This is a genomic window from Paenibacillus violae (genome assembly GCF_032461945.1).
GTDB classification, from domain to species: Bacteria; Bacillota; Bacilli; order Paenibacillales; family NBRC-103111; genus Paenibacillus_E; species Paenibacillus_E violae.
Genome location: NZ_JAWCUD010000007.1, coordinates 1 through 57671 on the forward strand (window position 1 = coordinate 1; position 57671 = coordinate 57671).

Here is a 57671-nt window from a genome sequence, read left to right on the forward strand (position 1 = left end):
TGCTTAAACTTCATAAAGAGCGCCTCCTTGATGGTGTTGGGTTTCAAACCCGTGGACAAACCCATCATACCGAGGCGCTCCTTTTTTGACAAAGACCATTTCTTAGGTCCTACAGGAAGGTTCAATGAATCAGGGAGCAGCACCGTGCGGCCTGCTCCCTGATCTGGTTGTACTATAGTTATCCGTTAGCGTAATGACCTCACCTGTCATTTATGCTACGGTCTCCGCAAGTTCACCTCCTATTTCAATTTATCATCCTCTTGAATCTATAAGTGGTTACAATTCCATAAACAGGGCAAATTAAAAATAAAATATGTAGCTGGAGAATTTCAAAAGGAGTTATAAAAAGTGGAAACAGCTAACCGTAATCTGTGGTCGGGTATATTATTTGGCCTTGGTTTAGTCGGCTTTATCGATGAAACAGTATTTCATCAACTCTTGCATTGGCATCATTTCTACGACAAATCCACGACCCAAATTGGTTTGATTTCCGATGGTTTGTTTCACGCTTTTAGTTGGTTTGTGACGGTTGGGTCGCTATTTATGTTTGCAGATCTTCGACGTAGAAAAGCGCTATACCTAAAAAGGTGGGTTAGCGGCATTTTACTAGGTGCTGGCTTTTTCCAACTATATGATGGAACAATCCAACATAAAATCTTGCAACTTCATCAAATCCGTTACATCCCGAATGTCATCATTTACGATACCATATGGAATATTAGCGCTATAATTATGCTTTTCGTTGGAATCATTTTAACTATTCATTCCCGGATTAATGTTCATGTCGAGAGGGCACCTTCGGATGACAAATGATCATTTTTCTCATGGTAGTGGCGCTTACTCTGACTTTATCCTCATACTCCTATTTTCAGTTGTGTTACTTCTTTATCTGTACGCTGCAGTCATATCCAGTCGCACCTATAAGCAATGGCCCTTCTCACGTTATACCTACTGGTTAATAGGTTTACTATGTATTGCGCTATCTGTTGTTGGCCCTATAGCAAATCTTTCACACATAAACTTCACAGCGCACATGATAGGTCATTTACTTCTTGGGATGCTGGCTCCTCTATTCATTGCACTTGCAGCACCTGTGACTCTCATCTTAAGGACTCTCCCCCTACAATCTGCTCGTAGGATCTCACGGATACTTAGAGGCATGCCGTTTCGTATGTTAAGCGATCCTTTAGTAGCTTCAATATTAAACATCGGTGGACTATGTATCTTATACACAACCAACTTATATTCGAACATGCACAAGTTTTCAATTTTACATATAATAGTTCATCTACATATATTTACTGCAGGTTACCTATTCACAATCTCAATGATTTACATCGACAGACCACCCCATCGAACTAGCTACGTTTACCGTGGTATTATCTTTATATTTACCATAGCCGCACATGGCATATTATCTAAAACCATTTATGTGAACCCCCCACTTGGAATATCAGCCACTCAAGCGGAAACCGGTGCTAAGCTTATGTATTATGGCGGGGATGCAATTGACACTTTTATTATTATTATCTTTTTCTATCAGTGGTTAAAAATCAGACACCCTCGTAACTCATTAGTACCTGAAACCTAGCAAAACCTCACTTCATTGAAGTGAGGTTTTTTGATCAGTTTATTAAGTTGTTGAAATAAATTTATTAACCACCTGAATTAATATTTGCATCATCAATACCATTATTGCTGCTACTTTTTTTACTACTGTTTTGATTTGGTTTTTGATTTTTTTGCTTTGCTGATTCAATACTCTTTTTTTGGTTCGTCATGACTTTAGCCCACCCATCTTAAGTAATTGGAACATCAATATTATATGTTTTTCGGAACAATCTACACCTTCCATTTAGTGGACTACTTCGGTAATCTCTCATTCGTATAATTGATTTACATAAAGGAGAAAACAAACGTGTAAACAAATTCTATGAAGGAGAGAAGCCAAATGAAAAAGAAGGCCTTTATGTTTTTTTAAAGTATCTGTTTTATGTTTCTGTTGTGTACAGGGGTATCGAGTGCCGCGGATAATACAGGTATGACTGGATCGGTAAATAACGGATATGGTTCAGTTAAAGGTACGACTACTACTAATAGTTACGGGACAAATTCAACACCTACTTATAGAACTAATGCTGCTACCGATGACAATGATTCCAATTGGGGCTGGCTTGGCCTTCTAGGGTTAGTCGGTTTAGCTGGTTTAAAAAAGCGGAATCGTGAACATACCTAAACATAAACAGTTGTCCAAATAACCGTCTTTTCTAGGCGGTTATTTTATAATTCATCCCCGAGAATTCTATTTCAAAGGAAATGAGTGAATATATGTACTATTATAAAGAAGAACTTATTAATCAAATTGTTCCAGACCAACCAGATCCAGCTGCAGCTAAAGTTTTACAAGAAGCACTTGGCGGACACTATGGTGAGATGAGAACCATGATGCAATATTTTTTTCAAAGCTCTAATTTTCGAGGCAAAGCTACTCAATATCGTGACTTAATCCGTGGGGTCTTTCTAGAAGAAATTTCTCATGTGGAACTGGTTCAAAATACGATAAATCAATTACTGAACGATTCTGGTAACTCCACAGGTGTAGGGAACTCAGGTGTCAATGGGGCACCTCTTGATGAAGCCGTCAAACATGCAAATCCCCACCATTTCATTGTCGGCGCTCAAGCTTCCTTACCAGTCGATGCAGGTGGAAACCCATGGAATGGCTCATGGGTGTATTCACATGGTAATTTGATTGCTGATTTATTGGATAATTTAGTACTCGAATCTACGGGAGTACTCCAAAAAAGTAGAATTTATGAGATGAGCTCCAATAAAACGTTCCGTGAGACAATTGGGTTCCTCATCGTTCGAGACAATGCACATCAAAATGCTTTTGCTAAAGCTTTAGAAACGTTAGGTGTTGATTGGGGAAAACTTTTCCCAGTTCCTAATTACGATATTAATAAGTATCCGGAATGCAGAAAATTTGTAGATATGGGTTATCATAATATGCAGTTTAACTTCCGTTTAGATGATACGCGCATTGGTGAGGTTTTCCAAGGTGTATCACCAAGTAGAAATAAAGGACAGCTATTAGTTACCCAGCCACCGATGGGATTCCCAGTGCCTAACTTACCTGATATGCCAAATGAGCATAGCCCAGGATTGCAAGATATGAATTTATAAAGCTTTCATATTATAGGCTTACTCCTGTATCAGCAGGAGTAAGCCTATAAATTTTGATAGACTTTTTCTAGTTGTTGTCATTATTGAATACTTCATCTAGTTCTGAACTTTGTTCGTTTGTTGCTTGATCGACATTACTACACCCTTGAATTTGCTCCGCGGCTTCTGCTTGATTGTTCAGTTGCTTAACAATTTGACCAGTGCCATGAGCTCCTTGCTGTCCTCTATTTGAAGTCATATTTGTATCCTCCCTTTTGCAAAAAATGGACTTCCAGCTATATTATGAAGCTATTTCCTTCCCTTATACACGAATATTAAAAGCTGAATGAAAATAAGCAATACCATTGGCCTTCTTTTGGTCTGGGTGTATTAATTTTTGCCAACCGCTTCTTTAAGAGCTTGCTTAGATTATATTTTTAGCTGGATTTCGTCGCTTAATAATGGTACATATAAAACATTTCGTTTTTTTTCCTTTTAACAATTGCTCATTTTCGCAAAGTAAACAACGCATGTAATCACCTCTGTTATATTGTGTCCAAAAGAAATAATCAAAAATTCACTTTTCAGTAATTTTATTCTATATCCAGATATAACTATCAAGTTAGATTGGAAATAATAGCGAGAATTTCACGCCTGGACACGTTTTGCTATTTCGAGATAAGGACAGGGCACTTATTGCAAGTGATGCATTTTTAACGGTTGAGGGAGGAAAATCGACGGACACATGAATTTTAAAGGAACAAATGGATATGATAATCAAGTCATTAAATTAGAAAAAAAGGAGCTACACTCATATGGGAATTTTAAGCGGTAATCCAAAAGATGAACCTCTACACTACGGGGAAATCTTTAGTGTATGGACAGCATCCACTGTGGCTAAAGGAGCTGTATCCTGTTATCAAGCTTATTTAAACCACTCAGGAGACAAAGATCTTAAAAAGGTACTCGACGGTCTCATTGATCAAGCAAATCTTGAAATTAAAGAATTAGATAAAGTGCTGATTGATAATGGAATTGCCACAATTCCAATGTTGCCAGAACGACCACCAGTAAAGCTCGAAGACATCCCTGTCGGGGCAAGATTCGCTGATCCCGAAATTGCAGCCAAAATTGCAGCTGACGTCTCATTGGGACTAGTTGCCTGCAGTCAAGCTATGGGCCAATCAATTAGAGTGGATATAGGTGCTTTATTTGCAAAATACCACATAACTAAAACAGCAATAGGCCTTAAAATACTGGAGATGAGCAAAGAAAAAGGTTGGCTTGTTCCTCCTCCACTACAAATAAAAAGACCTGAGACCGTTAATGCTTAGTTTGATCTAAATCTATTTAGATGGTAATATAATCTGTGAAATTAGGCATAGATAAGTAGAAACAGCTTCCTCGAAAGATGAGGAAGCTGTTTCACTTTTGAGCCTTATTTTTTTAGAGTTACATTTATACATAGTCTTTAATTCGTCATTCCAATCAAGGTAAGCCATTTTTCCGTCAAAACGGAAAGGCAACTAAACAAAATCCGACTTGGGTGTATCCACAGGATTAAAATGATCTATAGTAGGACATATTCACTTAGGGTTGAATAACCGGTCAAACCTCTTCACCGCTTCCTCAGCGGTATGTTATTATTGAGCTCTCGTTCTTCGTCCCTCAGTTTAACGGTATATCAATAGAGACTTTATATTCCAAAAATAAACTTCAAGCGTTGCTATGCAAATATGCAAACCAAAGGTGATAAATCTTCTCTAATTGGACAATCTAACTTTTAGAGGTGACAGAGATAATGAACAAAACTCAATTAAAACTAACATCAACGGAAATTGGGACTTTATGGGGGCAATACGTAAATGGTACTATGGTAAATTGTGTGAATAAATATATGCTTTCCATTGTAGAAGATACATACATTAGAGAGGTTTTTGACGATGCAATAAAAATAACTGAGAATCAAATGAAGCAGGTTTCTACTTTTATTCTTAATGATGGATTTCCATTACCCATAGGGTTTACAGATTCAGATATTAACCCCAATATAAAAAGATTATTTTCGGATATTTTTTGTTTGGATTATTTGTATCTCATGGCAATTCATGGTTTAAACGGTCACGTAATTTCGCTTACTACATCAGTTAGAAAAGATTTAAGAGATTTTTTTGATACTTGTTTGACGGATGGAAAAAATATGTACCATCGTACCGTTGATCTATTACTAGAGAAGGGGAATTTTCAAAGAGACCCATATTTTTTCCCACGTGCAAACCCAGAGTTTATTGATAGCAAAAAATTTCTCGATGGTTATTGGGGAGATAAACGTCCTCTGTCAGCCATAGAAATTGGTAATATTTCTCTCAACCTAAAGAAAAGTATTATGGCAAAAACACTTGGAATTGCATTTAGTCAAATTGCTGGATCCAAAGAAATAAGGGAATTTCTAACAGATGCAGTTGAAACATCAAATGACCACATTCAAATACTAAGTAAAAAACTAAAAGATGATAATTTACCTGTACCAATGTCGTGGGAAACTGAAATAACCGAATCTACTGATTCACCGTTTTCAGATAAACTTATCATGTATCACACTGGTTTTTTGTTTCTGACTTCTCAATCATATCATGGATTAGGACTAGCGGGTTCTATGAGGTATGATCTAATTGTTGATTATGAAAAAATAATTCTCAAAGACCTAACCATATCAAAAAATTGGTTTGATCTTATGATAAAAAATAAATGGTTAGAACAGCCTCCAATTGCACCAAACAGAAAAGAAATTGCTAAAGACCAGTAACTATCCAGCTAGAAAGCCCTCTTTGTAGATGTTCAACAGAGGGCTTTTCGGTATTTTTTCTAGCTATAAGATATTTCAAAAACAAACATTCGGAATAGACGATGCAGCATAGTTGGCGTCCCTACATGCTATAAACTCCTTATTCGCATAATATCTCATTGTCGACTGCATATTATCCTTCAAGCTTATTTCTCTATCGTAATATCTTCTATGTCATTTAGTGGCTTTATTAATTCTAAGAGATAATTCATATGATTTTTTAGTAACACTATCTTTCTTTTTAAATATGCACAAAGTTTGCGCACTAAATTGTTCTATAGTTACTAAAGAGAAGCCATCATTTAAATTCTTTTGAATTCTTTTGATAATATTAAGATGCTTCATTAATCATCTTTTGGTATTGTTTATTATCAAAATTTCCAATTATATATGGCCCCGTATTAATTAGAGTAAATAAAATAACTGCCTCCACAAATAAATGAGAAATTTACCTGTATTAATTAGTTTATAATACATTTTGTAAACCATCGTGATTATTATCATTACAAAAATAAGAATTGAACTCTCTATTAACTTGTCACTTAAATCCGTAGGAGTAAAGTAAATAACGCTTAATGGATCAATTGTAAAGTACCAAATTCTAATAATGAATAAAGTGGTGACCAAAAGAAATATTGCTATAAAAAATCGTTTCAATATACTCTCCTCTTTGTAAAATCTTTAAATTATTCCAAATATTATCATTTACATAATATACAATATATCAAATTGACCTATAACCACGCTTTTTTTGTGATTATATTGCAGCTAGAATAAAAACTAGATACCTAGTTAAGCGTCTAGAATAATGGCCTAGGTACAACGATGTATTCAAACAACAGTAGATAGGGGATTTTGATATCGTGCTATTCCACTCTTCTGCCAGTTAGTTTAATCCCAAGGCCATAATAACAAAAAATAAGAAACCGGAACCCCATCGGAGTCCCGGCCTTCATCCTACCTTAACTTGCTCAACTTCCCATCCTGAAAATACACAACCCGCTTCGCCTGCTGCGCAATCGCCAAATCATGCGTAATCAAAACAATCGTCCTGCCCTGCTCATTCAGCCTTTTAAAAATCTCCAAAATCTCGAGACTCGTCTTCGAATCCAGCGCACCGGTGGGCTCATCCGCGAGTATAATCGCGGGATTGCCCGCCAATGTTCGAGCGATAGCAACGCGCTGCTGCTGGCCTCCGGAAAGCTCAGACGGCAGATGCCGCCTGCGATCCACGATATCCACCGCTTCCAGCGCTTTCATGACAACCGGCTCCCGCTCCATTTTACTCATCCCCCGATAAATGAGCGGAAGCTCCACATTTTCATATGCATTTAACCGTGGCAGTAGATTAAAGCTCTGAAAGACGAATCCAATCTTCCGATTTCTTATTTCAGCCAGCTGAGCATCTTTGAGCCGTTTAATTGCCTTTCCGTCCAACACATAATCCCCATCATCCGCAACATCCAAGCAGCCCAAAATGTTCATCAGCGTCGACTTCCCCGACCCCGACGGGCCCATGATCGCCACAAACTCACCGTGATCGATATCTAACGAAACATCGTCCAACGCACGAATCGTTTCCCCACCCATCACATAGCTCTTACTCACATGCTCAATCTGGATTAAGGTCATACTCTTTGCCTCCATTATCTGAAACCAAATAAATGAAGTATGCGACTTCTCCGACTGACCGACCTTACCGCTTCGCCTTATAAAACTCATGATACAGTTTCATGAGCGCCCTTTTCTCAATCCGCGACACATAGGAGCGGCTAATGCCCAACTCCTTCGCTATCTCCCGCTGCGTCCGCTCTTCCCCGCCTAGCTCTAAACCGAATCGCCCGACGACGACTTCCTTCTCGCGATCATCCAAAATCTCTAAATTCCGATATATTTTGCTTTTCTCTATCTTTAGTTGAACCTTATCCACGACATCGTCGGCTTCCGTACCGAGGATGTCAATCAACGTAATCTCATTCCCCTCTTTGTCCGTTCCGATGGGGTCATGCAAGGACACATCTTTCCTCGTCTTTTTCAACGAACGCAGATGCATAAGTATCTCATTCTCGATACAGCGAGCCGCAAAAGTCGCAAGCTTCGTACCCTTATTAGGTGAGAAAGACTCGATTGCCTTAATTAATCCGATCGTTCCGATCGAGATCAAATCCTCTAGATCTTCACCGGTATTGTCGAATTTTTTCACTATATGTGCCACAAGTCTTAAATTGTGTTCAATCAGTTTATTCCTTGAATAATCATTGCCTTCGGCCATCAGTCTAAGATGCTTTTCTTCTTCTTCTTCCGTTAAAGGTTGTGGAAACGCGTTATTTTTGACGTAGGATACAAGTAATGTTAACTGCTTGATTAATACAGCAATCGTACTGAAAATCCCAGGCACTCCAGCCACCCCCTTCGATGTTTGCGGAACCTAGCTGCTTCTGAAGCCTCCGCTTTCAAGATTAGTATTAGTGTATGTGGGTTTGTGCCTAGAAGTGCCTGTACGGGATAAGTTACTTGAATTATCAGCTTGAACTTAGGAAGGTCTGTATAATACTGTGATGAGACAGAACAGGAGCCCCTCTCTTCTCTAAATCTAGCAATTCTGCTATCTTCATAAAACGACCTATGCCGATGCGGGGAACACCGCCGGCGCGCCATATGGCGGCACCATCGGCGACGTTAAAGTATCGCTGCCAGTCCAAATCATGATCTTTGCACTCATGCCTGTTGTATCAGCGGGTAATGTGAACCCTGTCAGAGAAAGGTCTTGTGAATCACTGTACCCGGCAACTGTGGCTGTTGCTTGTGAAGTATTTACCATATTGCCGCTGCTGTCGTAAAGCGCCAAAATGACAACATAATCTTGGGAGGTTGACGTTCCGTTGCGAAGGCTGACTTGAGCTGTTAGCTGTTGTCCCGGTGTTAGGGCTGTTGGGTTCACGTTACCGCCTACCATAAAGCTGGAGGCAGCAAAATTTTTAGCAAAGTTAGACGGAGTCGTATAACCTGGATTTTGTGTAGAATTAGGTGTGAAATTAAATGTTGAAAGCGACAAAGGAACGCCTTGTACAGAGACATTTTCAAACCGGATGCGGTCGAAGCCATAGATACCGGTATCCAGATTGGTTAAGCTTTCATTATTGACGAGATTGGGTTGTGTCATCGAGTTCGTGACTTTAATGTTTCGGAAGGTAATATCTTTAATATTTCCTCCACCCATCTGGTTTGTATTATACGTAGTTTTAACGAACCACAGTTGGAATAATCGGCCGTCGGCATTATCGATGGTGAAATTTTCAAAGACATAATTCGAAAGCAATCCAATGCCTCCGTGGACGGAGTTAAAAATTCCCTTAGTCTGGTTGGTCATATTGCCCAGGATGTGTTCGCAGCGAATGATGTCTACATGATTGACGTAATTGTTGGAGGTTGGAACTGACACATTCCATGTCAGCTGCATGGGCGCACCGTTTACTTCCTGCCAAATCACAATATTGGTAATGGTCATATTCGAAAAGTATAACTTTATCGTGTCATCATTGACTTTGAAGAAGCAGTTCTCAGCTGTGGAATTACCTCCTAAAAGCAAGCCGTCCGTATTAAAAAACCATCCGATGACATTTACGTTTTTCACCTCATTATGATTGCCTGTAAAACGCATGTTGATTGACTATTCAACAGATAGGTATCACTCGCAAGCTCACTGGCGGATGTCATCAGCTTCACCGGATGCGGCGTAAGATCATCACCGATGCTGGCAGATACTCGAACCTGCTTATTGGTCATATCGATATTCAGCATCAGATGAATCCATGTAGCAGGTATATTGGCATTCACTCCAAAAACGGATTGTATAGCGGTATTTGTCTGATCTCTAAAGGCCGTAACGTCTGGACTTACTCTTGTTGCGGAAGGGGCAGACAGGTTAAATCCCTTACCATTAGAGCCTTGAATGAGTATGTGAAAATTCTCGCTGCCATCCGAATTATACACGTAAAAATAATCCGCCACTTGAGCGCTTCTTTGGATGTCGAAGCTGATTAAGGCATCGCCTGATGTAATAGCAGTCGGTAACATCTTTTTGGCAGTGAAGCTTCCTCCAGTCTGATGAACAATACTTAAAGCATGATTAGCTGCGTTATTACTCCCATCGGTAACCGTACTGATACTCGCTGAAGGATTCCCCGTTATTGTCCAACCACTATCGCCTACCGAAGTGGAACTTTCAAAATGATCGTTTATGGAATAGGTATTGGCGTTGACTGTAACCGCAGCTGACAGGAACAAGTATAGGACCATCGCAAGCCATAAAGACTTTTTGAACATAAATCCGCCTCCTACGATAAAAAAGCTTGAGAGGCGCCCTGCAAGCATACAGTAACGCCCCTCGGATATTTCATTCAATTTCCGTCTGCAGCAACAACGGTTCCAGGCCATTTAGGCGTCTGATCGAGATAGCCCTGCGGCACGTGACGCTGAGCATCATAGCTTACTAATTGATTGCCGTTCAGCGCTTCGGTAAATCCGTACGATTGATAATATTGCGCCATGGCTTCCCGGCATTGAAGGCACAGCTCAGGATGCTCCGCTGAGATATCCGTAAACTCCTCCGGATCGTTCTCCATATTGAACAAGTTCATCTTGCCGCCATTGGTATGGTAAATAAATTTGTAGGTGCCCCAGCGCAGCATCATCTTCATCACTCGGCCCCGGCCGACCTCAGCGAAGATGCGATCCCGCAAAGGTTGATCCGGGTCCGAAGCGGCAGCCAGCAGATCCAATCCCGAAGAGGCTTCCGGTACGATTCCGCCGGATGCGGTGATGAAGGACGCGTAAATATCCTGAAGCAGCGCCAGCTGTTCCCTTCGTTCCCCTTGTGGCACCGAAGCCGGCCAACTGACAATAAGCGGCACTTTGGCTGACGCTTCATAGAACGTGCGTTTACCATAGGAATAATGATCACCCAACATCTCTCCGTGATCCGATGTAAATACGATGAGGGTATCGTCGATTAATCCGCACGACTCCAGTGTGTCGAGGATGCGCCCGATTTGCTTATCCACCTGCGATACGCTGCCATAATAGTAGGCCCGCATTTTCAATTCATCTTCCAATGTCAGGCTATCTATACCGTTAACCTTATAATCGTTCATCACGTCGATGGCGTAATCGTCAGGTGTGCGTTCAAATTCCTTGCGTACAGGCAGCGGAACCTGCTCCAGCGCGTACATCGTATCGTACGGAACGCAAGGATCGAACGGAGGGTGCGGTTTAATGAAAGAAGAAAAGATGAAAAACGGCCGGTTTTGGTTTTGGCGAATGACACGGCACGTCGTATCCCCCGTCCAAGCGGTTGTATGCAAATGCTCCGGCAGCTCCGAAATTTGAGGAACGTAATACAGCTCGCTCCGTTTGCCGTGGGGTTCTGTCAGATGGCCATAGCCCTGTTCACTTAAGAACTGCAAATACTCATCATCGGCAAAGTGGGCAGGAATTTCTTCCGACAGCAGCATGCGGTCAAAGCCGTAATGCTTTCTTTCCGGTTGGAAATGCATCTTCCCTACAGCGCAAGTGAAATATCCTTGCTTACGAATCAGCTCAGGCAGTGGATGATCGATCTCCTTTGCCAAATTTTCATTTTTGAGCAGACCCAATTCAAATGGGTTTAGACCAGAAATCAGCCCGTGACGGGCGGGGACGCAAACCGGTGTTTGGCTGTAAGCTTGATCGAAGCATATTCCCCTCTGGGCAAGCCGGTCGATGTTCGGCGTCTTCACGAGCGGGTTGCCGTAGCACCCCAGCACATCAAAACGCAATTGGTCACACATAATGAGCAGTAAATTCGGCTTTTTGGCCATGTCATTACCTCCGAAACTCCTTTTATTTATGCTGGACGTGTCATAATCTCACTGTGTCACATTGTCACAGCCTTAGTCAGTCCAACGTCAGACGCCGCCCTTTTGCAGAATTCCCTCCTGCCCTTCCCACTTCGGAAATTCCGCTTCATCCTGAAAGATGCCCTGCTTAATCCATTCCTTGCACGCAGGGTCCGTCAACGTTAGCGTATAATCCTCGCCATTGCTGCCGATCAGACCCAGATCGCGCTTCGCTCTCAACGAAACCGCTTCCGGATCGACAATCTCTCTCAGCAAAACTTCAAATTGGTGGAGAAGCTCCCGGTAGCTTTCCTCCCCTGCCAGGTCGGTCATTTCCTGGGGGTCCTCCTCCAGGTTAAACAGCGATGGCCGGTCATTAACGTAGTAGGTAAACTTGTAGCCGTCCTTCACGAGCATATACCAGTCCTGTTTAAAGAAATTGCCATGATACTCGGAGAATGCGTAGTCATGCCTTCCCTGCTGACGGCCGTCCTTGATCAAAGGAAGCCAGCTCATTCCCGGACGATCCGGCTCCGTCTCCAAGCCTGCGATATCCATGAGCGTCGGATACAGATCAACCAAGGTGACCGGTTGATCAATGCGCTGCCCGCTTGGCAGCCCCGGACCTTTGACGATAAGAGGAACCCCAACAGAAGCTTCGTAGCTGCATTGTTTAAAGAAGAGCCCATGCTCGCCAAGGTTTTCGCCGTGGTCCGACATGTAGACGATATACGTGTTATCGTACAAATTTTGTGCCTTCAGTTCCGCAATAATTCTGCCGATATTGTCATCCAGTGCAGTAATCATCCCGTAATAAGAAGCAAGGAGGTTGCGCAGATCCGGTTCGGTGATTTCCCCAAGACCGAGAGCATTTTGCATATTGCGTACCTGCGGGTGCAGCCGGTCGTTCGGAAAATGGGCGTCATGCGGCATGACCACGTTATCCGGATAATACTTATCGTAATACGGCTTCGGCACTCTGTACGGCCAATGAGGGAACATGAGTCCGACGTACATGGCCCACGGCTTCTGTTCCTCGTTCTTCCCCTTGCGCTTCAAGTAATCGATTGCCCAATCGGTGACCACCCGGTCGTGATCGTAAAATCCGAGATCCTTATCGTATCCTGTGTTACCGTCCGTGACGACATCTTCGCATATGCCCGCATTGAGAATAGTCTTACGCTTATCTTCCCGCACATGGCCTTCGAGTCTGGAATACAAAGGTGTGGCACGCGGATAAGGATTAAACGCCGGACGCTTCTTGATAATTTTATACTCGCTGAATCCGCCGTCCTGATAGTCACCGCAGAAATCCATCTTTCCAAACATCGCTGACGGAATTCCCGCCTGATCCAGCTTTCGCGCCCATGTCATTTCCTCACGGTCCAGAGGGCAGCCGAGAAACCAGCTGTCGATTTGATTCGGGTATTTGCCTGTAACAAAGCTCATTCTGCTTGGCGTACATACAGGGCAGTTGCTGTATGCTCTGCTGAAATAAGTCCCCTCTGCAGCCAATTGATCGAGATTTGGCGTCTGAATATACGGATGTTCACGGTATCCCGTGATCAGAGGATGATGCTGATCGCTGCAAATGACTACAATATTAGGTTGGCTCATAGGTCGGTGCCCCCTTCATGGTTGTTCCTATACTCGTAAGCGAAAATTTTCGGTAATGGGTATGACTGCCTTCCGCATTCGAAAATCCGATCATGCCGTTCAAATAAGGACGGTCGTCATCGGAAGAGTCGATGACCGGCGCGCCATTCACCGATATTTGGAATCGATTTCCTTCGGCCCTCACAGCTAAGGTGGACGCGATTCCCAATTGCCAATCATAACGACTCTCGGACAGCACCCGGTATCCGTTATCGTTCTTATACAGCACTAGTTTTCCTTCCGGGGCGAATCCTACCGCATAGGAGCGAATGCCTCCTTGCACACGAAAATTGATTCGATGGTGTTCTCCCAACTGCGGAACGACAACGGTCTCAAACGCATAATCCTCCCAATCCAGCCTACCTGTATAGCTTTCCGCCGTCTCGCCGAAATAGCTTCCGCTCAATTCACCGTTCTCCAGCGTCCAGATGCCTCGCAAATAAGTCATTTGGCTGACTTCGATATGCAAGCCATTCCACTTTTCGAGCTTTTCTTGAGCAAAATCGATCGCATAATCCGGCTTCCCGCCAAAAATTACGTCATCGATATAACAGACGAGACTCGGTCCTTTGTCACCCTTGCCATCCATCGGAATGAACTCGATCCCCGCCTGCTCCAGGCAGCAATCGTTCAATCGAGGAATCTGGAAGACAAGCCGGATCCATTGGCCGGCGCTTAATAATACGGTGTCACCGTAGTATCGCGTGCCACTGTTCCCATCCTTGACATACAGTCGAGCCGTCACACGCTGGTTCGTGGAACCGGGCAGCATGACTTGGGCTTCCACCGTTTGGCCGGGGTATAAAATAGGCGAGAAGCTCGGGTCATAACGGCTGTCATTAAAATCGTCGGGGCGGTAATACGTTTGATGATATACTCGATAAGCGCAGCCTCCTTGAACACAGTCAAAGAGCACCTTTAAGGACCTCTCGCCGGAAGCGGCAAACTGATCCGTGTTCTCGATCCGTCCCGTCAATGGCAGCGGGTCGTTGTGCTCAAGGCGGAACGCATGCGTAGAACCGGGATACTCGAAGTGGAACCTCATGTTCTTCTCTGCGAATATCGAAGCCCAACGCTCCGGAGCCTCCTCGCCCGCAAGCTTATAGCCAAGTCTGGCGATATAAGTGGCGCACCATGGAATATCCAGTATATTCAGCGACCCAATGACGCTCGAGCAGCACAGGAAATCATTAATCGGCTTCCGCCACTTGTCATCGATGGCTTCAATCCCCCCGCGTACTCCCATAATAGTAGCCACGTTGGCAACGTTACAATCCGTATCCCAGCCGCACATATTGCAAATGTTAATCGTCCTGGAAAAGTCGCCTTCACCATACAGCAGCGATAAAATCATGACGGCCGAGTTCGGTATGATGTGGCAGTGTCCAGGGTACTTGTCGTAGCCGTAATGAGCCTTGACGAATTGAAACGCTTCCCGCCAATCGTGCGGGCTCGCCTTATAAAAGGCGATGACGTCGCGTGTCACTCGCGCATATTCGCAATCCGCAGGGATATGCGCCAGCCCCGTCTCGATGATTCGCTCGATATCCCGCTCAACAAAAGCGGAGGCGATGCAGGCAGCTATGAACATCCCGCCGAATTTGCCGTTCCCATCGTGCGACACCGAAGCGATTTTCTCCGCAAAATGCGCCGCCATTTGGGGATTTCCAGGGGCGATCAGCCCCCAGCAGTCGATAAAAATCTGCCCACCGATCTGTTCGGCGACAGCGACTCCGTTTTGTTCGATAGACCCGGAACGCGGGGCCATGATGCCGTTTTTCAAATTAAGGTAGGCGGTATGTTCGGTTGATTTCCCGTAGCCTCCCCACCAATAGAAGCCGTGGCCGTCCGGGGCGTAATTCAGCCACGTCATCCCCATTTGCTCCGCCGTAATCTCCATTCCACATACGTAATCCTCTAGCGCTCTCAGGAAGAACATCGGACCGTTCGTATCGTCATCTGCTGCAAAATTTTTAAATTCATGCAAATATTCCGTAATTTCACCGAACGTCCGCTCGATCCGGTCGTATGTCCAGTTCTCGATGTTTCCTCCGTGCCTGACGCCAATCACCTTGGCCAGCCAGCCGGCATACACTCTTTCCACGTAATCGTTTGGTATGGTCATGAATCATTTCACCTTCACTCGTTAGATTTGGGGAAACGCAGGTTCGACCACCGCCATGCGGTAGACCTACCTCTGTTTGACGGTGGATTCCCTGACAATCAGCCGGGGCTCCAAGGTGATTCTCTCAAAAGCTCTAGCCTCATCATCAATACGGAGCAGCAGACTCTCTACGGCAATACGCCCCATTTCCGCTACTAAATTGGATACCGAACTCACTTTAGGTCTGATTAAATTACACCATGGGATATTATCGATTCCCACGACAGCGACATCCTCCGGTACGCGCAGCCCCAGATCGATCAGACCTTGAACGACACCGATGGCCACAAGATCATTAGCTGCGAACACCGCATCGGGGATTTCATTCAAATTGTAAAAATAACGGGCTGCTTCGAGGCCGGTATCGATGGCAAGTCTTTCGCCGTTGTACACTAACGCGCTGTCGAACGCCATAAAATGAGAGGCAAGCGACTGCTCGTAGGCTGCATAGCGGGCTCCACGGTGTACCGACGTGCTGCCGGCGTAAGCAATGCGCCTTCTGCCGATGCGAATCAGATGATCCATCGCCATGTATCCTTCGTTTTCTCTCAGCCCTACCGTATCTGCCGGCATATCATCCTCGTAATTTCCGATCAGAGTAACGGGAACGCTCGCTTTTTTTATAATCTTGCTTAATGTCTTCGGATGGCTGATCGATAGCAGAACAATCCCGTCCACATGCATATCGCTCGCTTCCTTGATGACGGCCAGCTCCTCGGACGGGTTACCGTAATGGTTGATCAGCACTACGCGAAAGTTGTTTTGCTTCGCCACTTGTTCGGCGCCCCACGCAAGCTCCGGATAATATGGGTTGCGAATATCGTCAATAGCGAGCGCGATTTGGCGGCGCAGCTTGGTCTTCAAGCTTCGTGCCATCATATTCGGCGTAAAGCCAAGCTCTTCAATCACCCGGTTCACCTTTAACCTTGTGACTGGTTTCACCCCGGGGGCGTTGTTAATAATGCGAGAAACGGTAGATTTGGCCACCCCCGCCGTCCTGGCGACGTCATTAATGGTTACCTTGGGTCTTGTTTCCAATGTCATTCCCCCTCCCGAACCCGCTTTGGAATCGATTCGATTTTCATATTCCTACTGACACAGCTATCCCTTGACCGAGCCCATCAGCATCCCTTTGTTGAAATACTTTTGCATAAATGGATAGCCGACCAATAGCGGTAACGCGGTCAAAACAATCGCAGCCATCTTCACTGCAGGACTGTACTGGAAGGTTGTTGCCATAGTCTCCATGCTGCCGTTAGCTTCGTTCATCATTTGCCGCAGGAATACCTGCAAGGGCCATTTATCCGAATCGTTCAAATACATGACGGCATTGAAATAGGCGTTCCAGTTCTGCACCGCATAGAAGAGCGTAAACGTAGCTACCGCCGGTAAAGAAAGCGGCAGGATCACTTGCCAGAACAACCGCAGTTCCCCGCAGCCGTCGATACGGGCGGATTCTTCCAGCTCTATCGGGATATTCTGAAAAAAACTGCGCAAGACGATCAAGTGAAACGGTGCGATCGCTCCTGACAAGAAAAGCGCCCAATAGCTGTTCAGCAGATGCAAGCTTTTGACAACCAAATAAGTCGGGATAATTCCTCCCCCGAATAACATGGTGAACAGCACCATGAAATTGAGCACCCGCCTTCCCCCCAGCCATGACTTGGAAAGCCCATAGGCCATGAGAGAAGTCAGCGCCATGTTCACCGTCGTGCCGACGAGCGTGATATATACCGCATTTTTGAACGAAATAACGAATTGTTCACTGTTCATCAGATAGCCGTACGCATTGATCGTCCATTGATGAGGGATCAGAAAAAATCCACGGGTTACGATCTCTTCTCTTGGCGCGAACGAAGTCAGCACCACATATAAGAACGGAAATATCACGGATATCAGGCTGATCACCAATATCCCCCTGGATATGAAGGTAAACATGAGATCTTTATCGCGGATATGAAAGCCCTTCATCCTAGTACACCCCCTCATGACCGAACGCTTTGGCCAAACGGTTGGCCAAGACGATCAACAGCAGCCCGATCACCGATTTAAATATGCCTACCGCCGTGGAGTAGCTGAAATTGCCCTGTAGTACGCCATTGCGGTAGACATACGTATCAAACACGTCCGCTACATCCAGATTCACCGGATTTTGTAGCAGCAGAATGTGCTCGAAACCAAGATCCATGATCTGGCCCAGCCGCAAAATAAATAGGATGACAATCGTTGATTTTAACGCCGGCAGCGTGATATGCCATACCTGTCTCCAGCGGTTCGCCCCGTCTACGACGGCTGCCTCATAGAGTGTCGGGTCTACGGCCGCAAGGGCAGCCAGAAAAATAATGGCATTCCAGCCGCTTTCTTTCCAAATATTTTGGGCCACATACACGCCTCGAAAATAATCCGAGCTCGTTAGCCATTCGATTCGCTCATACCCCATACCCGCAAGCAAATTGTTGATCGCGCCGTCCTGTGTGGCAAGCAGCAGCGTCGTGATACTGACGACAACAACCCAGGATAAAAAGTGCGGCATATAAATTACAGTCTGCACGATCCTTCGGAACCATGACTTCTTTGCCTCGTTCAACAGAATGGCGAACAAGATCGGTGCGGGAAAAAACAAAAACAAATTCAGCGCGCTCAGCATCAGCGTATTGCGGAGCAGCGTCCAGAAGTCCGCATCCGTAAACAAACGCTGGAAATGGTCCAGACCGACCCAGGGACTTTCAATAAAGCCCGAAAACGGATCATATTCCTGAAATGCGATCACCAATCCGCCCATCGGAATGTATTTGAAGATAACAAAGTATAAAAAACCCGGGAAAATCATCAAGTATAGAGGAATACCGCGTTTCCAATTCACCCGCCGAATCCTATTCGCTACAACAGGGACATAGGCTTGGGAGGCTCTATTTGTTTGTTTTCCGCTTCTCATTTCATCTACCTCTGAACTATGTCATGTTATTGCTGAGATTTCTGATAAGCTTCGTTATATTCTTGGGTAATCTTGTCGCCGCCGTCCTTCTTCCACTGTTCCACAGCTTGATCCAAAGAATCGATCGGCTGCTCGCCCATAATGACTTTGATTAAAGCGGTCATAAATTTCTGATCAATGGTCGCTCCGCTTTTGACATCTGTCGGTGATTCCAGTCCAGCCGCTACATTCGTCCATTTGAACGGTTCGCTGTTTTTGAACCATTGATTGACGTCGTCAGCCGTCTTTTTATCGTCCCAGAGACGAATTTGCGTATTAAGGTCGAATCTGCGCAAATACCAGGCTGAAATCAGGATCGGACGGTCCTTATCGAATGCATCCAGCTTCGTGTACTTATCGCCGTCTTTTTTATAGTGAACCCCTTCTATCCCGTTCTTCGTCAAGATATTCCCTTCATCGGACACCAGATAATCAAACAGCTTCAACAGTCTTTCTTGCTTCTTCGGATCAATCTTGGAATTAATAACGATTCTTTGGGTTATTGAATTTGTCGATGTTCCTTGCAGTCCCGTAGGCCCTTTTGGCGGCAGGAGCTGCACAGTTTCCGCTTTAGGATCGATTTTCTTCACATTCGGCACAATGGTCTGATATAAAACATTCGGCACGACATCATCGATACCGACTTTGCCCGCCTCGTATTTGTCCTGAGGGTCCTTCACCTTATTGATGGCAAAATCTTTGTCCATCACGCCCTCTGTATACGCTTTATTCAAAAAGACGGCAAAGTCCTTGAGCTCTTTATTCTGCGTATGCCAGCTGATCAACTTGCCATCCTTCACCCCCCAAATATTGACGAGACCGAATGCCGCCTTAATCGGATCGATATGCTTGAAGTCCGTTTTATTCGGTGCCAGCGAAACCGAGAAACCGTACGTATCGTTTTTCCCGTTTCCGTCAGGGTCTTGCTTAGCGAAGGCTTTGGTGACGTCGTAAAATTCATCAACTGTCGTCGGCATTTTGAGATTGAGCTTATCCAGCCAGTCTTTTCGAATGCCGAACGAAGTCTGGGTTTCGATTTGATAATAAGGAAAGCTGTAATACTTGCCCTTCGGGCTCATAAACTGCAGCTGTTCTTCTCCGCCTAGCTGTTTGGCCAAGTTCGGATATTTGCTGAGAAACGGTTTGACGTCAAGAAATACACCCTTATCCCGCCATTTCAAAAAGTCATCTTTCATAAGCAGGAATGAATCCGGAAAATCCCCTGAGGCGGCCAGCACGTTCATCTTCTCTTTATAGTTATCCTGTGAAACCCATTGGAACTTAAGATCCACATTAAACTTCTTATTGAGATAATCGATCATCGGATTGTTTGCCGGCCATCCCCCTCCTTCATAGCTGACTGCCATAATATTCAGTTCCAGCTTATCCTTCAGATCATCCGTCGTGCTTGGATCGGCTGTTGCTTTACCCGCTTCCGGGCTCGCCGTTGTGCCGCTGGAGCACCCTGCAACCACCCCTGTCGCTAACAGAACAGCTAAAGTAATTGGAATCCACTGCTTCATTTTGAATACGCCTCCCGTACATTGATATATAAAATATGCATCCCCCGCTGGCTGCCTCCTTCTCATTCCGCTGCCGATGGCTTAAGCGAAAAGAGCTGCATTCAGAGCGCTGCTGTCGAGAGGTCAAACGCCATGGAACAAAGCTTCAACATTGGAACCGGTTCGATTTTAATTTATGTAGCATCTTCCTTTTCGATGCCGAAACGCAAAAAAGGAGACTACGCCAATTAAAGATGCGTGTCTCCGGTGGTCCGGTCAACAAGGATATGTAGATAGCTTATAATTCCAATCCAGTTACTGTGTTTAATTCTAACGAGTTCTCTTTAAACCGTCAATAGTTTTTATGTCTGAGATAATGAGTCTTGTGATCGTCACAATAAAAAACTGCCCCCCAGCGAAAAAATCGCTGAATGAGCAGTTCAAAAAAACATATTATTTCGGTTCGTTCAAAATATAGTCGACCAATTCGTCGAGCGGTACCGTCGCAAGAGCGATCGCTGTGTCCGTTACACCGTAATAAATATATAAAAGTCCGTCTTTCACTACATTGCCTGTCGGGAATATGACGTTTGGAATCTGGAATCCGAACTTCTCGTAATACGTTTCCGGTTCCATGATGAAATTATGGGTTCTGGCAATGATTTTCTCCGGATTCTCTAGATCGAGCAGCAGTGCCCCGACTCTGTATACAGTATCTTTATCAACACCATGATACAGCGTCAGCCAGCCTTTATCCGTTTTGATTGGAGGTGTGGAGCCGCCGATTTTCTTGAATTCCCAATCATCGTTTTCCGCCTTGGCGAGCAATTTCGGCTCTTCCCAGTCGATCAGATTGTCGGAATAAGTGATCCACATCGCCGCTTTTTCCGTGCCGTACTTCTCGCCGATATACTCTTCCGGACGACGCAGCAGTACATACTTGCCATTAATTTTCTCAGGGAACAGGATGTTGTCTCGGTCATTAATATCAAGCGGTGTCGTATCGCATAAGTACTCCCAATGAATGAGATCCTTCGACGTCATGATCCCGGAACGGGTCAGCCAATGTTCCGGCTTCTCGCCCCAGCCGTCCGGATATGTCGGAACCGATCGTTCCGGAATGCCGGCTCCGGTCGGATAGTAGCTCATCGCGCAAGGACGCAACGCGTAATTCAAGTAAAACGTATCGTCGATCTTCACGACACGCGGGTCTTGTACGCTGCCGTACGGAAATCCGAGCATGTCCGGCGTAACGATCGGTTGATCCACCACATGGCGGAAATTAACGCCGTCATCGCTTTCCAAAAGTCCTAGAAAGTTTTTGCAAGGCGTCAACGATTCTGCCGTACGCTCAATCATGTAGAACTTGTCGTTCTCGATAATGACCGCTGGATTAAAGACCGTCACTTTACGCCAGTCGTATATGCCCGGAACCACGATTGGGTTAGCCGGATGTCTTGTGATTTTCATGGTGGTGCCTCCTGATTATGAATTGTCTCTTGTCCATTGTGTCTTGCCGTTCACCTCATTATATAACTGACCAGTGAACGCCTCATATCCGTGAAAGTTTAGAAAACATCCAGATTTTTATGGATGCCATCGAAAAATCTAACGTGTGATGTGAAGCATCGTTTCGGCCGTGTGCTGCGAATCGCTTCCGACCATGATTTTCACATTCCCCGGCTCTACTTTAAATTGCATCCCGGAATCCCAGATGGCCAGTTCCTCGTAACCAAGGCGGAAAATTACGGTCTTCCGCTCACCGGGAGCCAGCTCCACTTTCTGGAATCCTTTGCATTCGATGATACGTCGGGTAACGCTCGCTTCCATGTCTTTGATGTAGAGCTGAACAACTTCAGCTCCCCTCATCTCTGATAATATCCGAAATATGCCACTAAAATGCGGAGCGCTTTCAAATTCCTCAGCTAATCTGCCTGAATCATCGGCGAATCCTCCTAGTTCCAACAGAGCAATGCTTCTATACTTATCTTTAAAGGAACGTCAAACCAATACGGAAAGGACGATCGCCATGAAGGATCAGCTATCCGGCCAACATCCGGCAGACCGTTGGATCTCACAGGATCAAATTGAATTTTATCGGGAGAATGGATTCGTTCAAGTCAATGATTTGCTGGATGAGGATGAGCTCGCCGCATTACGCGAATATATGGAGGAGTCGATGAGTGCGAAGGAAGGCTTGTCGGTGAAAACGGGGAAAGACAACGCCGCATACGCCAGAGTGCTTAATCAGAAGGTGAACACCTGGAGAGATCACGGCGGCATGGCGACCTTCGCCTTTCACCCCCGATTTGCGGAAATAGCGTTACGTTTGACAGGTGCTAAGGGGATTCGTTTTTTCCACGATCATGCGTTATGGAAAATGCCTGGGGACACGAATGCCACGCCGTGGCATCAAGACTCTCCGAAGTGGCCGATGAATGAGGACGGGTGCATGAGCATCTGGATTGCACTCGATGATGTGGATGAGAATAACGGCTGCATGATGTTCGTACCGAAATCTCATAAGGTTGGGAAGTTAACGAACATCTCGTTGCATGATCCCGTTAATATTTTCGACTTTGTTCAGGGGACTGAGTTGGCTGAGCGGAAGCCGGTCATGGTACCTCTAAAGGCGGGCAGCTGCACATTTCATGACGGGCTTACCTTTCATTATGCCCATGCAAATAAAACCGACAAGCCTAGACGCGCTTACGCCATCATCTATATGCCGGACGGAACCACGTTTAACGGGAAACCTCATATGGTTTTGGATGGGCAGCAGACCTATACACCGGAGGAACCGCTGCGCGGGCCTATGTTTCCGCTGCTTGCCAAAGTACCTGCTCAAAGATGATCTTTCCGATACTGGCGGGGGGACATACCGGTCCAATGCCGGAATGTGCGGTTGAATAAACTGACGTCCTCAAAGCCGACCTCTTGCGCGATATCTATCATTTTGAGTTCCGTCTGTACCAACAGCCGTTTAGCGGTCATGATTCGCATTTCATTGCGATATTCCAGAAACGTACGTCCTGTATTCGCTTTAAACTTGGCCTTGAAGGTGGAGACACTCATGCCACACAGACGGCTAACCTCAGCCAGCTTAAGCTGCTTTTCCAGATGACGTTCAATAAAGCGGGCGATTTGTTCTATCGCCTGCTTTTCTGATGTACTTGCAAGCCTTACGTTTTCGTTGTTCTTGCGGTTACAGCGGCTTAAAAAAACGAAACATTCCACCAGCTTGGATCGGATCATCGATCGGTAACCGTGGTCTTTCACCGTACATTCCCGGACAATTTCGTCGAGCAGCGACTTAAATAAGCTCTGCTCGACTGGAGACAACCACAGCGACGGCTGATCTTTGACCGTTTGGCGCATAAAGGGAACGACATAATAAAAATCAAAAAAGGAAGAGTCTTCCTTCAACTTTTCCAACTCATGAAAAATCAAAGACGGATGAAACAAGACATTATAAAGAAGAAGCTGTTCATTCTCCCCCACTTTGTAGGAATGTTCCATACCGGGTTCAATGACGAACGCATCCCCTGTGTGAAGCCTGTGCTCAATTCCTTTATATGTATGTAGGCCGCCACCTTCGACGATGTAGACAAATTCAACGAATTCATGGCTGTGTGGAGCTACGTACCGTCCTGCCGAGAGTTCGTAGGGGGCCGCATAGAATGGGAATGTATCGCTTTCCAGAAAGCGTTCATTGGTATGATTAACCATAAGCTTAGCCCCCTCGTTTGTCCGCTTACTCCACTCTTATAACCGTGATACCTGGCGGGAAGCTTTCGGTCCACACCCCGTTGTCGTAACAGAGTTCAATCTTTCCGGTTGGAACACGAACCTGCAGCGAAAACGACGTCCAAGTTGCCGGAAGCTTAGGACAAAAAGCAATTTCTTGCCAACCCGGCTTGGCAGGTTTTAGTCCGATAATGTCTTCAATCAGCACAGGAACGGGTCCGCTTGCCCATGGATGGCATAGGCTCGTATTCCATTTCTGGTCCTTGCCCCACGCCTCGAAACACGTAGTTGCTCCCTCTTTCAGCATATTCCCCCATGAATGTTCATCGTCTGATGATAGCAAATCATAGATCAATTCATACTCTCTAACCTCCGCAAGTGCCTTCATGACGAAATAAGAGAAATAAACGCCGCAGGCGAAACGTTTGGTTCGGATCATATCGACGATAGCCACAACGGATTTCTCAGGAGCGATGCCGAACAGAAGGGGCAGGACATTGGCGTGCAGGGCATGATGCCTACTTTCCTTGGAATCTTTAAATAAGGCGTTCTCCTCATCATAGAAGGCGTCCAAGAAGCTTTTCTTTAATTTGGGCAGCCGATTCTCATAGTTGACGCCTAGCAAATCCCGCATCTCGTTCACCGTACGTACACAACCGATATATAAGGCATTGATGACATTATGACAGCCAGGGCCTATCGGCTTGGTTAGTTCAAAGTCATAGTTATCGCGCAGTCCTTGCGGCCAATCGACAAGATTCCATTTATCCGCAACGCCTTGCAGCAATCCATCTTCTCGCTCAAATTGCTCAAAATGCTGCAGCAACCCTTCCGCATACGGGTACATCTCTTGAAGAAAGGCCTTATCTCCACTGTAATTGAAATATGTCATGACTTGCATCGGCCACTGTAAAGAAAAATCAGCTATTTCCTGCATGAAATGTCCCGGTACAACGGCCATGAGCCCGCCACAGACGAAAGAACTGCGTCCGAATTGCTCAATCGCCTTGCGATATAATCGTAAATCCCCGCTGAGCAGCATATGCGAGTGACCAATAATCGTATTGTCGCCCAAATATTGACCTTTCTCTCGGCTGGGACAGTCCACGAAGTTTTCCTGCGATCCGTATTGGACTCCATTTTTACAAATTTCAAAAATTTGATTCATCCGCTCATCCGAGCTGTGAAGCAAACAGCTTTGTTCATCAAACGGATAATGTCTGACGATGGCATGGAAGGATTCCGGGTTCAAAACTCCCTCCGGTCCTTGCACTTCCACATAACGGAACGCCTTGTAATCAAACGTTTGGAAGGAATCCATGTCGCCGGATAACGTCCACTGATCATGATACAGGCAATTGCAGCGCATTTCGTAACGTACAGCCTGATCCCCCGGCAGTAGTTCTTCCCCGGACCAGATCTGCACTTCTTCTCCCACTTCTCCATATGCAGTCATGGCGAATTGACCCGTCAGTTCTCCTCCGAAATCGATCAGATAATGACCTGGTGCCAGCTGTTGGACATTCGACGGCTGCTTCCTATAAACGTCAAGCACCGGAGTCGGCTGTAGAACAAATGTATAATCGATTTTCTCTGCAGCTTCCGCTTGCGGCCAATCGGCATCATCAAACCCGACTTCTGTCCACCCTCTCACCGATTGCCTGGCGTCCAAATGCTCGGTGAACTGCGTGTCATAGCCGAAAGCGACACCGGGCCGATTGTCATATACCCGCTTCGCTTTCCAAGTGCGATCTGTTTTAACCAGCAAGTTCTCGCCCGCCCACAATTCTGCCAGCACACCTTGCCGGTAGTCAGCGCTGTTATAAGCACGATTTAACAGCCCTTGATAATAGACATGAATGGCAATTACATTCTCCCCGGCCTTTAAACATGAACGAACATTGGTACGATTAAAATAGTAATGATTCGCATCACTTTGAGCCGGCCCCTGGCATACGAACTCGCCATTGATATACAGCTTATAATAATCATCCGCCGTTAGATGAAGCCAGATCTCCTTCTCATCCAAACTCTTGTCATCCAGCATACATACGGTTCTTACATACCAATGGTGATGCTGTAAATCGGTTCGATGCGGTTCTACCTCATGTGCTTCAAGCTCTTTATGGTAGAGACAAGGTTTATTTACATCTATAAATGAATGATCTGTCAACCAATCTGCCTGCCACTTTGTTGACAACCGAACCATCTCCTCTTTCCTCATAAGTACGCGCCAGACTCCGTATTACAGTATTTTGTCCGTGATGCGTTTCTTCCGAAAATCGCTCGGCGGGAATCCGGTCAATTTCTTAAACGCTCGATTAAACGAAAAATAATGCTCATAACCAACGAGTCCGGCGATATCCTGTATCGAAGTGCCCGTTTCTTCCAGAAGCTGCTTCGAATGAAAGATGCGCAGCGCCGTTAAATAATCGATAAAATTTTCACCTGTTTCCTCTTTAAATAAGCGGCTGACGTAATTTTTACTTAACGAAAATTGTTCGGCAAGCAGCTGCAGGGACAAGTCTGCATTTGCGTAATGGGCGTCAATGTACGCTTTCACATCGTGAATCAGCAGCCTGTGATTTTTAGTTTCACGCAGCTGCTTCCATAACTCGGCAACGGTGCTGAGCCGTTCCAGCAATACTTTTTTGATATCGTCCATCGTTTCGAATCGGTCAATCGCTTGGGTAATAGGAATGAGTCCCTCCACACGCCATGATTCGGTATATTCACTGGGAAATTCAGACAATTCACGTGTGAAAGTAAAGGTCATATAGTAAAGCAGGTTCTTTAACTCGTCCCGGGTATACAATTCGCGATTAATGGCTTTGAATAGGAAATCGAACTGGTTATACCATTCATCGTTTCCGCTCTTATACACCTGAACGATCGTGCGGATTAACTGTAAAATATCAAACAACTCGGTTTCCGTCTGCCGCGCGATAACCTCATAGTGAATAACCCGATTGTTTCCCAATGCGGATCGGTATTGTACGGCTTTAACTGCCTGCTCGTAGGATTCACCGATATCCTCCGAACGCTCCGTCATTTTCCCTACGCCGATCGTTACCGTGAAGGCAAGATTGGCTTCTACCCACTCCCGCATACTCTCACAAATAGTACTAATATCACTCATGGAAAGTTCGACATCTGCGCCAAACAGAATACTCATTTTATCCACAGATATCCATTCACTCCAAATACCAATTCCATACTGCTCAGCGGTTTCTTTCAACACATTCGACAAGACAAATTTCAGCAGCACCTGATCTCGCGTGGAGTAGCTTTCTGTAAAATCACTAATTCTATCAATTTCCAATTTGGCCGTATTGAAAGAATGCCAGTTACAAGCGAAGCCAAAGTTATGCATCTCATCGGTCAATTCATCTTGGCTGATGGGACGGTCCCCTGTCAGAAGTTCTTGAAAAAAGTATTTTTGACGATAGGGCAAATTTAAATTACTTTCCGACTGATAACGATCAGCGAAATCAATAATCTTGTCTACGGCCGCATCGACAACCGAAATTAATTCTCCACCCGGCTGTCTGAGGTTTAAATAATCGGAAATTCGGCTCATACTCGCATCGATAGGTCTTGCATATCGTTTGGACAAATAAATAATTAAGGCTGAAGCAATCAGAACCATCACAACTCCGATAAGTATCCAGCTATAATAGAGCTCGGAAAAAAAGCCATAATGGTACGATTCTTTTATACCGCTGTTGAACGTCCACCCCGTCTCCTCAAACTTCAAGTTAAGGATGTCTTTGTTGGCTTTCACTTTACTTTGCCCAATCAATTGACCTGCTTGATCGACTAATGTAATGGAACTAATTGAACTTACAGAGATGCTTTGCAACCAAGAGGCCAGACTCGAAACATCGATATTCACGATAAGGATGCCGCTTGGCTCCGTTAGAAAAGGGACCTTTTTAACGAGCGATACAACTTGAGCGTCATAAGGTTGAGAAGGAAGAACTTTGTAGGTTCTTACATTCGTCCAAATGCTAGGAAGCGGCTGTTTTATCTGCTCCTTTACAAAATCGCGATCGCCAAATTCTGCAAGTGGCAGGTACATCTCCGTGCCGAGTACTGTCATATCGATATTGCGATAAAAGTAAATGGATTGAATGAAAGGAAAACCCGCCTGGACCTGCCTGAAAAGTTCCGCCACCTTACTGCGCAGCAAATACGGGTTAACATCAGAATCGTGAAGCTGAAACATATACTGATTAAACTCCTTGTTATTGACGGTTGCCGCATTCACATTCTGATCGATGTTGCCAAGAATCGAGTTAAGCTGAAGCATGGTGTATCGCGTAAATGCTTCATTTGCACTCACAGTTTGCGTTTGGGACTGCTTATTCATCGTCATGAAGAACACGAAGAACAGGACGAAAACAAGCAAATAGACAATTGGCAGGTAGGTTGTGACCAAACGGTAAAACCAAGAATGTTTCTTTAACATGGCATGCTCTCCTCGGGCATCGAAATGAAACGGCGGAACCGTCTACTAGGGACGGTACGAACAAGGCTGTCGGCAGACATCCACCGACAGCATTCTCCATACTCTTTTAGTTAAAATTCATGGAAAGTAAATCGTTTTGGCTAACCATCGTATCCTTATTTTTCGTATACCAATCCTGGTACCAAGCCTCCAGCTTATCTCCATCCGATTTTTTCCAAAGATTGATCGCATCCTGCTTCGCTTGAGCTGAAGTATACGAAGATCCGCTTACAATCGCTTTATTCCATAAGTCCCCAATCGGATTGCTGGTGGAATCAAGCAAGTTTTTGGAGATGAATTGCATGTCAGCAGGAAGCGTAGGCATGAACCCGCCAAGCGTGATACTGGCTAACGGGCGGTCCTTTGTAATGTTCAAGCTGAAAACGTCCTTGCCGAGATCGTAAAACTCCTTCTGAAGCGGATTGCTTTGATCAAATCCCTTCATCGTCGTATCAAACTCGTTATATACATATTGGCCGCCTAACATACGGAAGTCGCCTAACCAATCAAGCTCCTTCTTATTTTTCTCCGCATTAATCGGAACTTCTTTGTTATTTTCAACTTTGTAATGTGTGCCTTCAATGCCGCTATAAGTTGTTTTGACCCACTCTGGTGAGCTCAAATAATCAATCATTTTGATCGCCGCTTCAGGATCTTTCGTTTTGGCGTTCAAGACACCCGTCAACTGCACCGGTGGATTGAAATCAGGTGAAAAACTGCCAAACTGGCTGGAAGGTAGTGCGATGGCCACAAGCTTGGCATCGGGGACATTTTTACGCAAGGTTTCGTATTGAGAAGTAAACACTTTGTATGAGCCTGCAGCTGTATAGATCCCTATTTTACCTGTAACAAAATCCTGCTCGGCTTTCTTTCCATTCTTATCGGTCAGAAAATCCTTATCGACGATGCCTTCATCGAAAAGCTTCTTGCGGAAGGCGTTCGCAGCCTCGGCCCGATCCCAATCCTTCACCCATTTGCCGTCTTTGAGTATCCAGGTTACATTTTGGAACATAGGGTCAATTAAGTTGCCGCCTCCGGCCATATTCAAGCCGTATGTATCCTTCTTGCCGTTACCGTCAGGATCTTGCGTTGCAAACGCTTTCGCAACTTGAAATAATTCATCCGCCGTTTTGGGCACCGATAGTTTCATCTTATCCAGCCAATCCTGCCTAATCACTGTATAACTATATGGCACATAGCCAAGAATGCGGCCTAAGTCATAAATTTTCCCATCATCCCTCGTGCTCAGCTTTTTGAGTAGAGGAAATTTATTTAGCAGCTGCTTGTAAGTTGTGCTATTTTTTTCAATCAAATCTCCGATTGGCATGATCTGTTTTTGTAAATACAGTTGATTGCGGAATCCCACATCGTATTCTAAAATAACATCCGGCGCTGACCCTGACGCGACAAGAGTATTCAGCTTGTTAACGGATTCTGCACGCGGGACAGGGGATATCTTTAAATTGATTCCGGTTTTATCCTGGATGAATTTCGTCCAGATGTTGTTTTCAGCTGTCCCCAGATCAGGTGCAATCGTTCCCCGATCATAAAACGACATCGAGAGGGACATCGCACGCGCAGATGCCGATGCAGCAGGTTTGGTTGATGTTTGAGCTTCTCCGGTCTTACTATCGGAACAGCCTGCCAGTGACGTTGCCGTAAGCGTCAACGCAACCGTGGAGATGACTAGCGCTTTTTTGTTCATATAAGAACCCTCCTGTTTAGTATTGTATACAAGCATTCTTCTTTTAGGAAGAGCAGACTTGTCAGAAAATCAGATGTTCAACTTATCCTTTAACAGAACCAATCATTACGCCTTTCACAAAATACTTTTGCAGAAAAGGATATAAGATAAGCATTGGCACAATCATGACGAATACCCCTGCCGCCTTAATCGACTCCGGTGTAACGGATGTTAGATCCTCCGAAGACGTGTTTGCAATTTCCTGCAGCAGCTGCTGGCTGGAAATCATTTGCTGAATAAGTACAGCGAGCGTATTTTTACTGGAATCGTTGATATAAATCATGACACTGAAAAAGGAATTCCAGTAGCCAACGCCGTAGAAAAGCGTAAGTGCGGCGAGTACCGGCAAAGAAAGCGGCAGGACAATCTGAAGCAACAGTCTGATTTCTCCACAGCCATCAATGCGGGCCGCTTCTTCAATCTCCTCTGGAAAGCCGTTAAAGAATGAGCGCATAACCAGCATGTTATAAACGCTTATTAATCCAGGCAGCCAAAGTGCGCCATAGGTGTTGACCAATCCGAGTGATTTGATGACAAGATAAGTGGGAATTAATCCACCATTGAAAATCATCGTAAACACAATCAGCATGGTGAAAAATTTTCGGCCGTACATAAACTTTCTCGATAAGGGGTATGCCCCTAATAAGGTGAACAGCATACTGAGAAACGTTCCGACCGCTGTCACTTCAACGCTATTCCGAGCCGCTTGTAAAATGCGAGTCCCTGTAAAAAGCTTATGGTACGTCTCGAAATTCCATCCGATCGGCCATAAGCTGACAAATCCGGATAAGATGGCATCATTGGTACTGAGTGACAAAGCGAGCATATGCAGCATGGGGAGTAAGCAGCTGACAGCGATAGCGCCAAGGAGGACATAATTTATCAAGTAGAATATCTTTTCTGTAGACGAAGCTTTAATGAGAATACCCTCCTTTTCTACCAAAGGCTATTGCCTGTTCGTTTGGCAAGTACGTTGGCTGCAATGACGAGCAATAGGGCAACCATCGACTCGAAAAAGCCCATTGCCGTAGCCAGACTAAATTGGCCGCCGTTAATGCCCACCCGAAAATTCCAGGTGGAGATGACATCTGACACAGCGGATACGGCCGAATTTTGCAGCACATAAATTTGGTCGAAGCTGACCTCCATAAAGTGGCCAACCGATAGCACGAACATGATCGCAATGGTCGGTAATATAGCCGGTAGTGTAATGCTCCAAATTTGCCTTAATTTCCCTGCTCCATCCATGCTGGCGGCTTCATACAGCGACGGGTCAACGGCAGCAAGAGCTGCCAAATAAATGATGGCGTTCCAACCCGCTTCTTTCCATATCCCACTGCCTACAAATATGGCTATCCAACTGTTCTCTTTGTACAAAAAGGGATAAGGTGTTTCTGACCATTGGGTAACAAAGTGATTCAGCACCCCTTTTTCCTGGGCAAACACGAGGGCAATAATACCGCCAATAATCACCCAGTTCAGAAAATGAGGCAAATAAACAAGGGTTTGCACCAGTTTTTTAAACCATAACTTCCTGGCTTCGTTCAAAAGAATTGCCAAGAAAATGGGAAAGGGGAACCCGACAACAATTTGTAGAAAGCTCAGAATAATCGTGTTGCGGATAATTCGCAGCATTTGCGGCTGCGAGAACAGAATCTCGAAGTTTTTGAAACCTACCCAGGGACTTCCGAATACACCATCGCCAAAATTATACTCTTTAAAGGCAATAACCAGGCCCCCGATAGGTGCATATCGGAAGATAAGAAAAAAGGCTAGCGCCGGTAAAAACATAAGCATAATGGGGACGTTTTGCCGGAAACGCATGCGATCGAATCCCCGTCTCCTATTGAGCTTTCCAGATACTGTCGTATTGAGCAGCTTTTCTATTTGTCTCACCTTCCTCACAATTTGATGTTCGATAACCTTGAATCGCTTTGCCAAACTCTGGATTTATCTTATCTCGTGATCTCCGCCCTCTCAATTCACACATTTCCGAGTAGTTCACATTTCTTACATAGCCATCTGATCTCACCTTTTTCACTTACCTCAACTATTTCAATATAGGAAAAGCAGCAGGATGCCAAAAACCCCTCCATTTCTCACATGGAGGGGTTAAGATACGAGAGAACGCTTCAAGAACGCTACCCGTTACTATGAATCCCCTGGTTCGTGTTCGAATGTTCTTCGAACCTAGAGGGAAAGGGATTTTCAGTACTACTTCAAGAACGCTTTACTATCGCTTCAAGAACGCTGTCAAACGGAGCCCAAGTGACGCTCCAGCTGCAGCACCTCAATGCCGGCAAGCAGCACAATACCGATGCCGTGCGTATCATTAAGCAGCCAGGAGAGATCGTCTTTATAGTAGCCCACGCTATACGAATATCCCGAACCGCGGCACACACCGTACACGTTGCCGAATTTATCGATGGAGATGCGGGCCATTCCGTTCCAGCCCTTATGAATCGCTGCGATATACTTCTCAGTTTCTGTTAGCCACCCATATCTGACCCCGCGAGCAAATGCATACAAGAACATGGAGGTGCAGGAAGTCTCCTCATACGAGGCAGGTTCTGTCAGCACTTGGTGCCACAGACCATTCTCCCCTTGCAGGCGCAAGTAACCTTCGCTCAGTTCATTGAAGAATTCCAGCAGCTCATTGCGCTGTGCATGGTCGTCAGGCAACACGGCCAGTAATTCGGACAAGGAGAAAATGACCCAGCCATTGCCGCGGCCCCAAGCAATTTTCGTTGGTTTGTCGATCCCGAAGTCATAGACGTGAGACATGATTTGCAGCTCAGGGATGTACAATTTTTTCTTAAATTGGATGAATTGATTGGCTGCATCTTCCAAGTAACGGATATCACTCGTCCGCTGGTAGCAGCGGCACATGTACGGCACGCTCATATACAAATCGTCGCACCACAACGTCGCGTTCGGGAAATCAACATGCTTCGGCTTGCGGTACAGCGATCCATCAGGCAGTCGATCCTGCTGATTGCTAATATAATTTGCAATTACATCGGCAATCCGCTCAGCGCCTTGAAGCGGCTGATTTTGCAGCGCAAGCAGCATCGTTGCTCCAAAGGAACCGCAATCATCCAAGCTGTCCAGTGTAGCCAGCGTGTTCAACACACCTGAGGCGCCGTACTGGGCTTTATCCCAGCCCGCATAGGTGTAAAGCCGCGTGCAGGTTTCAATATGCTTGTACACATACTGCAGCAAATCGTCGCGGCCGAGCAGCTTACCAGTCTGCAGCATCCCATACAATGTCACGCCAAGCGGATAGTTCCACTTGCCGAACAAGGCATTCTCCGTGAACGGCCGCACCCACGTGTTCGGCTGATCCAGACGCCAGAAGGTTCCGCCTTCCTGCGTCTCCACCAAGGCAAACAGCGAAGCTTCAACATCAGGCATCACGTCCTCTGCACCGAAAGGCCCCACATACAGCCACTCGTCCTTCGCCCCATGTACAGGATAAGGCTCTACAAGCTCAATGCCTGCCGAAAGAGGGTCCAGACGAAAACCTGCGCTTCCGTTCGAGCCATAACATTGAATGACGAGATTATGCTCGCCATAAGCTAACTGCAGCACGACATAAAAAGCGCCTGCTTTGTCGATGTTTGCTTGCAGTTCCCCATCCACATAAATCGCAATGCTACCTTCCGCATGACCGCTTAATTCAACCAGCCGGGGTTCTGCCGAAAAGGAGCGAAGCTTCGTCCACGCGAGTACATACCCCTCATTCAATTCGCCGAAGATGCGGGCTACCGGGTTTTTCGCCTGCTCGGCATCACTCCACGTCAGCTTCGGAAACCAAGCGATGCCGTGATCTCCTTCCGTGCTTCCATCACCCGGGAGCTCGCTCCACACATGATCCTGCGGGGCAGTGTAGATCCATCCTTCGTGGCCGAATCGCTCGGGTGAAGGTGCCAGGAAATGGATCGGGTTGCTCTTATAGGAACCTGGCCCCAGAGAACCTCCACAGCCCGCTTCCGTTTTCGTAAACTGGAACACCAAGTGATTCCAGCCTTTCTTCATCTGAATCGTCACGACCGTTCTGCGTTTTGGATTCAGTTCATCGGCGATATTGGCTTTATAAACGGGTTGCCCATTCGCATACAACGTGAGCGGACCATAGCAGTGCAAGATGAAATTGAGCGGCGTCTCCACGTCACTCCAATATTGCGACCATGCGTAAACCATCTGTCCGTTCTGAAGCTCGGGAAACCGATTTACAAATTGAAACTCATAACTATAATCGTGATTCTTCAATATCCCATTGGCACAAAAAGCCCGGTACGCCATCGGATGAGGCGGGTTGTTGCCTACATATCGGTCGGCTACTGTAGCTAAAATTTCGCTTACGCGGTCTCCACATTTCGTATAAATACTCTCATTGATGTCAATATAACGCTCAGCCATGGTCTCTTCCTCTCCCATTCCAATGCAGAAAGGGGCGAAGTTTCCCCGCCCCTTGCCAGATTTAATTTTTATTTAGCTGCTGCGCCAGCGCTGCGTTTTTGGTAAGCGTCCGTCATTTCTTGGCTCATTTTCGCTAAGTCAGCATCTGTTTTGGCTTTTGCAACGAAATTGTCCCAAGCGGTAATCGGCTCACGGCCCAGAATGATTTTTGTTTTCAAATCTTGTACTTTCTTCTCAAACTCAGGCAGCAGCTTTTGCGCTGTCGGCGAATACAGGCCGATACTGATATCAGCTACGCTTGTTTTGGCACGATCATCCTGGATCTTCATAAACAGATCGTTTGCTTCTTTCGGGAAGTATACCTTCGTAGAGCTCGCATATGGATCTGCTACATAGACAATTTGGTTAAAGTCAGGACCGTTATCTTTGGCCAGCTGCTCGGTATTGATCACTTTTTGGCCATCTTTCACCGTATAATCCACACCTTCAATGCCGTATTGCTGAATAGCGAATACATCGTCATTCATCCACGTATCGACCATTTTCAAGATACGTTTCATTTTCGCTTCAGGCACGGATTTCGGAATAGAAATCATACCGGAGAAGCCAGGGCCTTTCGGATTGTATCCATTCATATTGGTCAACGGATAGAAATCAGTTGGCTTCATGTTCGGATCGATTTTTTTCAACAATTCATAGTGATCGTTCATCGTGCCCGCTTTATCCATAATGATACCCGCTTTACCGCCGTTGAACAGATCTGCAGCCTGTGACAGCTTGTAGGAAGCGAAATCTTCCGGTAACAGCTTATCTTTGTACATTTTAGTCAAGTACTCAATAGAACTGCGAGTTTCAGGCAGCAACGCGGTATTGACGATTTTGCCGTCGACCAACTTCCATTTATCGTTTTTCACGTTCGCGCCCGTGAAGCTGTTCTCAATCATCGCAAGCGTTCCCATATCTGCCGGAGGCGTCATGAAGGCAGCGAGTGCCGTTGTATCGTTCTTGCCGTTTTTATCCGGATCTTTCTCCGCAAAGGCTTTCATAACCGTGTACAGCTCGTCGGTTGTTGTTGGCACCTGCATTCCGAGATTGTCGAGCCAATCCTTGCGAATAATGAAGAAGGAATCGGCTTCAGCCGGGCGAGGACGCGGAATACCGTAGTTTTTGCCATCCTGCATTTTCGTCAGGTCCCAAGCCGTTTTGGAAATTTTGGAATTCAAGTTCGGATAATCTTTGATGTAAGGAGTCAAATCCCAGAAAGCGCCTTGCGATACCGAATTACGGAAAACCGATGTAAACGGATCGTTAATCGTGATCAAATCAGGAATATCGCCGGATGCCAATGTCACGTTCAATTTATCCGTATAGTTGTTACCGGATACCCATTGAATTTTCATTTTGGAGTTGGTTGCTTTTTCAATAGCCTGTTTAATTTTGTTATCATCTGCTGCCGGAGACGGTGTAAGCAAAATCGTCATGATGTTCACTTCAAGCGGTGCTTCCGTTCCGCCTGCGGCAGTGCTTTTACCCGTATCCGCTTTGTTCCCGCATGCAGCCACGACACTAGATAATGCCAGCATCAGTATCATCGAGCCCAAGACAACTTTTTTGTTTTTTCTTACTTTCATTTGTGATCCTCCCTTGTTATGAACTTCTGTGTATCGAACGCCTTAACAGAGCACAAGGTTGACAATAGTACATTCCACTTTGATCGACAATCGGACTTTTTTGTACTGCCATTTCAGCCATTCTAGGACTATCTTGCAGCTTGCACTTCGATGCACAAAGGCCCAAACCCCTTATTCCGTGCGGTTTACCTCGCGAAATTGACTTGGTGTGATCCCTTCGTACTTTTTGAAAAGCCGATTGAAATAACTATGTTGATAGCCGATCGCATCGGCCACTTCGTTAATCTTCATATCCGTTTCAATGAGCAAAGACTTGGCATTGCTAATCCGAATATTCGTCAAGAAATCGATAAAATTAATCCCTGTAATTTGCTTAAAAGCCCTGCTTAACGTATATGGACTTGTGCCGAATAAATCGGCGCACGATTCGAGCGATAATTGCGTCATGTACTGCTCGCGTAAATGGGCGATTACTTGCTCAATGATCTGCTTGAAATGATAATCCTGACGGGAGATCATTTCCTGAACGAAGACCGCAATCACTTTGTGCTGAAACCACTTGAGCATTTGCTCGGGCTCTTTAATTTGCGCAAGCTGCTCGAACAAGTTCACACTGCCGAACAACTGCACGGGATTCATCCCCGATTGCAAGGACGCATACCGAATGCTGCCCAAGAGCTGCAGCATGCCTTGTTGAAGCATAAATTCGGTCGAGCCGTTCGCCGCCAATTCCTTCATAAATTGTCCGATCAAATCAACAGCGTCTGACTCTTGACCGTTGCGAATCGCATGAATAATTTCTTTATCCAAGGTGAACGGATAGCCGGTTTCCTTAAAGACATTGAGCTTGGAAAGCTGCTCCGTCTTAATAATCTGATTCTCGTCGAGCAAATCTCGATATACCAACGCTTGCTTCACTTCCTCGAACAAATGTGGTATTTGTTTCACGTTGTGAACCCATTTGCTGACCGATATCGTAACCTGCATTTTCAGAATGCGGTTAATCGCCAGAATGATTTCTTGACATACCTGCTCCAAATCATCCTCTAACCAGGTTAACGGGTGAGCTACGGGAAAGGATAGCAGAACCCCGATCGAAAAGTTATGGAAATTCATAATTTCCGCTTGCTCATATTGGCTTGTGAACAGCTCATCGATAATGTTGGCGGCGGCGTAGGTCACGAGACTTTCATCGCCTTGCGAGAACCTTCCTTCGAGGTTGGCAAAACCCGTCAATTGAAACACAAGCGCTACAAATTGACGCTCCTCCGTTTCCCAGCCATATCGCTTCATCCGTTCCTTCAAGTCGCTTTCTTGCAGAGAAATCAAGTAGCCCTGCGCCAGCTGGAGGAAGAAACCCTCTCGCAAAAGCGGCATTTGCTCTTTAAGTTTGTGCCGCATCGTCTCGGTTTCCTTGGACATATGCTGCCAATGCTTCTCGATCATGGCAAATTCGTCCTTCACCTCGCCATTCTTTTCACCGGACAGCAGGGTCAGCAGCCGCTGTACGGGATGATAGATTCGGCGGGACACGAACCAAGAGAGCAGCAGGGCAATGAGTAGGCCGGAGAAACTAATAATTAATATCCACTTGGAAATGGAAACGACCGGGGCTGTAATCGACGATAGCGGCGCAGCGGAGATATACACCCACTTCTGGCCCAGCCGGTTAAAGTGACCGTACGAAACCGAATACGAAACCTTTTGATAATCAAATAACAACGATTCAGGCTTGGCGTCGTTCACCGCTGCTTCCCCTAAATCCGCTTGATGCTTCATGTAGGCTTGTTTAAGCGCTTGATCGAGCTTCGATCCTTCCGCCCCGCTGCTGCTGGATAAATTCCAGTTGTCCTCCTCATTGAACAGCATCGTGACGCCTTCATCATAAGGAGTTAGCGTTTTTAGCACCTTCAACAAGTTGTCCTGATTCAATGTGGCAACAAGAGCACCGAAGGGTTCGGTGCTGTCGCCGGGAATTTTATTCACAATCGTAAGCCCCATCTTGCTCGTTCCTTGAATCTTCGGAAACGTCCAGAACATCGACTTATCATGATGAAGCAAGTTCTCGTAGCTCTCGACATCGGCCGAATCACTTAGAAATTTGTAGCGTTCCGTTGTAAAGACGAGCGGACGCGGCTTGTCCAGAAACAGTTCTACTTTCTGCAGAAAAGGATGCGAGCTCTCAAGAGATAACAGGGTCCGGTACATATCCTGAACCGTCTCGTAATTATAGGCAAAGTTAAGCGTCTTCAATTTATCGTCAAACTTGGAGTCGAACGCCCAATGGGATACCGTCATTTCGAGAAAAGCAAGCTGGTCGTCGATATTCGCCGCCCGGTTGCTAATCTGATTCTGGTGAAGTCCCTGAAGCTCTTCCTCCACATTGTTCGTGGCGATCCAATAAATACTGAGGCCGGTAATAAGCCCGGGAATACTTGCCATAATGAGAATCATCGCAAGGCTTTTCCAGAAAAACCGATTGTTATATTTATATTTTTGAAAATAGCTGAATAACGCGCCCAAAATTCCAGTCAAGATGCTCACCTTCCAATAACTGATTTTCTACACGATTCGACATCTGGAGCTGGAATCCCTTCCCTTCGAGCCGTTACCCCTTGACCGAGCCTACCATCGCACCTTTAGCGAAATGCTTTTGCAAGAAAGGATATACCACCAAAATGGGAACCGTCGCAACAATCACCGCAGCCATTTTTAATGTTTCAGAAGGAGGTGGTACCGTGGAAACATCCATCCGCAGATCCGTGTTGTTCGCATTGAGCAAAATGTTTTGCAGCATCACTTGCAGCGGCCATTTGCTGGCATCGTTAATATAAATCAGTGCGTTAAAGAACTGGTTCCAGTAAGCGACCGCATAAAACAAACCGAATGCAGCCAGCGAAGGGAGCGACAACGGCAATATAATTCGAAAAAAGGTCGACAAGTCGTTGCAACCGTCCATTGAAGCGGATTCCTCCAGCTCGGCAGGGATACTATCGAAAAAGCCTTTCATCAAGATGACGTTCCACCCGCTTGCAAGTGCCGGCAAAATGAGCGACCACAGGCTATCGATGAGGTGCAATTCACGTACCAGCATATAGTTCGGAATCATACCAGGATTAAACAATATAGTGATTAGAATCGCGATTAGGGCGAATCGTCTGCCGCGAAGCCTTTTTCTGGATAATGTATACGCCAATGAAGCAGTGAAGATCAAGCTGAGTGCCGTACCAACTAGAGTCACGTAGACGCTTACACCGATCGATTTCGGAAAAGCGCCTGTCGCCATCAGAAATTTATAGGATTCAAGCGACCACGTCTTTGGAAAAAGCACGAAGCTTTCCTTCAAATATTCCGTAGGATCGGTAAAAGAAACGACAAACACATAATACAGCGGGAAAAAGGTGATGATGCCTACCAGACCCAGCAATACGATATTCCCTATGTTAAACAACCGGTTTCCCAATCCTTCTTTCATATAATTCCCTCCTAAGGACATTGCTATAGCTATGTCTCTCCCTGATATGGACGTTAGTAAACCCCTTCTTCGCCCATTTTTTTCGAAATCCAGTTTGCCACTACGACCAACACTAAGCCTACAATCGATTTGAACAAGCCGGCAGCGGTACTGTAGCTAAACTCGCCTTGTTGAATACCGACCCGGTACACATAGGTATCGAATACTTCAGCCACATGGGAAACAGCGCCATTGTACATCAGGAATACCTGCTCAAAACCAACATCGAGCATATGGCCGAGGCGTAAAATGAGCAGTGTGATGATGACGTTGCGGATCGCCGGCAGGGTAATGTGCCACATTTGGCGAAGTCGGCTTGCCCCATCAATTTTTGCAGCTTCATAAACCCCTGGGTCAATGCTTGCCATCGCGGCCAGAAAGAGAATAGTCCCCCAACCGCATTCCTTCCAGATCGACTGCAAGGTCAACATGCCCCAGAACGTATCTGGATTCGTTAAAAAGTCAATCCTGGCCAAGCCTAGTCCTTCCAGCATTTTGTTAACCAAGCCTTCACCTTTGGCAAACATGAGGAACGTTAAACCGGAAATAATGACCCATGAGAGAAAGTGCGGCATGTAGACGATCGATTGAATGACCCGCTGATACACTACGCTGCGAAGCTCATTTAAGAGCAATGAAAGCACAATAGGCAGCGGGAAAAAGAGCACGAGGTTCAGCAAATTAATGGCCATCGTATTACGGAAAAGCAGCATAAAGTCCGGATTGGTAAAAAATCGTTCGAAATGCTCGAACCCCACCCATTCGCTGCCGGTTATGCCGGCAAACGGCGAAAAGTTTTGAAATGAAATGACGACGCCCCACATCGGGGCAAATTTGAATATCAGAAAAAACAATGCGCCTGGCAGGCCGAGCAAATATAAATATTTATCGCGCCTTAAATCTCTTAGAATGCCTCTCTTATGCCATTCTCGGGACTTCGCTAGTTGGTCAGATGCCGTAGACTCCGGTTGCATGAATGCCATCCTCTCCATTCCCCTTTCTCATTTTTTTCTCGTATGCTTAACAACTTAGAATAAAACGTTACCGTTTACAATCAGACAATATTGTTCGGGTTTAGGGCAATTTTGTCGCAACTGGATTGGAAGGTGAGACTATTTTGCCGATTGAGACAATCTTGTGCAAAAGGGTAGAAAGCGCGCCACAACAAGGATTACATCCCGATACGCGCAAAAAGGGGCGACCCCTGGTCAGTTCCGACACTTGGGCAGCCCCTCATTGTTATTCCATTGCCGCAAGCCCATGCCGGTCATAAAAAACCGGGCCGCGGGACCAGACGCATGCCAAATGCATCAGAAGCTCCCCCGTCATGCGTTCACGGATTCTCGCATAATGCTCATCGGCATACACGTTATGCCATTCGTTAGGATCCGCTGCCAGATCGTACAGCTCTCCTTGAAACTCGCCGATTCGTCCAATCGCCTCTCCGAGCTTACCAGGCATGTACAGGATCAGTTTGTAATCCTGTTTTCTCCACATCAACGCAGGAGCCGAGTGGTGCGGTTCCGCTCCTTTGCCATGAAATTCGCAGAAAGTCCCAAGACGCTGCGTTTCACCCAGCAGATCCAGCCCGGGCAATTGCGGATTCACCGGCAATCCCGCTACCTTGGATAAGGTCGGCACGAGATCCACCAACTCGGCGGGGCGGTCGTCTACTGACCCCCGTACCCTTTGCGGCAAATAACTCCCGGCTAAGATCATCGGCACACGGACACTGCTATCATACAAACAATATTTGCTGAAGCGGTGCTGTCTCTCGCCCAGCATCTCACCATGGTCGGAGACGAAGACGATTAAGGCATTGTCCAGCCGCCCCTGCCGCTCCAACCGATCCAAAGCCTGCCCCAAGTAATCGTCAAGCCAGGAGCAATTCGCCCAATAGCGAAGCGTTGTCCGCTTGCGCTCCTCCGGTGTCATCGCTTCCCATACGTGCCGCTTTTCCCAATAGTTGCTCTGGCTGCTCTCATTCACAGCGTCGGTCGCGGCCAGATGCGTATTCTGCTCAAGCTCCCATGGCGGCTGAGCGATATCCGGCATCTCGTTGATATCGTATAGATCCTCGAATTCCTTCGGCACATTGAAGCCGGCATGCGGTTTCAAGAAGGAAAGATAGAGGAACAGCGGGCGTGACTCGTCCAGCCCCTCATCAATAAAATTCAAACATTGCTCAGCCACCCATCCGTCACGGTGCCAATGCGTCGGTACTTGACTCGTGCAGCCGATATAGCCTTTAGAATTCTCCTCACCGCCACCGTAGTCTTTCGTTTCTTCATAATAAGCGGCGAGCCCCTCTGGCTCGGCATCCCCCATCATGACAGCGCCATCCTCATAATGTCCGCTGTCGCGAGACAATCCGACGGCCCGTACTTCGAAGCCCCGTGTTGAGGGAACCGGATTTTTCACTCCGTGATTCCAATGGGTTTTCCCGAAGCCTGCGGTTTGGTACCCTGCTTTTCGCATCAATTCCGGGAGCGGATCGCTCGGCAGCTTGTCTTCGTCGTACAAGCCGCCGTGATTGGTTCGCACACCGAGCTGCGAGGGATAATAGCCGAACATCATGGAGGTGCGGCTAGGCACACACATCGGCGCCTGACATACCGCTTGGCTGTACGTGATTCCCTGCGCCGTCAGTTTATCGATGTTCGGCGTATGGATATGCTCGTTGTAGGCACCGATACAATCCCAGCGATGCTGATCCGTCATGAAGAAGATAATATTGGGTTTGATCGCTGCTTGTTCTGTGTTGTTTGGCATGAACGTCTTACTCTCCTTCCGGGTTCTGGTAGGACTGTACCCGCTTGGCTGTGTAAGCCGGCTTCAATTCGTGCTTCGCATAATCAAAATATTTCCCTTCCAGCAAGCCGATTAACGTGTTCGTCACGCGAACTTCAATACGGTTCGTACCTTCCGTCAGTATCGAGGTAGGGCCGCTGAAGCGGTACGGCATCCAGGCACGGGCGCCAAGTGACACATTGTTCACCAGCACTTCCGCCACGTCGTGGAACTCACGGTCCAGTCCTTCAAATGTTAGCTCGAAAATGTCCCCTTCGGGCAATCGACCCTGCTGAAACTCACGGCTGAAGGTCATCGTTCCGGCAAAATGCGGATAACCGGCATATGGACTTGCCGCAAGCGGATGCTGCTGGACGACCGGACGCTTCAAGACGGGGCGCTGTTCGGCGTCAAAGCCGGCTTGGAAGCTCCCTGTTAGATACAACGCATCGATCAAACCATGCCAATCCTGCTCGACCGTCACCTCAACCGATATTTCATTGACGCCAGGCTGCAGATACGATGTAATTTCGCAACCTACGTTCAAATAGTCATACAAAACGTGTTTCGCAAAATCCGTTTTCTGAAGACGATGACCGTTAATAGAAATCGAGCCTTCTCCGGAAAGCGCTCCTTGATCCATCACGAGAAACACCCGATCCAGTAGGTTTTCCACGACGATGGTTGTGGAATACCGGGCTTGAAGCGGATAGGCCAAACTGATGCGCATCGGCGTTCCGAACAATTGGCTCATGTGTACCGGCAGCTTCGTCGAAGCTGTCAAGTCCGCACACTGGTCAATGAACGTTTTGACCTGCACCAATGGCGCGTCCTCCTCCGCGCCCGATTCCAAGCTGTTCACACCAGGAATGGATAGGTGAAACGCATCGAGCCGAACCGCGTTATCCTCCTCGGTTTGCATGGTCCATAAGGTCGATTCCGACGCATCGACGTTGAGCTGCCAAGGTTTGTCTGCCGAAGATTGGACAGCTGCATTGCGCGTGATACAGAAAAGTCTTGATTCGTAGGCATCCAGTACGACCGGCAGCGTCCAACCGTTGCCCGTACGTTCAGACTGGACAGACGCCTCGTCGCCGCGATCCAAGGATAGCTCTGTAAACAGAGCCGCATTCCCCGCAATGCCCTCCCATAAAGCGGTTGAGATTTGCAAAGTCAAATCACGCTCTGCCTCTTCTTGATTGCTTACGAAGACAAGGAAACTGTCCGCATCGATTTGGCGAGTCTGCAGGAGGATACTGCGTCCGCCGTATGCCGGTTCAAGCTTCACCGCCAGCGGATGAAGCTCTTCAAGCAGCATAGACATACTGCCCAGCACTGCAGCTTCGTCAGCCGTTGCAGCGAATGGCAAATGGTACGCGCTCGCCGCGCCTTTGGACCACACCGGTGCTAATTCGGCGCCTTCGTTCCAGAAATGTTCTCCGCTAGGCTGCTGCAAACCGAACACGCTCGCTGAGGAAGTCGCGTCCAAGCCATTCGTTTCAATCGCTTGATACGGCAATTGCCCCATGCTGATGACCGTTCCACCTTGCGCCAGGAACAGTTCCAGCTTTGCCCATGCGCCACTCTCCAAGTTCGTCATTGGCGGCACGATCACATTGGTATAGCTGGCATTGCCCAGCCTAATCCTGCCGTCCTCCACCACCGCTTCCGCCAGCAGTCCTGTATCCAAATGATCGTAATCTCTGCCGCTGTAGGTCAGCTCGTTGCAAATACGCGTCCACCATGCCTTCAAATCGTTAAGCTTGCGCTTCTCGTCGGCGTTGTTACCGCCATAATCAAAATGGTGGAAAGGATTGCCCATGTAGGCCCACAGGGATGTTGTCGGTTGAAGCACCGCGGTACGAATGTCCGCTTCACCGCAGCTCATGACATAGCTGATCCGGCCGACGTAATCGCCGAGTTGCCTGAAATGCGGCCAATACGGATTTTGCAGGAACTGAGAAGGTGGCGCGTCATGCTTCATCAGGGCATCAAGCGTGTAGAAAAAAGCATGGAAGTTAAAAAAGTTCGTACCTTGCGCAGCCATACGATCAATCATCCACTTCGCGTCCTGGAGCGTCATGGACCATCCCACACTATGGAAGCACTCAATCAGGTTGCGCTCGCGGCCGAATTGGCGGGCAATGGAGCTGACCATTTTGGCGCTGGAACGAAAGCTTTCCGCTTGATTATTCAAAATCCAATCCAGCGAACGCCCGAGCTTTTCATGCGCGGTATCCCCACCAGGCACATGACTGTACCGCTGTGTCGTATGCCGTACGGACGGCACTTCAGTCACGTATTGAAGCCCAAAGCGTTCACACCAATCATGCACCTGCTTATGATAGGAGCTGAGCAGAAGCTCGTGAATCGCTTGATAGTAATCATAACGAATACGAGCCGACTGCTCCCCATCTTCATACAGAAGTGCGTGCAGATGTTCCCGCAGATCATAGCCGTTTTGCTCTATGAAAAAGGCCGGCAGTTTCGGCGACCACGGCAGCTTCCCCAAGAGCCCGATCTCGTCGGTAAACATGCCCTTGATCGTACCGCCGAAGTATTCGCCCAAATGCTGCGCATATTTGTCATGCGTTAATCGAATAAACGTAGCCATTGCCTCATGATGGCAAGGATCAACGAACGTCCCGTAATACTTGAAATCTTCGATTTCCTTCTCCTGCATGATCAGTACTTCCCAATCACCGGGGGGCGCCGTCCACTCCATCTTCTGAATCGTGCGGTATGTAAAGAACCGCTTCTGGTTGTAACTCGTTAAGCCTGCTTTCTGAAAAATCGGCTCCGCTTGGAAGTTCCCAATCGATGAACGGACATCCACCGCTTCGTCCCAAAGCTTGTCACCTTTCGAGTTAACTGGAATCGCTTTTGCATACAAAATACGCGCCCACGGGAGCTCCATGGACACATGCTCTCCGCCCTGCACCCGCTCGGCCCGGTGCTCGAGTGTGTAGTGCTTGGCCTCCGGATGCTCCAGCGTCACCTCGCCGCCGGCGATACCGCTCGGATACGGGTACTCATCATAGAGCCACACCTGCAAATTGCGGCGTTCGGCCGCTTCAACCGCTACGCGTACTTTTTGAAACCAGGCATCGGATAAGTAAGGAATCTCAAGCCCCTGTCTCGCACAGACGAAAAATCCCCCCAACCCTTTGTCCGCCATTTCATCAATCTGATAACGAATCTGCGCATCGTCCATTTCCCCATTCCAAAACCAAAACGGATGAATGCGATACTCCGCTTCCGGCTGTGCAAAAGACTGCCTATTAAACTGGGCCATGTAAGTTCATCTCCTCGGCATGTACGTATATGAAAAATATTGCTTCCATCTATTGACCACTATAAAGGAAGTAACTTTGCCCTAACAATCGCACTATTTTGACGCGCTATATTCTTGCTGCAACTATCTTGCCCGGTTTGCACATCCTTGCGAAATCAATGAAATCAAGCCGATCTTACTGCCCGCGTACGTAATAAGGCTGCCAAAAGTTCCTGGCAGCCTTGTGGTATTTGTTTATGCAGCTATTACTTCTTTTTCATTTCCTGATACACTTTCTTCTGCTCATCCATAACCTCTTTACCGCCGGTCTTCATATACTCCGCAACCATATCGTCGTACAGTTTATCAAAATCCGCCGGCTTTGCCGTTACCGTCTTCACAAAGATCTCAATGGCTTTATCACCCAACGTTTGATTATATTTAATTTGCGCTTCGATCGGTCTGTCAAAACGCGCAGGCAGCTGCCCGTCTTGATCGCCAACTTTGATACTATTCATCGTGAAGTCCTTATATTTGGGATCAGCCGCGTTTGCTTTTAACGTTTTCTCCTGATCACCCATATCTTTGCCGTTGATGAGCATGCTGTAATCCAAATAATTGTACATCACCTTTTTCGCTTCATCCGAGTTCATAATAACCGGAATGCCGTCATCGCCCTTCTTGTAAGTAACCCCTTCCGTCCCGTTCTGCAAGTCGAAGATCACCTTGTAATCCGACATCCAGTTCAGAAACTTAATGGCTTCGACGGACCTTTTGCTAGCTTTCGGTATCATGAGATGAGCAGACAGCGGGTGGTAAATCTGCTTTACATGTTTGCCTTCGTAGTTCGTGAACGGATCTACAGGCAGCAGCGTGGCACTTGGCACATTCTTCTGCAAGGTAGAGTAATAAGACTGGTAGACGGGTTCATTCGTATTGGTGATCGCAAATCCGATTAATCCGTTCACCAGATCCGCCTGAAACTTTTTACCATCTTTATCCAGGGCAAAATCAGGGCTAATCAAACCTTCGTTATACAGCTTGTTCAAAAACTTATACCCTTCTTTATTGCCCGGTTTCATCAAATCCGGAAGCGAGTAATATTCTTCTTCCGTCATTTTTTTCCAAAAAGTTCGAACCAGAGGATCCAGGTTATTGTTATAGCGAATACCGTAAGGAATAACCTTGCCTCCCGTATTCCCCGGATCTTTCTCCTTAAATGCTTTCAACACAGCGTAGAATTCATCGGTCGTTGCAGGTGGCTTCATCCCCAGCTTGTCAAGCCAGTCCTTGCGGATGATAGGCGTCGAGCTGGCGATAATAATTCTTTTAGCCGGGATGGTATACTGCTTGCCATCAAAATTACCATAGCTCAGGAGCTTATCTCCGAGATACTTTTTCAAATTCGCACCGTGCTGGTTAAGCAAATCACTAAGCTCAGTCAGCCCTCCCTGCTTCACCCAGTTCTGAACAGCGGGATCACTATAGGTAAAAATAATATCCGGCGCCTCATTAGCGGACATCAGCACGTTCAGTTTCGGCACTTCCTCTGTTCGCGGAACCGTTACAAACTGCAGCTTGATGTTATTCGGGTCGCCGAACTTTTCCTGCATGTATTTGACAAAGTAACTTTCCGTAAGCGGCGGCGCGCCAGGCGGCGTATTGCCACGGTCGAAAAGCTCAACTTTCAGCGTTACCGGTTCTCCCTTAGCCCCGCTTTCCTTTGCACCATCTGAGCTGGAGCAAGCTGTCAACATTCCTGCCAATAAAATGGCCGCGAGTGAACTGTTCATTGTCCGGATAAGCGATTTTCGATTGCGCAAATCATTCATCTCCCTTTTTCATGTAAAATGGGACTCATCGTTAGAATCTTTCAACCCTTCACTGCGCCAATCATAATCCCGGAAATAAAGTACCGTTGAAGCCAAGGATATACGAGCAAAATTGGAATTGTCGCAAACATAATGCTTGCCGCTTTCAGACTCTCGGGAATCGGGGCCAAAGCGTTCATCCCTTCCGTTGCCGTCGCATCGCTCATTTGATTACTGATGACCAATTGGTACAGCTTCAGCTGAATCGGGTATAAATCTTGATTGGTAATATAAAAGAGTGCATCCATGAACCCGTTCCAACGCCCTACCGCATAGAACAAGCTTAAAGTCGCCAGAACAGGTAATGAAAGCGGTAACACAATTCGAAATAAAGTTCCGAAATGCGAGCTTCCGTCAATCCGTGCAGACTCTTCCAATTCTTCGGGAATAGAGCTAAAAAAGGATTTCAGGATGATCAGATAAAAAGCGTTGATCATGCCGGGCAGTACTAACGCCCAGATGGTGTTCGTCAACTTTAACGATTTTACAAGCAAATATTCCGGAATTAATCCTCCGCTGAAAAACATCGTAAATACGATAACAATTAAGAAGAAGTCCCGGCCCTTCAGCTTTTTCTTCGTAAGCGGGTAGGCTGCGCAAATCGTCATGATCATGCACACTACCGTAAAAACAACCACAAGTAAAATTGTAAAAAATAACGAGCTGATCATCTTGGCATCCTTGAAAACCGATTCATAAGCCAATGTGTTCCATTCTACCGGGAATACCGTCACCTTATTCGATAAAATCGCCGCGTTGGAACTTAACGAGACGGCAATCAAGTGAAGGATAGGAACAAGGCAAATAAAGGACGCCACGGTTACAAGCAGGATGATGAAGCTATCGATAATCTTGTCGCTTGCACTAACTCTCATTTGACGCCCTCCTTACCAAATGCCTTGGTCGGTCACTTTTTTGGAAATATAGTTCGATGACAACAAGAAGACCAGCCCGACGACAGCCTGGAATAATCCAATGGCCGTAGCGATTGTAAACCGGGCGGATTGTACCCCGACCTTATACACAAAGGTACTTATGACATCCGACACGTCAGTGACTAATGGATTCCCCAGAACAAAGGGACGTTCAAAACCGATGCTCGCCATATGCCCAATGTTGATGATCAACAAGATCATAATCGTTGGTTTGATTCCGGGAAGCGTGATGTTCCAAATCTTACGCAGGCGCCCCGCTCCGTCCACCTCCGCGGCTTCATATAACTCTTTATTAATGCCCGCTAAAGCCGCCAAATAAATGATGGTCCCCCAACCGGCATTTTGCCACACACCTGATCCCACATAGGTAATCACCCAATAGATGGGTTCAGTCAGAAATGGAATCGCTTTCATTCCAGAGGATTTTAATAAAATGTTTACCAAACCAGTATTCGTGGATAGCAGCTGATAAACCATACCTCCGATAATGACCCATGAGATAAAATGTGGCAGATATAAGATGGTTTGTGCACCCTTCTTAAACCACTTGATGCGAATTTCGTTCAATAACACAGCCAAAACGATAGGTGCCGGGAAGGATACTAACAGATCCAATAGATTGAGCAGCATCGTGTTTCGCAGCACCTTGTAGAAATCCTTCATAAGAAATATTTCACGAAAAGCATCCAGGCCTACCCAAGGACTCTTCCATACTCCCTGGAACATATTGAAATCTTTGAAAGCGATCGTTACCCCATACATCGGGATATACTTGAAGATCAGGAAATACAGCATGGGCAAAAATAGCAACGCGTACAACTGCCAATCTTGACCTACGATAAACCTCTTGCTTTTTTTCAAGACTGACGAGCGAATAGTGTACTGAGCGACCAGCGTCTTATCCATTGCAGGTTCGTTACCAGGCATATGATCCCTCCTTTTCGTCATTGTCTTCCCACAATAATCCAAGTTTGGACAAAGTTCAATTAACATGAATCGCCGCTTATCGAAATGTAAGAAAAATGCTTTTTCCTCTGACCTAACCTTTTCTCACACCTTAACATTTCCGAATAAATAATTGAAAGCGCTTGCTATTTTAACGTATCCAATCCACTTATCCCTTGCTATTTACCTCCGTTTTTTTACGAAAGTCCCCCGGTGGAATGCCAAGCGCATTTTTGAAAGCCCGGTGAAAGGAAATGACGTGAACATAGCCAACCCGTTCTGCGATCGTTTGTACTGGTAAATCGGTCATAAGGAGCAATCTCTGAGCTTCCTCCAAACGAATCCGCACCAAATAATCAATAAATTTCTCCCCAAACTCCTCTTTAAACAGCTTGCTTAAATACCGGGGATTCATTTCAAAATGGTCGCTTATCCTGTTTAAGGATAGATCACAGTCGTAATAATTCGTTTCGATATACACTTTGACTTGGCAGATGAGTTCATGATTGTTCCTGGCATAACGGGCGGCTCGAACTCGGGGCTCAAGCTCAGAAAGCAGCATAACCAACCGTTCATGCCATTCTTCCAGCTTTTCGGAGTGCTCCACTAAGGCTTCAAGCACCGGTTTATATTCCGTGGTCCACAGTTCCTGTGCCTCTCCCGTCATTTCCATGAGCTCTTTATTCAGATGATAAATCAAATAATTGGAAATATGGTTGATATCCCCTTGGGAGAACCGTCCCTTCTTTAGAGCATGAAAAAGCGAAATCATATGCGTCTGCCATTGCCCGTCGTCCGTCCGGAACGACTTCACGATGGTGCGAACCGATTGCAGATGCGGGAAAATTCGGCCTTCCGTTTTTGCATGTACATCCCTGCTTCCAATCAGTGAGCCTAAGCCAAAAACCGGCTTGTATGACAAATGTTTTTTGGCTTCTGCATAACTTTGGGGGATGTTTCCAAGTGTCTGGGTTTCCGGCCCGATGCCAACTGACACCGTAAATTCAAGATTGGCCAGAATCCAATCCTGCAGTTTCTTCATGAAATCATATATCTTATTGCCGTCCTGTTCCTGGCTATCACTCAAGTAGAACATGACAGCCATTTGCTGTGGTTCCACCCATTCATTCCAAACAAATATCCCTTCGTTCTGGGCTACTTCCTGAAGGACATTGCTAACGACAAATTTAAGCAAGTACTGGTCACGCGAGCTATAGTCACTAATAAAATGAGCATATCGGTCGATTTCCATCACCGCCACCGCCAACCTGTCGAACTGGGAGGGGAGTTGTAATCTAGTGGTCTCTTGCCTCCACTCCGTTTCGTTCATCAGCCTATGTCCTTCCAACCAATCGACCAGCACCTGCCTTCTACGAATCAATAGATCATCTTTATGCAGTTTCTCGTACTGGCTCGTCCTTTCCAACAAGTTATCGATGGCTAATTCGATAAATTTCAGCTCATTGACCCCCGCCAGCTCGCTGCTTTTTCGTTTCGAGTAATCATTGATCCTGACCGCAATAGACTGAATGGGCTTGTAATGCCGGTGGGTAATAAACGTAAACCAAAACACACCAATAATAATAGTCGCTATGCCCACTATGATCCAAAGATCATTAAATTGGGACATCAACGATAATTTCTGATCCCTTTGTCCGCTTGGCATATACAGCCACCCTGTATATTCGGAAAGAATCCGTTCCCTTTTTAACTCTTGTACGGAAGTACTTTGGTTCTGCAGCATCATGTTTCGATCAAAAGGCTCCAGGTTAGAAGTGAGTAACCGAATGAAACCAGCATCGTATCGCGTTAAATCTTTGATAAACCCAACTAGTGCCCTAACGCGGATGTTTACCACGACAGCTCCTTGTTTGATACCATCTAATGGGAAAAATTTGACTAATGACACCACTTGTTCTTCACTTGAATCATGAATGAATTCGCGATAACTTCTCGGACTTGTCCACCCGGCCGGCGCCGTCTTCGCATGATAGGCAGCAAGAAGGAAGTCACGATCCCCAAACTGATCCAAGTCAGATAACCCATTTCTGGATAAAATTTTTCCGGATTGTTCGTTGTACATATAAATGGAACTGGAAAAAGGCAGCAGGGAAGAGAAATCATCCAGCTTATGTGAAATGACAAAGTAATCAAAAAGCGTTTTATCACCGGTCGTATACGTATAGAAATCCTTTAACTTCTCATCTGTAAAAATTTCTTTGATCGTCATTTGTTCAGAAGCCTTCAGATTCGCGTCGACGGCCTGCATCACCTTTCTCGCAATGGAGTCATCCGTCATCGCGATTTGTTTCTGTGCGGAGTTGTTTAATATCGAGAAAAAAGAAAAGATTAAGACGGAAATGACAACGAAAAATAGAGGAGCGTAAGACAGCAGCATACGATGATACCAGCTCATTTTCATCAAAATCAGTCCTCCTGCACCTATAACTTGATTGACAACAAGCAGAATACGATACTTTTCCGCCAATTTCCATTTATTTAGCATAGTCGATTAGATAGAAAATTGTTGTCGAATCCTGTTTGGAACACGATGAGGAGACGCAAAAAAACACCGGAAGTTGATCCGATGTTTGTGAGTCAATTAACATTCTGCTGAAGTCATTTCATTTGTAAAAATCCGTTTGTATTCCCCTGCTGACATCTTCTCTGCCGATTTAGGGGCATAGTGAAACTGCAGCGACCGACGGCGTTTGGATGAATGATTATTCGGCGTGCCGTGATACAACAGGCCATGAAAGAACAGAATTCCGCCCGGCTTGAGTGGAACTGCCACGTCCTTCTCTACCGGCACGTTCGCATCGCAGATTTGCCAATCTCGAACCGCGTAATGCGGCGTGGCTCCATCCATATGGGAGCGTGGGATGACGTGCATGCAGCCGTTGTCGAGTCCCGCCTCATCGAGTGCGATCCAAACGCCAACCACCGGCTTTTTCCATGTTAAGTTGTTGTAGGCCATATCTTGGTGCCATGGCTTTTCCGCTCCCCCGAAGGGTGGCTTGAGCAAGGCCTGGTCCTGCACAAGATTAGCTTCTTCGCCCAGCAGGCGTTCCACCACGGATAGAATAGCCGGATGATAGGCGATCGATCGCAGCGATTCATCAAACTCCACAAAGTTGAAAAGTTTTCTCACCGCATACTCTCGTTCTTCATCGGTTTTTAGTTCACTCTGCGGTTTGGTGAATTGCAGCTTAACCTTCGTATCACGGTTATGAATATGATCCATAACAGCAGCAATCGACTGCCCGACTTCTTGGTCCGTTAATATTTGCTCTATGGCAATGAATCCAGCTTTTTTATACTGTTTGACTTGCTCGTCCGTAAAATCATGAATCGAAGCTAATGGCTGATGCACATTGTCAAATCGGTACATGCGTTGGTTAATGTCTTCTGAATTTTGTACATTTGTACTCACGGAATCCCTCCTCAAGAGTGATAAATCTACATCCATTACCCTAACAATAACGTTTTTCTTCCTACATGAAAATGGACCGAGGAGCGACTTTTTTGTACAAATCTGCATGTATCAGACATTCATAAATTCGTTGCTAACAGCCTGCACTTATGATTAAATGGAAACCAAACGTCACTTGAAGGAGAGTTTGCGATGATCACTTTCATTTACAATGGCTCCGTGGGAAAATCTCGTTGTGAGCCAGGTTGGGAATGGTCTCGTTTAACCCCCATGCCCGATTACGACCTATGGTATGCCATAGAAGGAAGAGGGCAAATGACAATCAACGGAGTCAACTACCCGATCGCTAAAGGCTCCTGCTTCTTAATCCGGCCCGGCGATCAAGTGAAGGCCACTCAGGAACTCGAACATCGGCTAACCGTCATTTTCATCCATTTTATCATCCAACCGGGTCTGGAAGTTGAGCTTCCCGAAAGACATGTACGATTAGAGGACACGATTGTACCGGAAACATGCCTGCAGCGCATTGTTGAACTGCAGCTTCGGGAAGAAGAGCAGCAGCAAGAAGAATTTGACCTGCTCGTGCGTCTTGTTCTGCTGCATATGCTGCGCCAACAAAAAAGCAGTGCCCCGTCGCCGGTCTCCCATATGCATAAACAACTCATCCACAAAGTGATGGATGAGCTCCGCGATCAAATTGGCGAGAAGGCCATCACCGTAGCGAGCCTCGCTCAAAACGTCACTGTTTCTCCGCGCTATTTGAGTCAACTGTTCATGAAATACACCGGTTTTTCCTTGAGGGAGTACATTACGCGAGTCCGCATGGAACGGGCACGATTTCTCCTGTCCGAGACCTCGATGAATATTACGGAGGTTTCAAGCGCGCTTGGTTTCACCGACGTCTACCATTTCAGCAAAATGTTCAAGTCTCACAATGGCGCGCCTCCGTCCAGTTTTCGCTACAAGGGACGGCCTGCGAAAAGTAATTATGGGGATTCTAGGATTAGGCAGGATATTGATGTTGATGAATGACTGTGTTCCATGCTCTCGTCCGTCACTGTTCCTGCTAGCAGCAGAATCGGCGTATTTGACAAGTAGTCAGTCTCATTCACGGTAAGAAAACATCGAAGCCTCCTACTGCGGAGACTTAATTAGTAGGAACCCACCTAGCTGCTCACTCCAAGGGAACTAGAGTCCTCTATTTGAAGAAAAAAGAGCAATTTACTTTCGGAGTGGAACTACAGGCCCTTATTTGTTCTCCATGGCGCCTTTTTCAGGTCAAATGGTCAAAATAGCAGACCGTAGTTCCCCTTCCACGTGGAAAATGTGTTTTTTCTAGGCGATAGCGGACTGTAGTTCCCTTCCAGCTGATAAAACAAAAAAAAGCCCTCCCAGTAGAAACATCTACTTGAGTGAGAGCTCCTCACAATAATCGACGTAAACAATAATAAGACTCGACGCTTGCGTGTTCCTCAGGAGGGTTTCATCCGTAACGGCGCACACGCAGATCAGCCTGTTCCTTATGGCCCATGAAATTCTCAATGTCACACAGCCTGGAGACATATTCGCCAACCAATTTGCTGGCGTCCTTCGTACAGCGTTGATACGTGCATGTTTTCAAAAATTTGCCCACCCAAAGCCCGCCCGTATATCTTGCAGCCCCTTTGGTCGGTAACGTATGATTCGTGCCAATGGCTTTATCCCCATAAGCCACGTTCGTTTCTGGACCTAGAAATAAAGCTCCGAAGTTTGTCATGTTCGCCAAGAAGTAGTCCGGCTGTTCCGTCAATACTTCTACATGCTCGTAAGCGAGCTTATCGGCTTCGATGAGCGCTTCTTCAATGCTGTCAACGACCAGCACGGTACCGTAATCCCGCCATGCGACACCTGCGATGTCTGCGGTAGGGAGTACTTGGAGCTGCCTTTCGATCTCAAGCAGTGTCTCCCTGGCTAGTGATTCGGAAGTCGTGATCAAGGCAGCCGGCGACGTAGGACCATGTTCCGCCTGACCAAGCAAATCCACGGCGACCATTTCCGCATCCGCCGTATGGTCGGCGATGACAAGAACTTCCGTCGGACCGGCAATCAGGTCGATGCCGACTTTCCCGAACAACTGACGTTTGGCTTCAGCCACGTAGGCATTCCCAGGCCCTACAAGCATATCGACGGGACGAATCGTTTCTGTCCCAAGGGCCATTGCTGCCATTGCCTGAATCCCGCCAAGGACATAGATTTCGTCGGCTCCGGCGAACGCCATCGCGCAAATCGTTGCTGCCGGTATTTCCCCTTTAATCGGCGGCGTGCAGGCAATGACCCGTTTGACTCCGGCAACTTTAGCCGTGAGGATACTCATATGTGCAGAAGCAACCATTGGATAACGTCCGCCAGGAACATAACAACCCACGCTGGCAACAGGAATATGTTTATGACCAAGAATAACGCCGGGCAACGTTTCGACTTCCAGGTCCTGCATCGTTGCTAATTGTTTTTCGGCAAAATTGCGAATTTGCTGCTGCGCGAATCGAATATCCGCTTGCACTTGCTCCGGTACGCGGGCGATGATGTCCCCAATTTGCTCCTCACTCAATCGGAAATGCTCAGGCGACCAATGATCGAATTTTTCCGATATGGTTCGAACCGCTTCGTCTTGACGGGCCGCAATGTCTTGAATAACTTCTTTCACGGTACGGTAGACAGCCTCTTCACTAGCGATATAAGATGTCTGGCCGACATCCCCTTTTTTTAAATAGATACCCACGCCGCTCTCCTCCATGTTTCGAATTCAATTGAATGTCATGCGGTCACTTGCCTTCCCACAGGTTAGGCGTGATCACATATTCAGGTACTTGTGCAAATGCTTGCGCCAGCTCATGCAGCGTCTTTTCCCGGATAGCGGGCGTACTCAGAAGTGCAATATTTGCGTCAACCTGCTCCGGCGTTTCAGCTCCGAAGACGATGCTCACAATGCCAGGCATGTGGTGAATGTAGGAAAAAGCAAATTCAGCCACAGACATGCCTTCCTGCTCAGCGAAGTCCTGCAAAAGAGTAAGCCATGGCTCTGCCGGCTTCAGCCGATCTTGCAGCGCCTCCGGCTTCATGAAGAACAAACCTTGTAAATAAATGCTTCTTGCAAACAGCTTTTTATTCGAGCGAATGAGCTGATCGAAGGTCCCGTTCGCAAACATTCGGCGATCCATGACATTGATGGGCACCTGGACAAGTTCGTAGCAATCACGCTGGAGTTCCCGCCAATTCTCCGCGAATTCCTGCGCATCAAAGGAAAGCAGCGAAGCGCCTATAGTGCCGATATTCCCCCGCTTGACCTGTTTACACAGCAGCTCGGTCACTTGGTTGCCAAATTGGCCCAGCACATTGGGCCGATGAAGCAACACAGCCGGCAGACAATCCACCTGAAGCCGCTCCATGGAACGGTTCACACTGTCTTCGATATGCGCTTCCAAGTCAGACAGTGTCGTTTCACGATTTACTTGTAAAGTGAATTTCGTAATAATCGTGGCTGCACGCGTTTGCTGTTGAAAATAACGGCCGAGCACCTGCTCCGCACTCCCGTATGCGCTTGCTGTATCGAGGCAGGTAATGCCTCCGTTCATGGCAGCATTCAAAATGCGCCCAGCCATTTCCTCATCCGGCTGCCCCAGCCGGTTCGCAATGCCATAGGGCATGCCCAATTGGACGGTTCCCAGCGTCAGCGGAGAGATTGCTGCCGTCCACTGTTCATTGTCGGTTCGAATAAGACTCATCTCGCTTTCTTCTAGGCGATGTTTCCTATTATTCTCGTTTACGAATCCGTTTCGTATAAGGAGGGCGCCCAAAAGCTTCCACAGGCAAGTCCCCCTGCGGATGGTACCCGTATTCGTCTTTTCCTCTCATCATATACATTTCAAAATCAGGATACGTCTGCGGATCCCATTGCACCATCGTCTTGGAATAGCGGATAACAAAGCCGATGCGCCAGCGATCAGAGGTGTTAGGACCGGAACCGTGGATGAGCGTATCGACATGCATGGAAATACCGCCTGCGGGAATGATCATCGAGACCGCGTCCTTTTCGCTGAAGGTCCCCTGATCGAGTTCGAAGGACAAAATCGCGTCATCGCCGGCAATTTTATGCTGAATCACGCCTGCTGTATGCGTCCCCGGGATCACTTTCATAGCGCCATTAGCCTCATCTACATCTGTGAAAGCCAGCCACACAGTGACGGTATTGTTTAGCGCCGTAGACCAATAATAGGAATCCTGATGCCATGGCACCACTTTGTCCGAATGCGGCGATTTTGTAATAAACTCGCTCGCTGCCAAATAAAAGTCGCTGCCCAGCACGCCTTCCACATAATGGATAATCTGCGGATGGGCACAAATGTCATACAGCCACCGGCTCGTCTTATGCCACCCCATGATGTCCGACGGATTTTCGTCCCCCTGCAATAAAGCCGTTAGCTGCTCATAACCCTTTTGCAGTTCCTTCACTTCTTCGCTTGAAAAAACGACGGGAAGCCCTAATAAATACCCGTGATCTTCATAGAACTGCTGCTGCTCGGGGGTTAATTGATTCAGTCCCATCCGAAGCACTCCCTTCTGCTAGAAAAAATGAACGACCGCTGTCAACGACAACGCACTCTCACCGATTTGCCGCCGGCATAGGATTGGTTCAG

General features: G+C 46.5%; 45 protein-coding genes (1 of these 45 running past the window's edge). 8 read left to right on the forward strand and 37 right to left on the reverse strand.

What is annotated here, in order from left to right; genetic code table 11:
- Nucleotides 1-348: 348 nt before the first annotated feature.
- Together RQP52_RS19715 and RQP52_RS19720 are read left to right on the forward strand one after the other, a co-directional pair.
- Nucleotides 349-813, forward strand: coding sequence for a DUF2243 domain-containing protein (locus RQP52_RS19715; RefSeq protein ID WP_315953457.1), 465 nt, complete (start codon nucleotides 349-351; stop codon nucleotides 811-813).
- Entirely contained in the window at nucleotides 803-1591 is a 789-nt protein-coding gene (locus RQP52_RS19720) for a cytochrome c oxidase assembly protein (RefSeq protein WP_315953458.1), read from the forward strand. The genes RQP52_RS19715 and RQP52_RS19720 overlap by 11 nt, the downstream gene beginning before the upstream one ends.
- A 64-nt stretch (nucleotides 1592-1655) precedes the next feature.
- Here the strand turns inward: RQP52_RS19720 and RQP52_RS19725 are convergent, their stop codons facing one another.
- On the reverse strand, nucleotides 1656-1781 hold the full coding sequence (locus RQP52_RS19725) for a hypothetical protein (RefSeq protein ID WP_268240221.1): 126 nt from the start codon (nucleotides 1779-1781) through the stop codon (nucleotides 1656-1658).
- A gap of 212 nt (nucleotides 1782-1993) precedes the next feature.
- Between RQP52_RS19725 and RQP52_RS19730 the strand changes: the two genes are divergently transcribed.
- Entirely contained in the window at nucleotides 1994-2236 is a 243-nt protein-coding gene (locus RQP52_RS19730) for a WGxxGxxG family protein (RefSeq protein ID WP_315953459.1), read from the forward strand.
- 92 nt (nucleotides 2237-2328) lie between these two features.
- Nucleotides 2329-3186, forward strand: coding sequence for a manganese catalase family protein (locus RQP52_RS19735; RefSeq protein WP_315953460.1), 858 nt, complete (start codon nucleotides 2329-2331; stop codon nucleotides 3184-3186).
- A 67-nt stretch (nucleotides 3187-3253) separates the two neighbouring features.
- On the opposite strand, the gene RQP52_RS19740 is transcribed toward RQP52_RS19735, so the two are convergent.
- The gene (locus RQP52_RS19740) at nucleotides 3254-3424 is read right to left on the reverse strand and encodes a hypothetical protein (RefSeq protein ID WP_315953461.1); all 171 of its coding nucleotides are present in this window, start codon (nucleotides 3422-3424) and stop codon (nucleotides 3254-3256) included.
- A 556-nt stretch (nucleotides 3425-3980) separates the two neighbouring features.
- Here RQP52_RS19740 and RQP52_RS19745 point away from each other — a divergent pair.
- Nucleotides 3981-4499: a DUF3231 family protein gene (locus RQP52_RS19745; protein ID WP_315953462.1), complete on the forward strand. Its 519-nt coding sequence runs from the start codon at nucleotides 3981-3983 to the stop codon at nucleotides 4497-4499.
- A gap of 467 nt (nucleotides 4500-4966) precedes the next feature.
- Nucleotides 4967-5971, forward strand: coding sequence for a DUF3231 family protein (locus RQP52_RS19750; RefSeq protein WP_315953463.1), 1005 nt, complete (start codon nucleotides 4967-4969; stop codon nucleotides 5969-5971).
- A 996-nt stretch (nucleotides 5972-6967) separates the two neighbouring features.
- On the opposite strand, the gene RQP52_RS19755 is transcribed toward RQP52_RS19750, so the two are convergent.
- The 13 genes from RQP52_RS19755 to RQP52_RS19815 form a co-directional block, all read right to left on the reverse strand.
- Nucleotides 6968-7642 (reverse strand): ABC transporter ATP-binding protein, encoded by a 675-nt coding sequence (locus RQP52_RS19755; RefSeq protein ID WP_315953464.1) that lies wholly within the window; start codon nucleotides 7640-7642, stop codon nucleotides 6968-6970.
- A 64-nt stretch (nucleotides 7643-7706) separates the two neighbouring features.
- Nucleotides 7707-8408: an RNA polymerase sporulation sigma factor SigK gene (gene sigK / locus RQP52_RS19760; protein ID WP_315953465.1), complete on the reverse strand. Its 702-nt coding sequence runs from the start codon at nucleotides 8406-8408 to the stop codon at nucleotides 7707-7709.
- Between the two features lie 225 nt (nucleotides 8409-8633).
- Nucleotides 8634-9644, reverse strand: a complete 1011-nt coding sequence (locus RQP52_RS19765; protein ID WP_315953466.1) for a glycoside hydrolase family protein — start codon at nucleotides 9642-9644, stop codon at nucleotides 8634-8636.
- Nucleotides 9641-10336: a hypothetical protein gene (locus tag RQP52_RS19770; protein ID WP_315953467.1), complete on the reverse strand. Its 696-nt coding sequence runs from the start codon at nucleotides 10334-10336 to the stop codon at nucleotides 9641-9643. The genes RQP52_RS19765 and RQP52_RS19770 overlap by 4 nt, the downstream gene beginning before the upstream one ends.
- 74 nt (nucleotides 10337-10410) lie before the next feature.
- Nucleotides 10411-11868, reverse strand: a complete 1458-nt coding sequence (locus RQP52_RS19775) for a sulfatase-like hydrolase/transferase (RefSeq protein ID WP_315953468.1) — start codon at nucleotides 11866-11868, stop codon at nucleotides 10411-10413.
- An 87-nt stretch (nucleotides 11869-11955) separates the two neighbouring features.
- Entirely contained in the window at nucleotides 11956-13503 is a 1548-nt protein-coding gene (locus RQP52_RS19780) for a sulfatase-like hydrolase/transferase (protein WP_315953469.1), read from the reverse strand.
- Complete coding sequence (locus RQP52_RS19785; protein WP_315953470.1) at nucleotides 13490-15667, reverse strand: ADP-ribosylglycohydrolase family protein; 2178 nt, start codon at nucleotides 15665-15667, stop codon at nucleotides 13490-13492. Before RQP52_RS19785 ends, RQP52_RS19780 begins: the two co-directional genes overlap by 14 nt.
- 66 nt (nucleotides 15668-15733) lie before the next feature.
- The gene (locus tag RQP52_RS19790; protein ID WP_379170701.1) at nucleotides 15734-16750 is read right to left on the reverse strand and encodes a LacI family DNA-binding transcriptional regulator; all 1017 of its coding nucleotides are present in this window, start codon (nucleotides 16748-16750) and stop codon (nucleotides 15734-15736) included.
- A gap of 57 nt (nucleotides 16751-16807) precedes the next feature.
- On the reverse strand, nucleotides 16808-17677 hold the full coding sequence (locus RQP52_RS19795) for a carbohydrate ABC transporter permease (protein ID WP_315953472.1): 870 nt from the start codon (nucleotides 17675-17677) through the stop codon (nucleotides 16808-16810).
- A 1-nt stretch (nucleotide 17678) separates the two neighbouring features.
- On the reverse strand, nucleotides 17679-18641 hold the full coding sequence (locus RQP52_RS19800) for an ABC transporter permease (protein WP_315953473.1): 963 nt from the start codon (nucleotides 18639-18641) through the stop codon (nucleotides 17679-17681).
- 26 nt (nucleotides 18642-18667) lie between these two features.
- A complete protein-coding gene (locus RQP52_RS19805; RefSeq protein WP_315953474.1) occupies nucleotides 18668-20203 on the reverse strand; it encodes a type 2 periplasmic-binding domain-containing protein in 1536 nt (511 codons plus the stop codon).
- A 432-nt stretch (nucleotides 20204-20635) separates the two neighbouring features.
- On the reverse strand, nucleotides 20636-21652 hold the full coding sequence (locus RQP52_RS19810; protein WP_315953475.1) for a glycoside hydrolase family 130 protein: 1017 nt from the start codon (nucleotides 21650-21652) through the stop codon (nucleotides 20636-20638).
- Nucleotides 21653-21790: 138 nt separating this feature from the next.
- Nucleotides 21791-22147, reverse strand: a complete 357-nt coding sequence (locus tag RQP52_RS19815; RefSeq protein WP_315953476.1) for a fibronectin type III-like domain-contianing protein — start codon at nucleotides 22145-22147, stop codon at nucleotides 21791-21793.
- A gap of 64 nt (nucleotides 22148-22211) precedes the next feature.
- On the opposite strand from RQP52_RS19815, the gene RQP52_RS19820 reads away from it, so the two are divergent.
- Nucleotides 22212-23036: a phytanoyl-CoA dioxygenase family protein gene (locus tag RQP52_RS19820; RefSeq protein WP_315953477.1), complete on the forward strand. Its 825-nt coding sequence runs from the start codon at nucleotides 22212-22214 to the stop codon at nucleotides 23034-23036.
- On the opposite strand, the gene RQP52_RS19825 is transcribed toward RQP52_RS19820, so the two are convergent.
- From RQP52_RS19825 to RQP52_RS19910, 18 genes are all read right to left on the reverse strand, one after another.
- Nucleotides 23027-23911, reverse strand: a complete 885-nt coding sequence (locus RQP52_RS19825) for an AraC family transcriptional regulator (RefSeq protein ID WP_315953478.1) — start codon at nucleotides 23909-23911, stop codon at nucleotides 23027-23029. The genes RQP52_RS19820 and RQP52_RS19825 overlap by 10 nt on opposite strands.
- A gap of 25 nt (nucleotides 23912-23936) precedes the next feature.
- Nucleotides 23937-26129, reverse strand: coding sequence for a family 78 glycoside hydrolase catalytic domain (locus tag RQP52_RS19830; protein WP_315953479.1), 2193 nt, complete (start codon nucleotides 26127-26129; stop codon nucleotides 23937-23939).
- Nucleotides 26130-26174: 45 nt separating this feature from the next.
- On the reverse strand, nucleotides 26175-28400 hold the full coding sequence (locus RQP52_RS19835) for a helix-turn-helix domain-containing protein (protein WP_315953480.1): 2226 nt from the start codon (nucleotides 28398-28400) through the stop codon (nucleotides 26175-26177).
- Between the two features lie 106 nt (nucleotides 28401-28506).
- Nucleotides 28507-30144 carry an extracellular solute-binding protein gene (locus RQP52_RS19840; protein WP_315953481.1) on the reverse strand — a complete coding sequence of 546 codons (1638 nt, stop codon included), beginning with the start codon at nucleotides 30142-30144 and terminating at the stop codon, nucleotides 28507-28509.
- Between the two features lie 82 nt (nucleotides 30145-30226).
- On the reverse strand, nucleotides 30227-31102 hold the full coding sequence (locus RQP52_RS19845; protein WP_315953731.1) for a carbohydrate ABC transporter permease: 876 nt from the start codon (nucleotides 31100-31102) through the stop codon (nucleotides 30227-30229).
- Between the two features lie 17 nt (nucleotides 31103-31119).
- Nucleotides 31120-32007, reverse strand: a complete 888-nt coding sequence (locus tag RQP52_RS19850; RefSeq protein ID WP_315953482.1) for an ABC transporter permease — start codon at nucleotides 32005-32007, stop codon at nucleotides 31120-31122.
- A 429-nt stretch (nucleotides 32008-32436) separates the two neighbouring features.
- Entirely contained in the window at nucleotides 32437-34605 is a 2169-nt protein-coding gene (locus RQP52_RS19855; protein WP_315953483.1) for a glycoside hydrolase family 88/105 protein, read from the reverse strand.
- Between the two features lie 68 nt (nucleotides 34606-34673).
- Nucleotides 34674-36236, reverse strand: coding sequence for a type 2 periplasmic-binding domain-containing protein (locus tag RQP52_RS19860; protein WP_315953484.1), 1563 nt, complete (start codon nucleotides 36234-36236; stop codon nucleotides 34674-34676).
- A gap of 171 nt (nucleotides 36237-36407) precedes the next feature.
- On the reverse strand, nucleotides 36408-38771 hold the full coding sequence (locus RQP52_RS19865) for a helix-turn-helix domain-containing protein (protein WP_315953485.1): 2364 nt from the start codon (nucleotides 38769-38771) through the stop codon (nucleotides 36408-36410).
- 73 nt (nucleotides 38772-38844) lie between these two features.
- Nucleotides 38845-39711 carry a carbohydrate ABC transporter permease gene (locus RQP52_RS19870; protein ID WP_315953486.1) on the reverse strand — a complete coding sequence of 289 codons (867 nt, stop codon included), beginning with the start codon at nucleotides 39709-39711 and terminating at the stop codon, nucleotides 38845-38847.
- A 53-nt stretch (nucleotides 39712-39764) separates the two neighbouring features.
- Nucleotides 39765-40733, reverse strand: coding sequence for an ABC transporter permease (locus RQP52_RS19875; RefSeq protein WP_379170717.1), 969 nt, complete (start codon nucleotides 40731-40733; stop codon nucleotides 39765-39767).
- Between the two features lie 256 nt (nucleotides 40734-40989).
- Complete coding sequence (locus RQP52_RS19880; RefSeq protein ID WP_315953487.1) at nucleotides 40990-42522, reverse strand: sulfatase family protein; 1533 nt, start codon at nucleotides 42520-42522, stop codon at nucleotides 40990-40992.
- 7 nt (nucleotides 42523-42529) lie between these two features.
- On the reverse strand, nucleotides 42530-45835 hold the full coding sequence (locus RQP52_RS19885) for a glycosyl hydrolase (RefSeq protein WP_315953488.1): 3306 nt from the start codon (nucleotides 45833-45835) through the stop codon (nucleotides 42530-42532).
- Nucleotides 45836-46080: 245 nt separating this feature from the next.
- Nucleotides 46081-47607: an extracellular solute-binding protein gene (locus RQP52_RS19890; protein WP_315953489.1), complete on the reverse strand. Its 1527-nt coding sequence runs from the start codon at nucleotides 47605-47607 to the stop codon at nucleotides 46081-46083.
- 80 nt (nucleotides 47608-47687) lie between these two features.
- Nucleotides 47688-48560, reverse strand: a complete 873-nt coding sequence (locus tag RQP52_RS19895; RefSeq protein WP_315953490.1) for a carbohydrate ABC transporter permease — start codon at nucleotides 48558-48560, stop codon at nucleotides 47688-47690.
- 12 nt (nucleotides 48561-48572) lie between these two features.
- Nucleotides 48573-49415, reverse strand: coding sequence for an ABC transporter permease (locus RQP52_RS19900; RefSeq protein WP_379170939.1), 843 nt, complete (start codon nucleotides 49413-49415; stop codon nucleotides 48573-48575).
- A 319-nt stretch (nucleotides 49416-49734) separates the two neighbouring features.
- A complete protein-coding gene (locus tag RQP52_RS19905; protein WP_315953492.1) occupies nucleotides 49735-52071 on the reverse strand; it encodes an AraC family transcriptional regulator in 2337 nt (778 codons plus the stop codon).
- A gap of 96 nt (nucleotides 52072-52167) precedes the next feature.
- Nucleotides 52168-52998, reverse strand: a complete 831-nt coding sequence (locus tag RQP52_RS19910) for a phytanoyl-CoA dioxygenase family protein (protein ID WP_315953493.1) — start codon at nucleotides 52996-52998, stop codon at nucleotides 52168-52170.
- A gap of 192 nt (nucleotides 52999-53190) precedes the next feature.
- On the opposite strand from RQP52_RS19910, the gene RQP52_RS19915 reads away from it, so the two are divergent.
- Nucleotides 53191-54030, forward strand: coding sequence for an AraC family transcriptional regulator (locus RQP52_RS19915; protein WP_315953494.1), 840 nt, complete (start codon nucleotides 53191-53193; stop codon nucleotides 54028-54030).
- Nucleotides 54031-54481: 451 nt separating this feature from the next.
- On the opposite strand, the gene hisD is transcribed toward RQP52_RS19915, so the two are convergent.
- The 4 genes in view from hisD to RQP52_RS19935 are tightly spaced (at most 43 nt apart) and all read right to left on the reverse strand, a layout consistent with a single transcriptional unit that may run on beyond the window.
- Nucleotides 54482-55756: a histidinol dehydrogenase gene (hisD, locus tag RQP52_RS19920; protein WP_379170727.1), complete on the reverse strand. Its 1275-nt coding sequence runs from the start codon at nucleotides 55754-55756 to the stop codon at nucleotides 54482-54484.
- A 43-nt stretch (nucleotides 55757-55799) separates the two neighbouring features.
- Nucleotides 55800-56759 carry an aldo/keto reductase gene (locus tag RQP52_RS19925; RefSeq protein WP_315953495.1) on the reverse strand — a complete coding sequence of 320 codons (960 nt, stop codon included), beginning with the start codon at nucleotides 56757-56759 and terminating at the stop codon, nucleotides 55800-55802.
- Between the two features lie 28 nt (nucleotides 56760-56787).
- Nucleotides 56788-57579: a phytanoyl-CoA dioxygenase family protein gene (locus RQP52_RS19930; protein WP_315953496.1), complete on the reverse strand. Its 792-nt coding sequence runs from the start codon at nucleotides 57577-57579 to the stop codon at nucleotides 56788-56790.
- Nucleotides 57580-57620: 41 nt separating this feature from the next.
- On the reverse strand, nucleotides 57621-57671 hold the 3' end of the coding sequence (locus RQP52_RS19935) for a Gfo/Idh/MocA family protein (protein ID WP_315953497.1). The gene runs 966 nt beyond the window's last position; only the last 51 of its 1017 coding nucleotides appear in the window; its start codon lies off the right edge, out of view; its stop codon occupies nucleotides 57621-57623.

Excerpts from the sequence above, each read along its gene's own strand:
- RQP52_RS19720 (WP_315953458.1), top strand. The coding sequence starts at position 803 with ATGACAAATGATCATTTTTCTCATGGTAGTGGCGCTTACTCTGACTTT.
- RQP52_RS19725 (WP_268240221.1), bottom strand. The coding sequence starts at position 1,781 with ATGACGAACCAAAAAAAGAGTATTGAATCAGCAAAGCAAAAAAATCAA.
- RQP52_RS19730 (WP_315953459.1), top strand. The coding sequence starts at position 1,994 with ATGTTTCTGTTGTGTACAGGGGTATCGAGTGCCGCGGATAATACAGGT.
- RQP52_RS19735 (WP_315953460.1), top strand. The coding sequence starts at position 2,329 with ATGTACTATTATAAAGAAGAACTTATTAATCAAATTGTTCCAGACCAA.
- RQP52_RS19740 (WP_315953461.1), bottom strand. The coding sequence starts at position 3,424 with ATGACTTCAAATAGAGGACAGCAAGGAGCTCATGGCACTGGTCAAATT.
- RQP52_RS19745 (WP_315953462.1), top strand. The coding sequence starts at position 3,981 with ATGGGAATTTTAAGCGGTAATCCAAAAGATGAACCTCTACACTACGGG.
- RQP52_RS19750 (WP_315953463.1), top strand. The coding sequence starts at position 4,967 with ATGAACAAAACTCAATTAAAACTAACATCAACGGAAATTGGGACTTTA.
- RQP52_RS19755 (WP_315953464.1), bottom strand. The coding sequence starts at position 7,642 with ATGACCTTAATCCAGATTGAGCATGTGAGTAAGAGCTATGTGATGGGT.
- RQP52_RS19770 (WP_315953467.1), bottom strand. The coding sequence starts at position 10,336 with ATGTTCAAAAAGTCTTTATGGCTTGCGATGGTCCTATACTTGTTCCTG.
- RQP52_RS19775 (WP_315953468.1), bottom strand. The coding sequence starts at position 11,868 with ATGGCCAAAAAGCCGAATTTACTGCTCATTATGTGTGACCAATTGCGT.
- RQP52_RS19780 (WP_315953469.1), bottom strand. The coding sequence starts at position 13,503 with ATGAGCCAACCTAATATTGTAGTCATTTGCAGCGATCAGCATCATCCT.
- RQP52_RS19785 (WP_315953470.1), bottom strand. The coding sequence starts at position 15,667 with ATGACCATACCAAACGATTACGTGGAAAGAGTGTATGCCGGCTGGCTG.
- RQP52_RS19790 (WP_379170701.1), bottom strand. The coding sequence starts at position 16,750 with ATGACATTGGAAACAAGACCCAAGGTAACCATTAATGACGTCGCCAGG.
- RQP52_RS19795 (WP_315953472.1), bottom strand. The coding sequence starts at position 17,677 with ATGAAGGGCTTTCATATCCGCGATAAAGATCTCATGTTTACCTTCATA.
- RQP52_RS19800 (WP_315953473.1), bottom strand. The coding sequence starts at position 18,641 with ATGAGAAGCGGAAAACAAACAAATAGAGCCTCCCAAGCCTATGTCCCT.
- RQP52_RS19805 (WP_315953474.1), bottom strand. The coding sequence starts at position 20,203 with ATGAAGCAGTGGATTCCAATTACTTTAGCTGTTCTGTTAGCGACAGGG.
- RQP52_RS19810 (WP_315953475.1), bottom strand. The coding sequence starts at position 21,652 with ATGAAAATCACAAGACATCCGGCTAACCCAATCGTGGTTCCGGGCATA.
- RQP52_RS19820 (WP_315953477.1), top strand. The coding sequence starts at position 22,212 with ATGAAGGATCAGCTATCCGGCCAACATCCGGCAGACCGTTGGATCTCA.
- RQP52_RS19825 (WP_315953478.1), bottom strand. The coding sequence starts at position 23,911 with ATGGTTAATCATACCAATGAACGCTTTCTGGAAAGCGATACATTCCCA.
- RQP52_RS19835 (WP_315953480.1), bottom strand. The coding sequence starts at position 28,400 with ATGTTAAAGAAACATTCTTGGTTTTACCGTTTGGTCACAACCTACCTG.
- RQP52_RS19840 (WP_315953481.1), bottom strand. The coding sequence starts at position 30,144 with ATGAACAAAAAAGCGCTAGTCATCTCCACGGTTGCGTTGACGCTTACG.
- RQP52_RS19850 (WP_315953482.1), bottom strand. The coding sequence starts at position 32,007 with ATGCGTTTCCGGCAAAACGTCCCCATTATGCTTATGTTTTTACCGGCG.
- RQP52_RS19855 (WP_315953483.1), bottom strand. The coding sequence starts at position 34,605 with ATGGCTGAGCGTTATATTGACATCAATGAGAGTATTTATACGAAATGT.
- RQP52_RS19860 (WP_315953484.1), bottom strand. The coding sequence starts at position 36,236 with ATGAAAGTAAGAAAAAACAAAAAAGTTGTCTTGGGCTCGATGATACTG.
- RQP52_RS19870 (WP_315953486.1), bottom strand. The coding sequence starts at position 39,711 with ATGAAAGAAGGATTGGGAAACCGGTTGTTTAACATAGGGAATATCGTA.
- RQP52_RS19875 (WP_379170717.1), bottom strand. The coding sequence starts at position 40,733 with ATGGCATTCATGCAACCGGAGTCTACGGCATCTGACCAACTAGCGAAG.
- RQP52_RS19880 (WP_315953487.1), bottom strand. The coding sequence starts at position 42,522 with ATGCCAAACAACACAGAACAAGCAGCGATCAAACCCAATATTATCTTC.
- RQP52_RS19885 (WP_315953488.1), bottom strand. The coding sequence starts at position 45,835 with ATGGCCCAGTTTAATAGGCAGTCTTTTGCACAGCCGGAAGCGGAGTAT.
- RQP52_RS19890 (WP_315953489.1), bottom strand. The coding sequence starts at position 47,607 with ATGAACAGTTCACTCGCGGCCATTTTATTGGCAGGAATGTTGACAGCT.
- RQP52_RS19895 (WP_315953490.1), bottom strand. The coding sequence starts at position 48,560 with ATGAGAGTTAGTGCAAGCGACAAGATTATCGATAGCTTCATCATCCTG.
- RQP52_RS19900 (WP_379170939.1), bottom strand. The coding sequence starts at position 49,415 with ATGCTGTATTTCCTGATCTTCAAGTATATCCCGATGTATGGGGTAACG.
- RQP52_RS19905 (WP_315953492.1), bottom strand. The coding sequence starts at position 52,071 with ATGCTAAATAAATGGAAATTGGCGGAAAAGTATCGTATTCTGCTTGTT.
- RQP52_RS19915 (WP_315953494.1), top strand. The coding sequence starts at position 53,191 with ATGATCACTTTCATTTACAATGGCTCCGTGGGAAAATCTCGTTGTGAG.
- RQP52_RS19925 (WP_315953495.1), bottom strand. The coding sequence starts at position 56,759 with ATGAGTCTTATTCGAACCGACAATGAACAGTGGACGGCAGCAATCTCT.
- RQP52_RS19930 (WP_315953496.1), bottom strand. The coding sequence starts at position 57,579 with ATGGGACTGAATCAATTAACCCCCGAGCAGCAGCAGTTCTATGAAGAT.